Genomic DNA, 57,671 nt, shown 5'->3' with positions numbered 1-57,671 from the left:
CAGATTCGTTGTTCCGTGAGCATGTTTTGGAACTTTTCTTCCATATCTGTCAATCGTAACATCACCATTATATTTCCCGCTCCTATTTGGGTCTGTCAGATTTTCTATATCATAACCTACAGTCAATACAACCTGATCGGTAACAAGTCCCTTATCAACTAGATCCAAAACCATAAGATCGGTCATCTCTTTTACAGCCAGCTTCGCCTTATCAAAATCATACGGGCAGTGAAGTACTTGTCCGGAGCTTACACTGTTAGTTTCCGGCTTGTACGCCTTGACATGCTCCAAAGTACAAGGCTCGTATCCCCAGGCATGATCTATCAACAATTCTGCATTGATTCCAAACAGCTTATAAAGAAGTTCTTCGTTATACAGTTCATTTGATTTTCCAATAGAACACCTTGCAATATCTCCCATCGTAAAAAGTCCGTGTTCTTCCAGCTTCTTTGCATAACCTTTGCCTACTCTCCAAAAGTCTGTAATCGGTCTGTGACTCCATAATTGTCTGCGGTATGACATTTCATCCAGTTCGGCAATCCGCACACCATTCTCATCTGGCTCAACATGCTTTGCCACAATATCCATCGCAATCTTACACAAATACATATTCGTGCCGATTCCGGCTGTTGCTGTAATTCCTGTTGTTTTCAAAACATCCTGTATCATCGTCATGGCAAGTTCCCTTGCAGTCATCTGATAGGTGTTTAGATAATCTGTTGCATCTATGAATACTTCATCAATCGAGTAAGGGAAAATATCTTCCGGAGCAATATATTTCAGATATACACTGTAAATTTTTGTGCTATACTCCAGGTAATATGCCATACGAGGTGGTGCAACGATATAATCAATCTCTAACGCCGGATTCGTATTTAATTCTGTACTGTCATCGGATGAACCAGTAAATGATCGATTCGGTGCTTTCCACCTGCGGCTGTTATTAACTTCTTTTACCTTTTGCACGACTTCAAACAAACGCGGTCTGCCGGGTATCCCATAGCTTTTTAATGACGGAGATACCGCAAGACATATTGTTTTCTCCGTCCTGCTTTTATCAGCCACCACAAGATTTGTTGTTAAAGGATCACGATTTCGCTCTTTACATTCCACAGAAGCATAGAATGATTTGAGGTCGATTGCGATATAGGTCTTTTGCTTTGCCATCATTCTACGCCCCCTTTTTAAATTCCTTTAAGTAAATTATGCTATAGTATAATCAATTTAACAGAAAAAAGTCAACCGTATATAATATTTCTTTAACCTGAATTATTCATGGAACAATATCTGAACTAATAACTGTGCCATGAATAATTCAGGTCAATTACTCTTTTTATCTTTTTCAGAACTTTTTGGGACTATTTATTTCCTCGCGACCAATCTGCGACCAGTTCGCGACAGATTTCGCGGCAAGTCACTTCGTCTTTACAATTCATAGCGATTTCTGGTTCAATGGTCAGAAACCGCATATTTGCGCACAAAAAAATCACCGTCCCCACAGCTCCCATGTCTGTAAAAACAGTGATTGTTAGTGCGCGATCAGGGGTTCGAACCCTGGACACCCTGATTAAGAGTCAGGTGCTCTACCAACTGAGCTAATCGCGCATTCTTTTGTTTTTGTGTCTCGTGTTCCTCAACACAAATAGTATTATATATCAGTTGTTGCCAGAATGCAACCCCTTTTTTCAAATTTTTTCATTTTTTTCAAAATTATTAATTTCATATACAATTTAGACGATATCAGCAACGTTTCTTCTTTCCCGTGTCTTTGTTGCAATATCCCCTATTTAAAATTCGATACACCTCCTCGAAGGATCTGCAAATGCAGACAATCCTTCGATTCAGTCTCTGATGGCAATAACACAACTCACGGATCCCAGCTTTCCAACATTTTCCCCGTCTCATCCTGTTCTCCTGTGAATTCTACTCTTTCTATATAATATATGATGCTTATTTTCTCTGTGCAATCAGTTTATTGATTGGATTTCCCTTTTCTGAGAATTTCTGCTCATATTCTGTCATAATATTCCCCTTATTCATCTCTTCCTGATGATGTAGGTCGTAAGTATAAGCAAGCAGTTCCCATCCAGCTTCTTTCACCTGCTCCAGAGAAAAGTTGAAAAGTTCAGTATTATCTGTCTTAAATTCTACTCTTCCATTTTCCACAAGAACCTTCTCATATCTTGCAAGGAATTCTGTTGATGTTAATCTACGTTTCGCATGTCTAGCCTTTGGCCACGGATCTGAGAAGTTCAAGAAGATCTTATCCACCTCTGCCGGTGCAAACACTGCTTCAATCTCTCTTGCATCCATGCAGATAAAACGGATATTCTCAAGATTTTCAAATTCCTCTGTATCATATTTTTCAAGTGCACGAAGCAGTACGCTGGAATAACGTTCAATTCCAATAAAATTGATCTCCGGGTGAGCCTTAGCCATATTCAAAATAAACTGGCCCTTTCCCATTCCGATTTCAATCTGAATTGGTTTCTCATTTCCAAAGACCTGAGCCCACTGTCCTCTCTGCTCCTCTGGTTTCTTGATCACAGCACGATGTGCATCGATCACGCCATCTGCTCTTGGTATATTTCTTAATCTCATCTGCTATTTTTCTCCTGTTCTTCACCACAGCATTACTGCGTACTTTCTATATATAAGGTAAAACCTTCTTTGATATCTGCGGATTATTTCAGGTCTTATCATAACATGATTTTTCTCATCTCACAACTAATTACTGTCCACACAAGAAAGCCATTTTGAAGAATACTAATGACATTCTCAGACTCACAGTCTCTATCTCCAATACCTTTGGATATTTAACATAAATTATCTTTTCAGATTGCTTGTAATTTTCTCCAAAAGGTGTATTATAAAAGATATTATGAATTTCTAACAAAAAGGAGGCTGGTTATGGACTCTATTATAAACAAATTGACAGAGATTGAATCCGCCGCATCTGCAATCGTGCAACATGCAGAAGCCGAAAAGTCCGCATTAGATGAAAAATTTGACAAAAAGCGGATGGATTTCGACAAAGAGCTTGAAGCCGATACGCAGCGGCAGATTCAAGAAATTCGTGACAAACTGGAAGCGGAGACCTCACGGATCTTATCCGGGCAAAGTCAGGAGAGTCAGGATGAACTTAATGCCCTGCAGAAGGAATACGATGAAAAGCATTCTGATTATGCTCATGAGATTCTCCGACGGATCACTGAGGTGTAGCCTATGGGAAATCTACTGGAATACAGTGGTATTGTAACGAAAACCCGGGCAATGGAAGCCAAACTCCTTACCCCGGCACAGTTTGAGGAAATTGCTTCTCTACATAATGTTCCCGAGGTAGTTGAATATCTGAAGAAAGAAACTGCTTACGCAGATATTTTAGAAGAACTGGCCCCCGAACAGCTTCACAGAGGAAGTATTGAGAAGATTCTGACTCGTTCACTTTACCGCGACTACGCAAAGCTTTACCGCTTTTGTGGACAGAAACAGCGTAAGCTTATGAAGCTACGTCTGAAATCTTATGAAGTTGAGCTGATCAATTATTGTTTGAGGATTGTGATCAACCATTATCAGAAACCTTTTGATCTTGATTACAAGCGTCCTTTCTTCGACCGGTATTCACAGATATCGATCGAGAAACTGATCACCTCACGCACCACCGATGAACTGATCGAGACATTAAAGGATACAGAATATTATGAACCTTTAAAGAAATTAAAGGATTCTCCTTCTGTCACCCTATATGACTACGATCTGGCATTGAATCTTTATTATTTTACTACCCTTTGGAAAGCACGGAAAAAGGTGTTTAAAAAGGAAGATAAGGAATTATATCAGCGAGACTGCGGCACTCAGATTGATCTGCTCAATATGCAGTGGATCTACAGAGCCAAGAAATATTTTAATATGAAACCTGCTGACATTTATCAGCTGATTCTTCCGATCCACTATCGTCTGTCTACTGACTTGATCAAAGGAATGGTCGAGGCAACGACATTGGAAGAACTGCAGACACTCTGCAATCAGACTCCTTATGCCCGCCGCTATGAATCCACTGAGCAGCTTACCATGGAGCAGATGTATTCAGAATGTCTCCATCATCTGTACACCATTGACAGAAGACGGAATCCTTACTCCATCGCCGCTGTCAACACTTACCTCTTCTTAAAAGAAGAAGAAATCAAAAAGCTGACTACCGCTCTGGAATGCATCCGTTACGGACTTACACCAGGCGAAACGTTAGCGTACGTTGGAGGTAGAACCCAATGATTGTTAAAATGAAATTTATCAACATTTCCGGTCCGCGGGATGATATCGACCGTGTCACAGACTTGTATCTCTCACGTTATGAGATCCAGCTGGAGTCCGCACTGTCCGAGCTTAAGACAGTCGATAATCTTCGCCCGTTCGTAGAGCTTAATCCGTACCGGGATGTACTTGCCCAGGCAACCCAGTTCGTCGGCTATCTTCCGAATGTAGATGATGTTACACCGGATGATTCTTTAGGTCTTGACGACATGTTTGAAGTTGTTCGCAAAGCCTGCGAGGATTATGAAGGTCTGCAGGCAAAGAAAGAGAAAAAGAAAGCTAAGATTGAAGAGCTCCGTGCCAAACAGCAACTGCTCTCCCCATTCCGCCCCCTCGACTGTGATCTTCACAAGGTACTCGGATATCGATATATTACATATCGTTTCGGACGGATCGCGCTGGAATCTTATCACAAGATGAATAAATATCTGATGGATGATTTGAGTGCAATCTTCGTTGAAGGTGAACGCGATGAAAGCTTCGTATACGGCGCTTACTTCGTTTCTCCGGGAGAAGCACAAAAGGTAGATGCTGTTTTCCGTTCTCTTCATTTTGAACGCATCGAGCTGAAAGATGAATTTGAAGGGACTCCGTCTTTCGCTTACCAGTCACTGGAACGCGACATTGCAAGGATCAATCTGGAGATCCAGGATCTAGATAAAGAAGCCGGAGAGATGCTTTCTGACAGAGCTCCACAGCTCATTGCAGCGAAAAACCGTCTGGAGGAACTCTCCAAGAACTTTGACATCCGTAAGATGGCTGCCCGGATGAAAGACAGCCAGGATGATTCTTATATCCTCTGCGGATGGATGGCAGAAGATGATGTAGAGAAGTTTTTGGAAGAGATCAAAGATGATGATAAAGTCTTTGTCGTTGTCGAAGACGACCATGATGCATACTTCGGAGAACCGCCGACAAAGCTGGAAAATCCGAAGCTATTCAAACCATTTGAGATGTACATTCAGATGTATGGTCTTCCGGCTCACAATGAGATGGATCCAACCATTTTCGTAGCGATCACATACTCCTTTATTTTCGGAGTTATGTTCGGAGATGTCGGACAGGGGCTTTTGCTTTTAATCGGTGGAGCCTTGATCTATCACTTTAAGAAAGCTCCACTTGCCGGAATTATCGCAACTGCCGGTGTATTTTCCACAATCTTCGGATTTATGTTCGGAAGTATTTTCGGATTTGAAGACATCATTGAACCATTGTGGATACGACCAATCGACCATATGACTACACTGCCGTTCCTCGGCAAACTGAACACAGTGTTTATCGTTGCTGTCGCATTTGGTATGTTCCTGATCATCGTAGCAATGATCCTACATATTATCAATGCCGCAAGAAGCAAAGATATCGAAAGTACCTGGTTTGATCCAAACGGTGTGGCAGGACTTATTTTCTACATTGCCGTTGTAGTAACCATCGTTCTCTTTATGACAGGCAATCCGCTTCCAGGTGGTATTGTCATGGGTATCATGTTTGGTGTCCCGCTGCTTCTCATTTTCCTGAAAGAGCCTCTGACCCGCATGATTGAGAAACGTGCCGACAAGATGGAAACAGGCCCTGGAATGTACATCGTACAAGGCTTTTTCGAGATGTTTGAGACATTGCTCAGTTATTTCTCAAACACTATTTCCTTTATCCGTATCGGTGCATTTGCTGTCAGCCATGCCGCTATCATGGAAGTAGTACTTCAGCTGGCCGGCGCTGAAAGCGGAAATCCGAACTGGTTCGGAGTAATCTTCGGCAACCTGTTCGTATGCGGATTCGAAGGACTGATCGTAGGTATTCAGGTACTTCGTCTGGAATATTATGAGATGTTCAGCCGTTTCTACAAAGGAAGCGGACGTGCATTCGATCCATATACTAAAAAGAAAACAAAGTAACTGTTGGATCATAAATTTATGACAGCTATAAAATGTATAGAAATCAGGAGGATTCCACTATGAGTTTAGCAACAAAAATCATCTTTATCGCAGCACTTGTTTTAAGTATCATCATCCCATTCGGATATTATCTGATCGGTGAAAAGAACAAAAAACGCTACAAACGTACAATCGGTGTCAACGCATTTTTCTTCTTCGGCGCATTTGCCATTGCATCTATCATGATGCTTGCAGGTCCGGCAAATGTACAGGCTGCTGAAGCTGCCGCATCTTCCGGTGCTACAATCGCAACAGGAATGGGATATCTTGCAGCCGCACTTGTTACAGGTCTTTCCTGTATCGGCGGTGGTATCGCTGTTGCAAGTGCAGCCAGCGCAGCACTTGGAGCAATCAGCGAGGATTCCAGCGTTCTTGGTAAATCCTTGATCTTCGTAGGACTTGCCGAAGGTGTTTGTCTGTACGGACTGATCATCTCTTTCATGATCTTAGGAAATCTCTAATTTCTGATTTTCAACAGAAAGGAGCCGCCTATGAAAATGTATCTGATCAGTGACAATGTCGACACTTACACCGGAATGCGTCTTGCCGGTGTAGACGGAGTTGTCGTCCACGAACGGGATGAGCTGAAACAGGCTTTGGAAAAAGTGCTTTCCGATCCGACTGTCGGCATTGTTCTTCTGACTGAGAAGTTCGGTCAGGAATTTCCTGACATTATCGACACTTTCCGACTGGAGCGAAAGATGCCGTTATTGATCGAAATTCCTGACCGCCACGGAACCGGTCGTCAGAAAGACTTTATCACCTCATATATCACTGAGGCGATCGGACTGAAATTATAAACGCAATTATATTACGAACTAAAGGAGGGATTCCTCTTGACTCTGGAAGAAAAAATCGCACACCTGCAAACCACATCCATGGAGCAGGCCCGCTTAGAGGGAAATGTCATCATTGACACCCATCAGGCTGCCCTGGAGAAGGTTTTCGAAGATCATAAGGCAGAAGCCACAAGACAGTCAGAAACTCGCATCAAGGCGGAAGCTGCCAATGCGAAGCTCTCACTGAATCAGGCGCTCGCCAAGTCCCAGCTGGAGATCAAACGTCGTCAAAGCAAGGTTCAGCAAGAATTGAAAGACAAGATCTTCGAGGAAGCAGACGCATTAATCGATGAATTTATGAAGACGGAAGCTTATGATGATTTTCTTATCAAATGCATCCGCAAAGCGGTGGCTTTTGCCGGAAATGATGAGCTTACGATCTATATTAACCCAACTGATGAAAAAAAACGTTCTGATCTGGAAGGTGCTACAAGAGTTCATCTGACGATCAGCGCCGAAGATTTCCGGGGCGGTGTCCGTGCTGTCATCCGTTCCCGCAACATTTTGATCGATAATTCCTTCAGCACACAGCTGAAAGAACAGTATGACAAATTTGTATTTTTAGGAGGTGACGGCATTGCTTAAGACAGCGAAAATTTACGGCATCAATGGTCCCGTCATTTATCTGAAAGGCAACACAGGATTCCGTATGTCCGAGATGGTCTATGTCGGCGAACAGAAGTTAGTCGGAGAAGTCATTGCACTGGATAAAGATATGACAACCGTTCAGGTTTATGAGGAAACAACGGGGCTTCGCCCGGGCGAAGAAGTTATTGCCAGCGGAAGTCCGGTATCCGTAACACTTGCACCCGGTATCCTGAACAACATTTTTGATGGTATCGAACGTCCACTGGAAGATATCGCAGAATCCTCCGGCGGCGCATTTATCACACGCGGTGTCAGTGTCGATTCTCTGGACCGTACAAAGAAATGGAAAACACACATCACTGTAAAGCAGGGAGATTATCTCCATGCAGGTGATATTATCGCAGAAGTTCCTGAAACACATGCGATCACTCATAAATGTATGGTTCCTCCTGAAGTAGAGGGAACTGTTCTTGTGACTGTTGCAGACGGTGAATACACAATTGACGAACCTTTGGTTCGCCTGGAACTTCCTAACGGACAGGAGAAAGAACTGACAATGACTCAGCATTGGCCGATCCGTACTCCGCGACCGACTCATCACCGTTTCCCGGCATCTGTTCCGCTTGTTACCGGACAACGTATCATCGATACCATGTTCCCGATTGCAAAGGGCGGTACCGCTGCCATCCCTGGAGGATTCGGAACCGGAAAGACCATGACACAGCATCAGATTGCGAAATGGGCCGATGCAGATATCATCATCTATATCGGATGCGGTGAGCGTGGAAATGAGATGACACAGGTTTTGGAAGAGTTCAGCGAACTGACCGATCCTCGTACCGGCAAACCTCTGATGGACCGTACTACACTGATTGCCAATACTTCCAACATGCCTGTTGCTGCCCGTGAAGCCAGCATTTACACCGGACTCACTCTGGCAGAATATTACCGTGACATGGGCTACGATGTAGCGATCATGGCCGACTCCACTTCCCGTTGGGCTGAGGCTCTTCGAGAACTTTCCGGACGTCTGGAAGAGATGCCTGCCGAGGAAGGTTTCCCGGCTTATCTTGCGTCCCGTCTGTCTGCGTTCTACGAGCGCGCCGGAATGATGCATAACTTAAACGGAACAGACGGTTCTGTCACGATCATCGGTGCTGTCTCCCCACAAGGTGGTGACTTCTCCGAGCCGGTTACACAGAACACCAAACGATTCGTCCGCTGCTTCTGGGGACTGGATAAGAGCCTTGCCTATGCAAGACATTTCCCGGCCATCCACTGGCTGACAAGTTACAGTGAGTATCTGAACGACTTAAGTCACTGGTATCAGGACAATGTATCTCCGAAATTCGTTGATTACCGCAACCGTCTGATGGCACTTTTGAATCAGGAAAGCAGTCTTCTTGAGATTGTAAAACTGATCGGAAGCGACGTACTCCCGGATGATCAGAAACTTGTCCTTGAGATTGCCCGTGTGATTCGTCTTGGTTTCCTGCAGCAAAATGCATTCCACCCGGATGACACCTGCGTTTCTATGGAAAAACAGTTCTTGATGATGGATACGATCCTGTACCTTTACAAGCAGGCACGTACCCTTGTCACAATGGGACATCCGATGTCCGTATTAAAATCTGAGAATATTTTCGATCGTGTCATTGCGATCAAATATGATGTTCCAAATAACCGCCCGGAAATGTTTGCACAGTATCACAGAGATATTGACGCTTTCTATCAGCACGTACTTGAGAAAAATGCATAAGGAGGGACCACTATCATGTCAATTGAATATCTTGGCTTAAGCAGTATCAACGGCCCTCTGATCGTGTTAGAGGGCGTACAGGACGCCTTTTACGATGAGATCGTAGAATTTGTCGTAGACGGCACAGAACGCAAAATAGGACGTATTGTAGAGATTTACGAAGACAAGGCAGTAATCCAGGTCTTCGAAGGTTCTGAAAATATGTCCCTGAAAAATACACATACGAAACTGACCGGACACCCGATGGAGATTGCACTCTCCCCGGATATCCTTGGCCGTACCTTCAACGGTATCGGACAGCCGATCGATGACCTCGGGCCGCTTGTCTCCACTTTAAAAAGAGATGTGAACGGACTTCCGCTCAACCCGGTCCGCAGAGAATACCCAAGAAACTATATCCACACCGGAATTTCCGCGATCGACGGACTGACAACTCTGATTCGTGGACAGAAGCTTCCGATTTTCTCCGGAAATGGACTTCCGCACGATCAGCTTGCTGCACAGATTGTAAAACAGGCTTCTCTTGGAAGCGATTCTGATGAAAAATTTGCAATCGTATTCGCTGCTATGGGTGTCAAACATGACGTTGCTGATTTCTTCCGTAACACATTTGAAGAAAGCGGTGTTGCCGATCATGTAGCAATGTTTTTGAATCTGGCAAATGACCCGGTTGTAGAACGTCTGATCACGCCAAAGGTTGCACTGACAGCTGCGGAGTATCTGGCATTTGAACAAAATATGCATATCCTCGTTATCCTTACCGATATGACTTCTTTCGCAGAAGCCATGCGTGAGGTCTCTTCCTCAAAAGGAGAAATTCCTAGCCGTAAAGGATTCCCGGGATATCTGTATAGTGAACTGGCAACCATCTACGAACGTGCCGGTATTGTACAAGGCGTAAACGGATCTGTAACACAGCTTCCGATCTTGACTATGCCAAACGACGATATCACGCATCCGATTCCTGACCTAACGGGATATATCACCGAGGGACAGATTGTACTTGACCGCCCGCTCCATGGGCAGTCAATCTATCCTCCGATCAATATCCTGCCATCCCTTTCCCGTCTGATGAAGGACGGTATCGGAGAAGGTTTTACACGTGAAGATCATCAGGATCTTGCCAATCAGTTATTCTCCGCTTATGCAAAAGTTGGAGATGCAAGAAATCTGGCTTCTGTTATCGGTGAAGATGAACTTTCACCACTGGATAAGAAATATTTGGAATTCGGAATCGACTTTGAACAGCACTACATCGGACAGGGTGTTAATGAGAACCGTACGATGGAAGAGACTTTGGATCTGGGATGGAAACTTTTAGGAAAACTCCCTAGAGAAGAACTCGACCGTGTTGATACGAAGATTCTTGATAAATACTATAAACCTGCTGTAGAAGACTAGGGAAAGGAGGGAGCTTCATGGATCCACGTACATTTCCAACAAAAGGTAATCTGATGCTGGCCAAGAACTCTCTTGCACTTGCCCGGCAGGGTTATGATCTGATGGATAAGAAGCGTAACATCCTGATTCGTGAACTGATGGATCTGATTGAAGAAGCACGCACCATACAGGAAGAGATTGATTCAACATTTACTTATGCGTATCAATGTCTGCAGCGTGCTAATATCGAAAACGGTATCAGCATGGTAGAACAGCTCGCCTACACTGTACCGATTGAAAATTCCATAACGATCCAGACGCGAAGTATCATGGGAACCGAGATTCCTCATGTGAAATATATCCCGGACGCAGGTCAGCCGACCTATGCCTTCAGTACCACAAAGGAATCGATTGATATTGCCCGTGAGGCCTTCCGCAAGGTAAAAGACCTTACGATCAAGCTCTCCATGGTTGAAAACGCCGCTTACCGTCTCGCAAGTAATATCAAGAAGACGCAGAAACGAGCAAATGCTCTCCAGAACATTACAATTCCAATGTATTCAAATCTGGTCTATTCGATCACCAATGCACTGGAAGAAAAAGAGCGTGAAGAGTTCACGCGTCTGAAAGTGATCAAGAGAATGAAAGAGAAAAAAGCCTCCGGTTAACGGGGGCTTTTCCTTTCCACAGGATACTATTCTCAGTATGCCTGAATTCTCATATTGCAACAACGATCTGATATTCTTTTTCAAAAGTCTCTCCGCTCTCTACCTTATTAATTCCAGGCTTCTCAGAGATTTCTTTATCAAATCCAATATTATCGCATCTTCCCATCCATGGTTCCAGGCAGACAAACGGTGCGTCTTTTACAGACCAGATTCCATAGCTTGGGAATCCTTCTGACTTAACTCCCACATACGGAGTTCCGTCTTTATGACAGATCCATGCTTCTTCAATCTGCGTATTATCAAAGATCAACGCATCATTTTCAAAAAGTTCTTCTGTCAACGGATATGTCTCTTCATTTAGTTTCATCTCATGCAGTTTCTCCGGATCAGGAGCCATTTCTTTCATATTGATCAGACAATACTTCAATTCATCTTTTCCAGGGAACTTCAGAATATAATCTGTCTTTCCTTCCTCGTTCTTTGCAAAGCGGAAGGCCGGATGCGCTCCGATTGTGAAATAAATTGTCTCATCAGACGGGTTCTTTACTTCCCATTTTACATGGAGTACATTTTTTTCCAGTGTATAAGTAATGAAAAGTTCAAAATCAAATGGATAAACTTCCTTCATCTCTTCTGTTGATGTCAGAAGAAAGATTGATGTTTCTTTGCCTGCATGAATACATTTGAACTCACTGTCTCTTGCAAATCCATGCTGTGATGTCGGATAGTGTGTGCCGTTGATCTTCACTGTGTTCTTATAGGTTTTTCCCACATTTGGAAATAGCACCGGTGAATGACGTTTCCAAAATTTGGGTTCTGCATCCCAGAGAAGATCTGTACCTGTTTTCTTGTTATACAGTTTTGTCAGCTCCGCACCATGCTCAGCAATCTCTACGCTAAGCACATCATTCTCCATTTTAATCATGCTTTTTGTTCCTCCTTTATTCCCCTTAATTATTATCAGACTGCTCTACCTGTACGCAATTGTCTACCAGATAATCCAGTACTTTATCACGAAGGATTGCATCTTTCAGAACATCTTCTCCCACCTGCTCTTTGTAGGTATCCAGATCTGCTCCGGCTTTGTCCGCATACTCCTGCATTCCTTCTTTATATTCCTTATCAGACGGTTCCAGTTTCTCTTTCTTGGCGATCAGTTTTACAGCTTCTTCAAGCTGAACAGCCTGCTTTGCTGAGTCTTCAATTTTTTTGTTAAATTGATCTTCTGTCATCTTCAGATAAGTTGTAATAAAATCACTCAGCTCTACTCCGTACATCTGTGCGATCTGTGTATAGTAATCATTTGCCTGTTTCACCTGCTCATCTACTGCACCGTCAGGATATTTATTTACCTCTATCTGATCCAGTAAAGCAGTCTGTACTTCTTGTTTCAACTGTGAATTACCTGAATCGTCCTGCTGCTCCTGAAGAGAATTTTTTACCTCTTCCTTGTATTCATCAACCGTCTTGCTGCTTTCACTATTATTTGCAACCCACTCGTCTGTAAGCTCCGGTGTTACTTTTTGATAAATCTTATTCAATACAATGTGGAAATTTGCCGGTTTTCCTGCAAGATCAGAACTCTGATAATTCTCAGGAAACTGTACAGTGATATCAAACTCTTCGCCGGTATTATGTCCCACAATCTGGTCTTCAAATCCCTGATAATCGCCTGAAGCTCCGATAAACGATCCTGATCCAAGTTCCAGATCATATCCTGTAGCTGTGCCACCGTCAAATGCAACTCCATCCAGAGTTCCTGTATAGTCAATATTTACCCAGTCTCCGCTCTGTGCCGCGCGGTCTGTTACATCCTGTTCTGGCGCAGCAGCTTCCAGTCTGGACTGTATCTCCTGCTCTACAGAATCATCGGACACCTCGTTTTTGGCAACCTCTGTTACTTCAAGTCCTTTATATTTGTTCACTGTCACATAATCATTAGACAACTTACCACTTCCGCATCCTGCTAAAGATGCTGTCATCAGAACCGCTGTAAGAACCGCAATCACTCTTTTTTTCATTTTCCTGTTTCTCCTCTTTTATAATTTCTTTTTTATTTTTTTGTCTTATCCACTATAAAAGTGGTGACAGTAATCTGGAAAACTGTTCCTTGAACCGGATCAGTAAATTCCTCTCCTCATATATCTTTCGTGTCACTTGCGTACTCTTTGTCATATCATTCTCAAAAGCTCTTTCCAACCTCTGCACTGTACGCTCACTATAGATTGTTGCATTCACTTCAAAATTCAGGCCAAAACTTCGGATGTCCATATTCGCTGTACCTACGCAGGCAACCATGCCATCTACTGATAATGTCTTTGCGTGAAGGAATCCATTATTATAGACATAACATTTTGCGCCTGCTGCAACCATCTCCCCAATATAAGAATACGTTGCCCAGTAAACGAATGGATGATCTGGTTTGCATGGGATCATAATTCTGACATCTACCCCGGATCTGCTTGCAATCTTCAACGCATCCAGAATGGACGCATCCGGTATGAAATACGGTGTCTGTATATAAACATGATTTCTTGCACTGTGGATCAGATGAAGATAATTGTCATGGATTGTCTTCGTCTGTGAATCCGGTCCACTTGAGATAATCTGTACCGGATCAAATCCATGCCTGTCATACTGCGGAATCTCAAACAAATGATCTTCCAAAAACAAGTTCTCATGAGCTGCATAATTCCAATCCAGGACAAACCTCACTGCAAGAGATGTGACCGCTGCACCTTCAATACACAAATGTGTATCTCTCCAATAACCAAACTTTTCATCTTTTCCAATATATTCCCTGCCTACATTGAAACCACCAACAAAGCCAACCTTTCCATCAATCACGACAATCTTTCTGTGATTTCGATAATTCACACGCATCTGAAGCTGTCCCAGAATCGCCGGGAAGAATTCTGCGACCCGAATTCCTTCGCATTTCAGCCTGTCCCAATCTCTTTTGTGCATGGTACGACATCCCATACTGTCAAACAAAACTCTGACTTCTACACCTTCATGTGCTTTCTCGATCAATACCTTCTCTATATCCTGCCACACTTCATCGTTCCTGATAATATAATACTGTACATGGATATATTTCTTCGCGCGTTTCATTTCCTCGATCAGTGCATGAAACTTCTCTTTACCATCTGTATAAATACGGATATCATTATTATCTGTCAGAACTGCCTGTCCGGCCTCCAGATTATAAAGCACAAGATCCCGGAACCGGTTAAGTGCCGGACTCGTCATCTTCAGCTGCCTGTGATAAATGGTTTCCTCCTGCCTTCGCACAGCGTATTTCAGCTCACCTTCAATCTCCTTCGCCTTAAACATCTTATTCTTGTGATAATCCTGCCCTATGATCAGATATAGAATAAATCCGACAATCGGAATAAAATAAAGCAAAAGCAGCCATGTCCATACTGCCTGCGGTGATCTTCTTTCAAAGAATACAATAATCAGAGATAAAAGAATATTAATGATAACGATATTCTTCATAATAAAATGAAAAACCATCACCACTGTGTTCCATATTGTCTCTGCCATTCAACTCTTCCTTTCTCTTAATCAACGTGAAAATATTATTGCTCACTATACCCCATCATATTCTTCGGACAGCGCGTTACTGTTCACACGATGTGCGACCAGCAACGCATCTCGCCATTTTAAATCGCCTTTGGCGATGGGGCGAGATGCATTCAAGTCAAAACACGCATCCTCCGTGTCAATCAGCAGAGTGATTGACACGGGAGTGAACAGTAACGCCAGCGCTGCTATCTTTCTGCAAACAATAATAAACCACCATAATACATAGTATACTCGGTTTACGTCTTAAAAGTAACCCCAAATTGTAAAATTGTCCCCTGTCTGCTTGCACTTTGTAATAAAGAATGTTACAATATTAAATGCGAATTAAGCGGAAAATAGTATATAGGAGGGTTTTATCGTGAGTACACCTATGATAATCATGCTCATCGTCCTCGTAGTTCTCATCGGGGTTTGCGTAGCACTCTATTTCTTCGGAAAGAAAGCGCAGAAGAAGCAGGCTGAACAACAACAGCAGATGGACGCAGTTGCGCAGACCGTCAGCATGCTCATTATTGATAAAAAGAAGATGAAGCTAAAAGATGCAGGACTCCCGGCCGTTGTTCTTGAGAATACACCAAAGTATTTAAGACGTTCTAAAGTACCGGTTGTAAAAGCAAAGGTTGGACCAAAGGTTATGACTCTGATGTGTGATGCAAAGGTTTTCGAAGTTCTTCCGGTGAAGAAAGAAGCGAAAGTCGTTGTAAGTGGTATCTATATCACAGGCATTAAGAGTGTCCGCGGTGGTCTTGATATTCCAGAGAAAAAGAAGAAAAAAAGATTTTTCTCAAAGAAAGAAAAATAAAAACACCATTAAAATAAGTTCAGTCAAACAATTCGACTGAACTTATTTTTTTAATTCTTGTTCTTTTGTTCTTTTCTCACTGCTTCATATTTTTTCAGCTCATCCAACGCCTGACCACCCATCAGATACAGGATCACTGTATTGAATACCGTCATCAGCCCGATCCCGACATCGCCCAGATCCCATACAAATGTATACGCTGCGATTCCTCCGATGAATAACATCACAAGCGCGAGCACTTTATATGCTGTCTGGGATGCCCAGTTGTCTCCAAACAGATAAGCCACATTACTTCTTGCATAAAACAGAATTCCAAGAAATGTAGAAAAACTGAACAGGAACAGCATCACTGCGATAAAAATCACCCCTGCTTCTCCAAGATGATATCTCATCGCTGTCTGAAGCAGTTCCATTCCTGCAAGTCCCTCAATCTGATCCTGTGGAACAAGCAACATGATCATCGCTGTACAGCTGCAGATTACAATTGTGTCGATAAATACGCCCAATGCCTGAACAAGTCCTGCCTTTACCGGGAGATCACACTCTGCCGCAGCCGCTGCACATGGAGCAGATCCTGAACCGGCTTCATTTGAGAACAATCCTCTCTTCACTCCATTCATCAAAACAGCTCCAAAACCACCTGCTGCCACCTGACGGACTCCAAATGCTTCCTCAAAAATACGTGAGAACACACCCGGTATGCTGGACAGATTCGTAAGGATCAAAAATACTGTGATCAGGAAATAACACACTGCCATAATCGGAACAACAACATCCAGAACCTTTACTGTTGCATTCTTTCGAAGCACGATCACTGCTGCCAGAACCACCAAAATCACAGTTGTATAAATCGGTGGGATAGAAAATGCATTTTCAAACGAAGACGTCACTGAATTACTGATCACCTGGCTAATACCACACCAACAGATTAATCCTGAAATTGCAAACAATACCGCGATCACTGAATATCTCTTTTTCTTTCCTTGATGTTCTTCCATGTAGTGATGGATATAATATGCCGGACCTCCGCGATATCCTCCATACAACGGATCTTTTTCTTTATGAAGCTGTGCAAGTGTTGCCTCAACAAATGCTGTGGAAGAACCGATCAGTGCCGTGATCCACATCCAGAACACTGCTCCGGCTCCACCGGCTGAAATAGCTGCAACAACACCTACCAGATTCCCCATTCCCACACGGGTTGCTGTTGATACAATCAGTGTCTGAAAATTAGACAACCCATCCTCTTTCCCTTTTTTACTATTCAACGATCTTACCATCTCCGGGAAAAGACGGATTGGAAGAAATCTTGTACGGATTGTGAAATAAATTCCTGTTGGAATCAACAGAATAATCAGAAGTGATATTCCCACACTTCCGCCGCCTGGAAGCGGTATCTGAAACAGATCGCCCCATAAAAACGAATATACTTTCTCGATCAGTGTTATTACCATCATCTTATCCTCTCATTCTTATCTTTTTCATTTTTCCGCCTGCTTATCCAAAAATGCCTCGGCGTTCTTGTATCTTAACTAAGCACTGAAAACTTTCCACTGTCCTTGGAAACAATATTCATCCGTATCTTACAGTCTGCCATCGGTTCATGATTTACGTCCAGTTCATAATCAATCTGGACCGCTATCTTATCTTCTTCAAAATCAACCTGAAGGTGTCTCGTATTCACTCCGATCAGCATCTGTCCATAAGGCGTCTTATAAAATGTCTGATTCTTTTTATTTTTCTCAAAGATCATATGAGAGTTTGAAAGACCGCTTTTCACGATCTCTACACATTCATCTCCGTTAATCTTAATTCTGTTCTTGATCACTCCGGAAGTTCCTTCTACAACTTCCTCGTAGACAATATAATGTTTTCCGTTCTTCAAATAATATGTTGCTGGTGTCACAACTTCGATTGCTTCGTTCTCATCATCTTCTACCTCCGGAGTGACCGCCACAATCTCCTCATGCATTCCGGAAATACTTACCAATACATCTTTTGTCATAAATGAATTCTCCATAGAAAAGAATCAGGAAAATTTCGTTCCGTCAGTCTTTCCGCAACCAACGTACAAGCACGAAATAACTTTCCTGATTCAAAATTACTAATTAATACTCTTCAATATTTACTACATTCGTTGTCGGAACATCAAATGGCATCACTGTATTCGCAAACTTCCTGAACTTCTCAGCCGCATCGCTGACATAGAAGGAATACTCACTATGATGTTCTGTCGTCTCATCATTCGCCATCTCTTCCTCTTCCAACAGACGTTTCAGATCCATCGCTGTCTCATATGCAGGATTCACAATCTGAATCTTATCCCCCATATATTCTCTGATCTTAGATCTGAGAAGCGGATAATGCGTACATCCAAGGATCATCGCATCAATATCTGTATTGCGCATGGATTCGAGATAATACTCAATAATCTCTCTTGTCACAATATGTTCTTTGAATCCCTCTTCCACTAACGGTACGAAAAGAGGACAGGCTTTCTCAATCACTTCAATCTTAGGATTCATTCCCTGAATCACTTTCGTATACATTCCACTCTGAACCGTTGCTTCAGTACCTACCACACCGACTTTTCCATTCGTTGTAGCTTCTACCGCTGCTCTCGCTCCCGGAATGACTACTCCAATGATCGGAAGGTCAAACTCATCCTTCACTGCATCCAATGCAAGCGCACTCGCCGTATTACATGCGATCACAATTGCTTTCACCTGTTTCGTCCTCAGGAAACGGATAATCTGTTCTGAAAAACGAATGATCGTGTTTTGTGATTTACTACCGTATGGAACACGCGCCGTATCCCCAAAATAAACAATGTTCTCATACGGCAATTGTCTTGATATCTCTCTCGCTACAGTCAGTCCTCCGACTCCTGAATCAAACACCCCGATCGGTGCCATCTTTTTATTCTTCATGTCCGTCAAAGTTCTCCCCTTAATCTATCCTTATCAGTTATTTTTATCTTATCGCAGATACACAATTCAGCCATGTAACCTTCTTACAAAGGCTGCATGGCTGAATGTTATATTTCATTACCAGTCATCTGGTAACCATTGCTATTCTATTATAATAACTCAAAGTGATATTTGCAATGCTATTTCACATTTTTACAGAGCAAGAGTCTTCGCTACATCGTACTGATATGCCGGAATTGTCTTCTTCATAGCAAGTGCTTCTTCAATGTCAAAATCAATAAACTGTCCGTTCTTGTATCCTACAACACGGTTTGTCTTTCCCTGGCAAAGAAGGTCGACTGCCATAGCTCCCATTGTAGAAGCATATACTCTGTCCTTACATGTCGGGCTTCCACCACGCTGCATGTGTCCGAGGATTGTTGCTCTTGTCTCAATTCCTGTAGCAGCCTCGATTCTCTTTGCCATATTGATAGAATCTCCAACACCCTCTGCATTGATGATGATGTAGTTCTTCTTACCACGCTTCTTGTTCGCAAGAATATCTTCGATCAGTGCTTTCTCATCATAGTCCTTTTCCTCTGGCATGAGAATTTTCTCGGCTCCGTTAGCAATACCACACCACAGTGCAAGATATCCTGCATCACGTCCCATAACCTCGATCACACTGCATCTCTCATGAGATGTAGATGTATCACGAACCTTATCGATTGCTTCCATTGCTGTATTAACAGCTGTATCAAATCCGATTGTGTAATCTGTACATGCAATATCAAGGTCGATTGTTCCTGGAATACCAATTGTATTTACTCCCAGATTTGCCAGCTTCTGAGCTCCTGCGAAAGAACCGTCTCCACCGATTACTACCAGTCCGTCGATTCCGTACTTCTTACAGATCGCAGCTGCCTTCTGCTGACCTTCTTCTGTACGCATTGTCTTACAACGGGCTGTCTGGAGAACTGTACCACCACGCTCAATGATATCAGACACATCACGTGCTGACATATCAATGATCTCTTCCTTCAGAAGTCCATGATAACCTCTGCGGATTCCGCGAACCTTAAGTCCTTTTGCAAGTGCACGTCTTACTACCGCACGGATTGCTGCGTTCATTCCCGGAGCATCTCCTCCACTTGTCAGAACACCGATTGTACGGATGCTGTCTTCGATTTCATCAAGATATTTTTCTTTGTCGACTGTTTTATTTTCTGCCATGTTTTAGTCCACCCTTTCTCTGAAATGTCTGATTACTGCCAAAACCAATCATTGTCAATTTTTTATCAACTCCGCCAATATTCTACCTTATTTAGAATATGTTTTCAATAGGTTTTTCCACTACTTTTACTCTCTTCTCGCCAAAATGATTCATCAATCTGCTTAAAATCTGTTCATTTATACCGATATTCCTGTTTTTCGGCAGTTTTTTCACCGCACGTTCCTTCGCACAGTAGATCATAACTTCATCATCTCCGTCTGAATCTGCCAGATATCCATAGACAATCTGTTCCTCATCCAGAAATGTCGCCTTATCAGGAAACTGAATCCACAATTCCTTTTTCGTCCGTTCAAATGGGATAATTTTCTCACAGATCATCTTACTCGGCTTATCATCTTCTTCCGAAACTCTTCCGCGAACAAATACCTTACTATCTACTTCCAGATAATCTCTGTTCTTCTCATAATCTCGCGGGAACACAACAACCTCTACCGTTCCCAAAAGATCTTCTACCGTGATAAATGCCATCATCTGATTCGTCTTTGTGTGCTTTATGGTCTTCTCTGTGATCATTCCACCAATAATTTCTTTCGCCCCATCATGCACTTTTGTATGACCGGTCTCTTCATCCAGCTGAAAGTCCGCCGTTGTCGCAGAAATGGATTTCTTCCACTTCTCCTCATACGCCTCAAGCGGATGTCCGCTGACATAGATTCCAAGCACTTCTTTTTCAAATGCGAGAAGTGTTTCTTTGGAGTATTCTCCCACATCAGGCATCCTGATCTGAAATTCTTCTTTCTGATCTTCACTCACCAGATCAAACAATGTCATCTGTCCAACCATAGAGTTCTTTTTTTCTTGAGTTACATGATCTACGATCTGTACATAGATACTCATGAACTGTTTTCTTGTTCCGCCAAGTGTATCCAATGCCCCCGCCTTGATCAGATTTTCTATCGTACGTTTATTTAATATGTTCTTTGCTGAAAGACGGGTAATGAAATCTTCCAGGTTCTGGAACAACCCAAGCTCTTCTCTGTCTTCCACGATTGCTTTGATCACCGGTCTTCCGATACTCTTGATTGCAGCAAGTCCATAACGGATATCCCCGCCATCTACAGAAAAGTTTGCTTCACCTTTATTAATATCCGGCGGCAGGATCTTAATATTCATCTGACGACATGCATAAATATACTCAGATACCTTAGACGGATTATCAATGACTGATGTCATAAGCGCTGCCATATATTCTACCGGGAAATAATATTTCAGCCATGCAGTCTGATAAGAAACCACTGCATATGCAGCCGCATGAGACTTATTGAACGCATATTTTGCAAAATCGATCATTTCATCATAAATCTTATTTGCAGTCTGTTCATCAATTCCATTCTTTATACATCCTGGTACGCCTGTCTCCTCATCACCATAAATAAAGATCTTACGTTCTTTCTCCATGACTGCCGCCTTTTTCTTTGACATCGCACGACGCAGAAGGTCGCTTCGTCCAAGTGAGTATCCTGCAAGATCTCGTACAATCTGCATAACCTGCTCCTGATAGACAATACATCCATAAGTAGGGGCAAGGATCGGCTCCAGTTGTGGGCAATCATATGTAATAGAAGAACTGTCATTCTTTCCTCGGATATACTGCGGAATGAAATCCATCGGACCAGGACGATACAGCGAAATTCCGGCAATAACATCTTCCAGGTTATGCGGCTTCAGTTCCTTCATGAACCCTTTCATTCCAGCACTCTCAAGCTGGAACACACCATCTGTCTTACCGGTTCCGATATAATCCAGCACCTTTTGATCATTGTAATCTATCTGATTGATATTCAGTTCCGGCTGCTTTCTTCTTGCAAGCAGAACCGCATTCTGTATCACAGTCAATGTACGAAGGCCCAGGAAGTCCATTTTCAGAAGTCCAAGTTCTTCAAGTGTCGTCATGATAAACTGCGTTGTGATTGTTCCGTCTGCTGCCCTTGAAAGCGGTACATACTCATCTACAGGCTTCTGACAGATCACAACACCGGCAGCATGCATGGAGCAGTGTCTTGGAAGTCCTTCCAAACGCTTCGCCATATCGATCAGATTTGTCACCGTCTCATCCGTATCATATAACTTTTTCAGATCCGGATTCATTTTCAGAGCTTTATCAATTGTGATTCCAAGCTCCTGCGGAATCATTTTGGAAATAGAATCCACATAAGCATATGGCAGATCCATTACACGTCCAACATCACGGATCACACCTCGCGCTGCCAGGGTACCGAATGTAACAATCTGAGCCACACAGTCTTTTCCATATTTTCTTGTAACGTAATCAATAACCTCCTGACGTCTCTCATAACAGAAGTCAACGTCAATATCAGGCATAGACACACGTTCCGGATTCAGGAAACGTTCAAACAGCAGCTGATAGCGGATCGGGTCAATCGTAGTGATCTCAAGACAATAGGACACGATACTTCCTGCGGCTGATCCACGTCCCGGCCCAACTGAAATTCCGTGATCTTTTGCGTATTTAATAAAATCCCACACGATCAAGAAATAGTCTACATACCCCATCTGATGGATTGTTTCCAATTCATAAGACAAACGATTTTTCAATTCTTCCGAAGGATCACCGTAACGCTTTTCCAATCCTTCATAGCAAAGCTTCTGCAAATATTCCCAGGAAGTATAACCATCCGGCACATCATATTTCGGAAGTTTTGTTACACCAAATTCAATCTCGACATGACATCGATCCGCAATCTTCTGTGTATTCTCCAACGCCTGTTTCGCATAAGGGAACAGACGTAGCATCTCTTCTTCTGACTTCACATAATACTGCCCGCCGTCATACCGCATACGATTCTCATCTGAAAGCTTCTTTCCAGTCTGAATACAAAGTAGAATATCATGTGGCTTCGCATCTTCTGCATATGTATAATGAATATCATTCGTAGCAACCAGCTCAATTCCCGTCTCTTCAGACATTTTGAATAGCTGTTGATTGACAAGTCCCTGCTCTGGTATTCCATGATCCTGCAACTCCAGGAAGAAATTCCCTTCGCCGAAAATTTCCTGATACTCTAAAGCTGTCTTCTTCGCCTCTTCATATAATCCCTTCGTCAGGAATCTTGCCACCTCACCTGCTAGGCAGGCACTTAAAGCAATGATACCTTTATGGTACTTGCGCAGAAGTTCCTTATCCACTCGCGGTTTATAGTAATAACCTTCCACAAATCCCTTCGAAACAATCTTCGTCAGATTCGCATATCCTTCCTCATTTTCTGCCAGAAGCACAAGATGATAATATCTGTCATCTCCTCCTGTGATCTCGCGATCAAAACGAGAATTCGGAGCCACATACACTTCACATCCAAGGATTGGATTGATTCCCTGCTTCTTGGCTTCCCGATAGAAATCGATCACACCATACATAACACCGTGATCTGTAATTGCCGCACTGTTCATCCCAAGTTCTTTGACCCTGGACACGTATTCTTTTATCTTATTCGATCCATCCAGCAGACTAAATTCTGTATGGACATGCAAATGTGCAAAACTCATAGTTCACCTCAATGATCAAATTTTAACTAAGAAAAGGGAAGGCTCTGACTTGATACACAGGTCAGAATCCCTTCCCTTCATTTTACACTCTTTATGGAAATTTTAAAATGTTAAATCTTATTTATTTCCACCATCTACCATGAACTGGATCAGCTTATCTGTATCTTCTTTCTCGTAAGCGATAACTTCCAGCTCCGGAATCTCTCCGTTAGAGAAAATGTTAGCCATAGATACATACTGGGAAAGTTTAGACTTCAGGTTCAGTCTGTCTCCCTCACCTGTTACTAACTCTACTCTTCCTTTACAAGAATCTACTACCTTAAAAAATCCTTCAACATCTGTAATATTCTGAACTTTCATTCTAAATACCCCTTTCTTTTAACAATTTAATTATAACTTTACTTCCTAAATTCATCTGGGAATGATATTACCTATCATTTTCTCATTCCTAATGTTATTATAACGTATTTAAAACATATTACAAGTAGGAAGAATCACTATTTTTCTCATTTTCAGCATATAAAACCTCACACTTTTTTCTATTTGAAACAACACTTCCTACAAGTCATAGTCACTTTCTCTAACACGTAACGGTTCGTTTGCAGATTGCTTTTACAAACTATAAATACCGTCCTCTTTGATTACGATTTTCTTCTGTTTCAAGAGTCTTCCAACTGCACGTTTGAACGCAGCTTTACTCATTCCCATCTCTGCTTTAATGCGCTCCGGATCTGCTTTATCTGTGAATGGAAGTTTACCCCCACAAGTCTCAATACATTCCAGGATCAATTCTGCATCTTTGTCCATCTGCTCCGGAATCTTGCCACGGACACTCAGATCCAGTTTTCCATCCTCTTTGACTGCTGCCACACGTGCTTCAATCTCCTGTCCCGGATACATTCTTCCATACATCTCTCTCTTCGGAATCAATGCAGAATACAGATTATCTACTGCCACGAAAGCTCCCAGATCACGATTCACCTCATAAACTGTTCCGGTTACAATATCATCCTTTTTATAAGGAGAGTCTGTCTGCAGAAGATGATAGATCTTCATTGTCGCACAAAGTCTCTCGCTCTTATCTACATAAAGACTTACCAGACAGCGGTCGCCCTTCTCTACCTTCTCTGTCTGTTCCTTAAATGGAAGGAACAGGTCCTTCTCAAGTCCCCAGTCAAGAAAAGCACCCATTCTGCCCACATCCGCTACTGTCAGGACAGCCAGCTGTCCAAGAGTGATCTTTGGCTCATTCGTTGTTGCGATCATACGATCGGAAGAATCTTTATAGAGGAATACCTCGATCGGATCTCCCAGTTCGATTCCGTCCGGAACCTGTTTCTTTGGAAGAAGAACACGCTCCTCGTCACTTCCAAGATATACTCCAAAATCTACCAGCTTTACTACCGTAAGTACCTGTTTTACTCCTAATCTCATCTTTTCTCCATTCTGCCGCTGGCTTACGCGGCCCATTTTTTAATATGTTTTCTATACCTTAAGGTATTTTCTATGCTGTTGTCAATCGAATCTCATCAATTTCTTTGATTCTTTATTTGATATTTTTTTAACATATTCTTTCTATGAATTGATTTACCTTTCTGAATTATGTATAATTACTTCAATGTGAAAGCAATCTTTCTGCCTACAGCCTGTCTGAGGCAGTATTTTTAAGAGAGGATATTAGTATGAGTGCACAAAATCTTACTTTATTGACAGACCTGTATGAGCTTACTATGATGCAGGGATATTTTGAAACACAGGAAAATCAGACCGTTGTATTCGATGTTTTCTTCCGTGACAATCCGAACAAAGGCGGATATTCCGTCATGGCAGGACTGGATCAGGTTATTGACTATATTAAAAATCTGAATTTTTCTTATGAAGATGTTGATTATTTAAGAGGGCTCGGATTGTTCAGTGAGGATTTTCTTCATTATCTGAGCGGATTTCATTTTAGCGGAGACATTTATGCGATCCCGGAGGGAAGCGTCATCTTCCCAAGAGAACCGCTTCTGAAAGTCGTAGCTCCGATCATGGAGGCTCAGCTTGTTGAGACAGCAATTCTTACGATTCTGAATCATCAGTGCCTGATCGCTACGAAAGCTTCCCGTGTTGTTTATGCGGCACAAGGAGACGGTATCATGGAATTCGGACTTCGCCGCGCCCAGGGACCGGATGCGGGACTGTACGGAGCAAGAGCTGCTGTGATCGGTGGATGCGTCGGAACTTCCAATGTACTCGCCGGCGAAATGTTTGATGTACCGATTATGGGAACGCATGCACACAGTTGGATCATGACTTTCAAAGATGAATATACTGCATTTAAAGAATATGCAAGATTGTATCCTGATGCATGTACACTGCTTGTCGATACTTATGACACATTGAAATCCGGTGTTCCGAATGCGATCCGTGTTTTTACCGAGATGCGCGAAGCAGGCATCAAACCGAAGAGCTACGGTATCCGCCTTGACTCCGGTGATCTCGCTTATCTTTCTAAAAAGGCGCGTAAGATGCTGGATGACGCCGGATTCCAGGATGCTGTCATTGCCGCTTCCAACGACCTGGATGAATTTCTGATCCACGATCTCAAGATGCAGGGCGCTGCAATTTCTTCCTGGGGCGTCGGAACGAACCTTATTACATCAAAAGACTGCCCGTCCTTTGGCGGTGTTTATAAACTGGCTGCTATTCAAAACGCAGATGGAGAATTCCAGCCGAAGATCAAGATTTCTGAGAATATTGAGAAGATCACCAATCCGGGAAATAAAACTATCTATCGCATTTACGACAAAGAGACTGGTATGCTGCGTGCCGATCTGATCTGCTTTGCTGATGAGACATTTAATACAGGGGAAGATCTTCTTCTCTTTGACCCAAATGCTACATGGAAGAAAACACTTCTTCCGGGTGGAACCTACACAATGCGTGAACTGCTTGTCCCAATCTTCCAGCATGGAGAATGTAAGTATGAGTCCCCATCTGTAAAGGAGATTGCAGAATTCTGTCGTCAGGAAAAAGAGACTCTTTGGGATGAGACAAAACGTCTCTTCAATCCACATAAGGTATATGTGGATCTTTCCCAAAAACTATACGATACAAAAACCAAGCTACTGAATGAAGCACATCATTAATTACTGTCACCATATGATGAAATGGAGTTTTAATTAGTATGAAATACCAAGTGATTGTACTTGATCTAGACGGTACACTGACCAATTCAAAAAAAGAAATAACGCCCCCTACAAGGGACGCTCTGATTGAAATTCAACAGAATGGAAAAAAAGTAGTCCTCGCCAGCGGTCGCCCGATCAACGGTGTCGCGCCTCTGGCAGAGGAATTATATCTAAAAAAATACGGCGGATTCATGCTCTCCTTTAACGGTGCGAGAATCACCCGCTGTTCTGACAATGCAATTATTTATAATAAGGTTATCCCACAGGAAGTCATCCGTCCGATTTACGAGGCGGTAAAAGAATATCCTGGATTGGACCTTATCTCTTATACGGATAAAGTAATCCTCTCCGGTATTAAAAGTAATGAATACACTGAGAAAGAAGCCGCCATCAACAGCATGGAGATCTGTCCGGTTGAGGACTTCCCTGCCGCACTTGATTGCCCGGTCAATAAAATGCTTATCCCAGGTGAACCTTCCATCCTGGAAGACCTGATGCCGAAGCTGCAGAAACAATACCACGGGCTGCTCAACATCTACCGTTCTGAACCATTCTTCTTAGAGATCATGCCTCAGAATATCGATAAAGCACACTCTCTGCAGAAGCTTCTGAACAGTATCGGTCTCACTGCCGATTCCATGATCTGCTGCGGCGACGGCTTCAATGATCTGTCCATGATCGAATATGCCGGTCTTGGTGTAGCAATGGAGAATGCCCAGCCGGTCGTCAAAGAATCTGCTGACTTTATCACAAAGTCGAATGATGAGGACGGGATTCTTCACGTTGTAAATCTCTACATGAGAGATTAGGCCTTCTCTCCGGAAGCTGCGCAAGAATCACAGCCGCAAATACAAGGGCACATCCAAAAAGTTCCCTTGGAGACAAGGTTTCTCCAAGAATCACCCAGCCTGCAAGTACTGAAAATACAGACTCAAGACTTAACAGCAGAGATGCAACTGTCGGGTCTGTATTTTTTTGTGCAACAATCTGCAAAGTATATCCTACTCCACAAGACATGATTCCTGCATAAGCAATTGGCTTCCATGCCTGCAATATAGAATAAAGTTCCGGGTGCTCAAATAAAATTGTCGGTATCATACATAAGATTCCACAAACAAAAAACTGAATACAGGACATCTTCACTCCGTCTGCTTTTGGTGAAAAATGATCGATCACAAGAATATGGAATGAAAAAGCAACAGAACCCAGTAAAATATAAAAATCTCCTTTTGCAATGGAAAATCCTGACGTCATGCATAAGAAATACATACCAATCACAGCAAGTACTACACCAATCCACACTTTAATCCCTGCTTTTTTTCCAACAACCATGCCTAAGATTGGAACAATCAGAATGTATAATGCTGTGATGAATCCTGCTTTTCCTGCCGTTGTATATTGTATCCCAATCTGTTGCAAGGAACTTCCCAGCATAAGGAAAAATCCACAACAAATACCACCGATGATAAGTGTTTTCTTATTTTGTATAACTTCTTTTCCTTGTGATATCTCCTCCTTTCTCTTCTTATCCAATACATAAATCACCGGAATCAATACGATTCCACCAAGTATACTTCTGGCACTGTTAAATGTGAATGGACCGATGTAGTCCATCCCAGCACTTTGTGCAACAAATGCTGCGCCCCAGATAAGCGCGATTATCAGAAGTATTAAATTATTTACATACCTCTTTTTCAATTTTTTTACCTCTTTTTCAATTTTTAGCCACTCTCTAGTATACAAAAAAATCTGCTGATTGGCAGATTTTTTTGATTTTTCTTATTATTTTTCTTAATAGTGCATAATTACCGGATCTCCAACCTGGATCAACTCATACAATTTCCCGGCATCCGAATAGCTCATATTGATACATCCATGAGAACCTCTGTAGGTATATACATTTCCTCCAAAACTGCTCTGCCATGTTGCATCATGAAAACCAACACCGGAATACGTTACACGCATCCAATATTTTACAGGAGTTTCATACTCTCTTGTTCCATCCGATCTTAAATTACCGCGCAGTACTTTATTCTGCATTCGTTCCAAAATCGTATAAACTCCTGCCGGAGTACTTCTTCCGCCTTTCGGAAGTCCGGTCACTACATCTGCTGACATTAAAACTTCTCCGTCTTTGACATACCACATTTTCTGATTCGTCAGATCGACTTCTGCATAAGTGGAGCCCCAATCCTGCGCACCATGCGATGCCGCAGTCTTTCCTTCCACATAAACCGGCTCTCGACTTATTGTTTCTCCGCTTTCAACATTCGCGAGAAGTGTCTCATACTCTGCCTTTTCATTAATCTCCCAACCGTAAGTTCCACCGGAAACTTCGGTTGCTCTTCCATCCGGTGTAGTGAATTGTCTGGTCTTTCCTGCAGTATCATACTGCTGTGCAAACTGCGTCACCCATTCCTGTATAAGTTCCGGGTGAAATGTCACCACATAATTCTCATCTACTGTCACCCACTGTGAAATAATTGTTTTATCAACCACAACCGGTGTATCAAGTCCCATCTCATAAGTTACACTCGCATTCAGGTATGCATTCATCGTATCGCACGCCTGCTGAACTTCCAATGACTCCTTTGTATATAGCGGCTGTACATAACATCCTGCTTCATCAAGATTCAACTGCTCTTGCAGTCCCTCTATCGCTTGGACTACCGCTTTCTTCAATGCATCTGCATCGATTGCCGTCCCTTCCGTAATGTCTCCCGGAACAAACTTTTCTCCGTCAAACACCGGCATAGAAGATATCGGCTGTACCTGTTCTGTTGTCATAGCTGTCAGACTTGCAATCTTCGCATCTAATGCTTTCTCATCATAATCTGCACTTGCCGTGATGGACAATCCTTTTCCCTCTCCCGACCATGCTGCCGGCCACAGAAAAACGGACTGCTCCTTTAATAGTTTATCTATCACTCCATTCTCTTTATATTCAACAGAGATCTCTTTTCCTGTAATCATATCAGAAAGTCCCGCATGTTCTGTAATCTTCAATTCATACTTCTTAACTTCTGATTTCAGATAATCTGCCACATCTTCTTCCTTAGCATATGAAAAATCTTTCCCGTTAACCTTTGTATTTGGAAGAAAATGACTCATAAAATACAAAGCGGTTCCTATGTACCCTAAAACCAAGATTCCTGCAACTATTCCAAGGCTGATCCATAACCATTTTTTCTTATTGTCCCCCATCAAACACTTTCTCCTTTGTAATTCCTTCTTTCTAATCAATCAGATCATTCTGAAATCTCGACAAATGCTCATACGGCAAGATCAGTCTTCCTCGAAACAATCCACACCCGTCATTGATCAAACTGTTATTCATCGCTGCAAACATATTTACATCCAGCTTCGCCAGATCCAATCCCAACAGCTTCATTCCGCGCTCATACGCCTCATCAAAATAAATGCACTCACCTCTTGGAATCGCATTTCTTCTGGCGCGCTCTTTCTCTTGTTTCTTCTCATATCCCAGATGGTTTGCCGGCCCAATCTCTGCAATATCATCCATTTGCTTTGTACGGATCTGAACCTCAATATAACTTCTTGAACAGTTATCATAGAATGTAATGTGCAGTGACTGGTATTCATCCGGCTGGCTGTCTGAAATATAATCTCTGTAATATGGTCTGACATTGTCATCCATGAGTGGTGAATGACTTTCCATCACACCATTTGCCGGCTCCGCTGTAAACCCTCTTTCCTCAAGAAAGCCCGGTAGTACATTCGCTATCCCGTACAGACATTCCAGTTCTGCGATCTGACGCTCTTCTTCATTTTCATAATGACATTTTGGCATAGAAATCACAATTCGATATGCGATCAGATCACGAAAGCAGCTAAGACTGCGCTTTAACTCTGCCGTTGTCGGATACTTTCCATATTCTTCGTAATAATCTGAAATATACTTGACAATATAACCATTAAATTTCTCTTCCGCACGGATCAACGACTTGATTCTTCCCTTTACTGTAAATGCAAGATATGGATATTCTTTTGTCATATATTTATAGAATTCCCGAACCTGCTGTGACTGGGTCGTAAGGAATTCATTATGTTCCAAAAGTTCTCTGATCTGAATCAGGAAATTACAATGTATCAGATCAATTTCATTTTTTGTCTTTCGTGCATCTTCCCTTAGATCTGTAATGTAATTCTGCAGCACCCTAAAAATGGTATCGCCCGAATACAGATAATCATTTAAAGTTATCATAACGTACCCTCCACGAAAATGTATCTCTGTGTTTTTCATTGCATATTTCTTATCAGCACGCCAAACATGATGGCCTTATTTCATCTATTATAACAATCCGATGCGACAATCGCCAGTCATGGAGCTACAAATGATACTTTTCTTGATTTTTTTAGAGAAATTATATAAATTTTCTCTAAAAACCTTGAAATTTTTATAAACAATCCTATAATATAAGTGGGTTGAAAAACGCTAACATTTATGTTTTCTGGAGGTGTTTGTATGATTAGTTTTATTATTTGTTTAGCGTTACTTATTGGCGGATATTTTGTTTATGGAAAGGTGGTTGAGAACACATTCGCACCTGACGACAGAGAAACTCCTGCTGTCAGAATCAATGACGGAGTAGATTATGTCGTTATGCCGCAATGGAAGTTATTCCTTGTGCAACTACTTAACATTGCCGGTCTTGGACCTATTTTTGGTGCCATGCAGGGTGCTTTATGGGGACCGGTCGTATTCCTCTGGATTACATTCGGTACAATTTTTGCCGGAGGTGTGCATGATTATTTCTCCGGTATGCTTTCTGAACGAAATGACGGAGCATCGATTTCTGAGGTATGTGGAATCTATCTTGGAAATGTTATGAAAAATGTTATGCGTGTATTCAGTGTGGTACTTCTTGTCATGGTTGGTACTGTATTTGCAGTAGGTCCTGCCGGCTTGATCGTCACTTTGCTTGGAAACAAAGGTATCACCGGACTTCTTGCAAATCCTGAATTCTGGCTTTGGATTATTTTGTTATATTATTTTATCGCGACCTTTATTTCTATTGATAAGATTATCGGACGCATCTACCCGCTTTTTGGTATCTGTCTGATCATCATGGCTCTTGGTGTTATCATCGGTATCTTCACAAATCCGAATTATACAATTCCGGAAATCTGGAGCCACTTTACAAATATGCATCCTGACGGAAAACCAATCTGGAGCTTCATGTTTATCACTGTAGCATGTGGAGCTATTTCTGGTTTCCATTCTACACAGTCCCCTCTGATGGCTCGTTGTATGAAATCTGAGAAACAGGGACATTTCGTATTCTACGGCGCAATGGTAGCAGAAGGTGTGATTGCACTGATCTGGGCAGCCGCAGGATGTGCACTTTACAAAGTAACAGGTGGTCTCAACACAGGTTTAAGCGAAGTTCTTGCTAATGGTCAGTCAGCCGCTATTTATGATGTGTGTATTAAGACAATGGGAAGCATCGGTGTAGCATTAGCAATGATCGGTGTTATCGTATGTCCGATCACTTCCGGAGACACTGCATTCAGAAGTGCCCGTCTTGTACTTGCAGACTGGTTCAAGATCGATCAGAATAAATTGCAGAAACGATTGATTCTCTGTGTACCGCTTCTGGCAGTCGGTGCTTTTGTAGGACATCTTGATTATGCCATTGTATGGAGATATTTCAGTTGGACAAACCAGACTTTAGCAATGATCGTTTTGTGGACAGCAAGTATGTATCTGTTCCGCGAGAAGAAGAATTACTGGATCACAGCAGTTCCTGCAACATTTATGAGTGCCGTTTCCATGACCTATTTCTTCTGTGCAGATGAATGTCTGGGATTCTCTACAGCAGTTGCTTATCCTGTAGGAATTATCCTGGCAGCATTGTTCCTTGGAATCTTTATCTGGGCAACAAGAAAACCTGCGAAAAAACAGGCTTAAGATTATAGAACTGTGAAAAGCAGACAGATATCATGTTTTTCACAGTTCTTTTACAATATACAAATGAAATGAGATGATATTATGTTTAAACCGCAACGACTTGGAACTGTAACAATCCCGGATGCTGAATTAACCACTGACAAAAAAAACTGCAAAAAAATAGGCCCTTGCGGTGTTGGGGAAAAAGCAATTTATTTAAACAGTTTTTATTTTGACAGACGTTATTACATACCAATTTCTTCCATAGAAAGAATATTTAAAAGAATTGCCATGAGCAAAGGTGGTTTTACAGGAAAAGGAGCATTTGGAACGTTATCCTATCTCGTAGTTGTATATGAAAATGGAAAAGAAAAACAATGTAACTTCAAACATGAAGAAGATGTAGATCGCCTTTTGGCTTATATTGAAGAAAGATTTCCTCAGATTCCGCTGCACAGCATAGAAGCCGAGCGAAAACTGGAAGAAAAAAGAAAATGGCTGGAAGAAAAGCAGCGCGAACGCATTCTTCCGGAAGAAATCAAAAAGCGGCTTACCAAGCTTGAACGCGCAGAAAATTATCTTAAAAAGCAATCCGATTACTACATGGATCTGAGCCTGTCGGCGAAGAAAAAGAGAACCTATGACAGAAGCAATCCCGCTTATAAATGGGTCGCTCTTGCTGTTGTAATATTGGGCATCGGAGCATTCCTTTATGGAATCTACTCCCTTCTGACTCATGCCGGATTCGGTATGTATTTCCTGTTATTTGGATTGGCAGCAATTTTTCTGTTCGCCGGAGCGAATGTATTGCCAACCTCCAAAAACAATAAAAAATATATCGAAAACCAACTGGAACGATCCATTCAGCAAATGGAAACATACATCCAAAAATATCCGGACTTTCCGGTTCCTGCATATTATGCACATCCGATCGTGTTAAAAAGAATGCAGGATATCATGAAGGATGGCCGTGCACAAACGATTCCTGAAGCACTCACGGTTTTAAAAGATGATTTGAAAGCTCTGAATTCTAATGTAACAGTTGAAAAAGAAGAGTATGATGAAATCGTTGCAATCAAGCCAATGTTTCTGGTAATGGATTATAAATAGTTTTTCACCTGATTTTTGCCCTCTCAAAAAGAATAGCAGCTGTTCTCACAACACACTTGTTAGACAGCTGCTATTCTTTTCCACATTCCTCTCATTTTATAAGAAAGTTATTCACATTTTACTCTTTAATTGTTCCCTTTTTTACATTTTCCTGGATAATCTGATCTACAACTTCAAATATTTTTTCCGATCCAAGTCTCGTCTTCCTCTGACGACCATAAACCTGATCTGCACATACTCCATGCTCTTTCCAATCATTTCCACCATTGCTGTTATTCAGCATCAGCGGCTGTAGATTATCCATTGCATGTGCGAACTTAGATTCCGCTGTTTCAAATGCCTCGAACTCATCAAAAAGAGAAATCAGCTCTTGTTTCTGATCTTCCGGAAGGATTGAAAAAATTCTTTCCTTCGCCGCATCTTCTCTTGCTTTCTGAGTTTTCAAACCTTCTGTATCATATGCATACGTATCACCCGCATCGATCTCCACAATATCATGGATCAGACACATCAGCATTACCTTTGCAATATCCACCGATTCGTTTGAATGCTCTCTGAAAAGGTATGCCATGATTGCCATATGCCATGCATGTTCTGCATCGTTTTCCCGTCTGCCATGCTCTGAGAGATGTGTCTGTCTCAGAATATTTTTTTCCTTATCTATTTCCAATGCAAAATCAAGCTGTCGTTTCAATCTTTCATCCATTTTTCTCTGTCTCCTTGTTCTAAACTTCATTACCTTAAGGTGAAAATTATCACCCTCCGCATTTTGCCGTACCGCTCAATTCAAATTTACTATACTACATTTTTTCACTTCCGTAAAACGCAAAAAGCAAACTCCAAAGAATTTGCTTTTTGTATTATTTCGTTCTCAGCTATTCTATTTCAGTTCATCTAAAATAGATGCTCCGATCGTTCCCTCCGGCATCTTTACGTCGAAATTATCTGCAATCGTTGCACCGATCACTGCAAATGTATCTGAATCCTGCAGTTTTCCGTATCCTTCCATAGATGGAGAATAAGCGAAAAACGGAACCATTTCTCTTGTATGATCTGTTCCTGTGTGTGTCGGATCATTTCCATGATCCGCAGTGATGATCAAGAGATCATCTTCTTTTAATTCTCCGAGGAGTTCTCCCAATTTCACATCAAATTTCTCAAGTTCTTCTGCGTATCCCTTTACATTTCTGCGGTGTCCCCACAATGCATCAAAATCCACAAGATTTACAAAGCACAAGCCTTTGAAATCTCTTTTTGAAATTTCGATCGTCTGCTCCATTCCATGAACGGAACTTTTGGACTTATTTGATTCTGTCAGACCTTCTCCGTCAAAAATATCAAAAATCTTACCGACTGAGATCACATCATATCCTGCATCTTTGAGTGCATTAAGTGCTGTTCTTCCGTATGGTTTCAGCGCATAATCATGTCTGTTACTTGTACGCTTGAACTCACCTTTTTTCTTTCCAACATAAGGTCTTGCAATAACACGTCCGACTTTCCACTCATCTTTCATCGTAATATCACGTGCGATCTCACAGCAGCGGTAAAGCTCATCCAGTCCGAATGTCTCCTCATTTCCACAGATCTGCAATACAGAATCTGCAGATGTATAGACGATCATATGACCTGTTGCAATCTCTTCTTCTGCAAGTTCATCAAGAATCTCCGTGCCACTGGCACTCTTGTTTCCGATTACCTTATGTCCTGTTCTCTTTTCCAGTTCGTCAATCAATTCCTTCGGAAATCCCGTCTCTGTAAATGTCTTAAATGGCTTCGTGATATGAAGTCCCATCATCTCCCAATGTCCGGTCATCGTATCCTTTCCGGTACTTGCTTCTTTCAGGAAAGAATAGTATCCCATCGGTCTTTCTACCGGTGCCACCTGTTTCAGTGGATGCAAATTGGCGATTCCAAGTTTCTGAAGATTCGGAATATGAAATTCATCCACAGACTCAGAAATATGTCCCATTGTGTCTGTTCCTGCATCCCCATACTCTGCAGCATCCGGCATTGCTCCTGCTCCGAATGAATCGATCACAATTGTAAAAATTCGATTATATTTTTTCATAAAAATCACACCCCATTACATGTTTACAACGACCTTTGTAACAAGTTCCTTAAATGATTTTGCTACACGGTCTGCTGTCTCCTGTACTTCTTTATGATTCAGTTCCACTTTTGAGATTCCTGCTGCCATATTTGTGATACAGGAAATTCCGCAGATTTCCATACCCATATGACGTGCTGCCATAGCCTCACATGCTGTGCTCATTCCGACTGCATCTCCGCCCCAGCTCTGTGCGAGTCTTATCTCTGCCGGTGTCTCATAGTTCGGTCCTGTAAACTGAACGTAAACACCTTCCTGAATCTCAACGCCACACTCCGCTGCACACTTGCGGATCACATCCTGAAGACGCTTGCTATACACTTCGCTCATATCCGGGAATCTCGTTCCAAGTTCATCTATATTCGGTCCGATCAACGGGCTTGGAACTCCTGTTGTAATGTGATCTGTGATCATCATGAAATCACCGGCTTTGTAAGATGGATTGCATCCACCTGCCGCATTTGTAAGAAGAATCTTCTTCGCCCCAAGCATTCCCATCAGACGTGTCGGAAGAACAACGTCTGACATCTTATATCCCTCATAATAGTGAACACGTCCCTGCATGATCACAACCGGTGTATCCTCTACATAACCAAATACAAAGCGTCCTTTATGTCCCTTTACTGTAGAAACCGGAAATCCTTCAATCTCTGTATAATCGATGGTCTGCTCAATCTTGATCCCATCTGCGAAGTCTCCAAGTCCGGATCCGAGGATCAGTGCTACTTCTGGCTTAAAATCTATTTTCTGTCTTACACTTTCAAGACATGTAACTAATTTCTTATACATAATTTTCACTCTCCTTTTCTTTGTTTTCTGAACTTGAAAACCGGTAACATTTCGTGTAAATACTTATGCGCCATAAACTTCCCTCATTATCCGATACAATTTATCTTTTACACAATTTTCCGCAAAAGCCACATCTGCTGCATTCTTCATCAAAAGATAGATTTCATCATCTTGGATTCCGTATGTGTTTTGAATAAATTCCAGTTCCTTTGTCATTGTTGTATCACTGACCGTACGATTGTCCGTATTGACCGTTACTTTTAAACCGCCATTCAAGAACTCTCTGATCGGGTATTTCTCCGGTCCTGCTACTGCTTTTGTCTGCAGATTACTGATTGGGCACATCTCGATCCCGATTCCTTTTTCGGCAAGTTCTTTGATCAGATCACTATGCCCTCTCATTGCAATTCCATGACCGATTCTTCTTGCCCCAGCTTCCACGGAATCTATGATGTTCTGAGCACTTCCACACTCCCCTGCATGGATTGTGAACGGCATCCCAATCTTGTGGGTGTTCTGGAACAGATTTTTAAACTCTGACATAGGGTAGATGGCTTCTGCTCCTGCAAGATCTGCTGCACACACTCCTGAGCCAAGATATTCTCTCGCTGTACGTATCATGCGCCAGTTCATTTCTTCGCTGTGATGCCGCATTGCACATACAATCAGGCCGAAGTCAATTCCGAACTCTTTCTTGCCTCTTTCAAGACCTCTTAGGACTGCTTCTATCACTTTGTTACAATTCATATTATCTGTCTCTGAAAGAAGGGGGGCGAAACGGATTTCAGAATAAATCACATTCTCCTGTTTCATACTTCTAAGCACATCATAACCGGCTTCTTCAAGACCTTCTTCATCTTGTAAGCATTGCCCCGGCAGATCAAACTTTTCCAGGTATTCTGCAAGACTGGTACAGTCATTTGACACACTCAGTTCTTCTTTTCCCACCTGTCTTCCCAATCTCTTTTCCACAAATTCCCGACTCAGTGATCCGTCCAGATGACAGTGCAATTCCACCTTTGGCAATTTTATAATATCTTCCCTTGTCATTGTTAAATCCCCCTTCCTTTGTCAGCTTTTAATTCGTATATATTATACCAAATTTAATGGTCCAAACCCAAGAGGCATCAGCTCTTCTAAAGTATAAATTTCATATCGTTCTTTATCCACTGCAAGAATGATCTGAAATGTCTTCGGATTACAGAATTCCATCATGACCTGACGGCATACACCACATGGCGCAGTGTATTCCGTCAATTTTCCATCTTTGCCACCGACAATGCAGATTGCCTGAAAATCACGAACACCTTCGCTTACCGCCTTAAAAAATGCAGTTCTCTCCGCACAGTTTGTTGGTGTATAAGATGCATTTTCTATATTACATCCTGTATAGATCTTTCCGCTCTTTGTTAAAAGCGCTGCCCCAACTTTAAAATTCGAATAAGGTGTATAGGAAAACTTAAGTTGCTCAATCGCTGTATCGATCAATTTCTCAACCATAACCTGTTCCATCACAGCCTCCTCTTTTCTTTCATATGCTACTACCTGTTTTCTTATTTGTTTTCCTGGTCTGCTTTGATCAATTTGCGAATTGCTTCAACGGCTACCTGGATTGCCATATCTGTATCACGAACAACTGGATTCGCAAGACCAAGTTTCTCTCTTTCCTGATTTGCAACAACAAGAAAACAAGAACCTGCTCTTGCTCTTAATTTAGATGCACAGATAAACATTGCTGCTGATTCCATCTCAGATGCAAGGCATCCCATCATCTTCCATGCTTCCCATTTATTGATAAGTTCATATCCTACCGGCATTTTCTCTGGCTCATGCTGTCCGTAAAATGCGTCTTTAGACTGAACAACACCTGTATAATGTGTGAAGTTTTTCTCTTTCGCTGCTGCAACCAATGCATTTGTAACATCAAGATCTGCTACTGCAGGATACTCGATCGGTGCGTATTCTTTGGATGTTCCTTCCATGCGGATCGCACCTGTTGCGATTACAACGTCACCACTTTTAATCTCTGTCTGCATTCCGCCACATGTTCCAATTCTTACAAAAGTATCTGCTCCACATTTATACAGCTCTTCCATAGCGATTGATGCAGACGGGCCACCAATACCTGTAGATGTAACGCTTACCTTTACTCCGTCCAATGTTCCTGTATAAGTAATATACTCCCTGTTATCTGCTACCAAAACCGGATCATCAAAATACTGTGCGATCTTAACGCAACGTTTTGGATCTCCCGGCATGATCACATAACGTCCAACTTCTCCTTTTGCTACCTGAATATGGTATTGTCTGCTCGGATCTTCTGAATAATTTTTCATAATTTTTTCACCTCTCTACCACTTCATATCTTATGCCATTGAGGGCACAACTACCTTGAACAGTACCTGTGGAAATTCTTGACTTCTTTTAATATTACTTTACTCTAATATCTTGTAAAACTCAAGCTACCTATTCATTGCATGAAATAAAACTGACAAACTTTCAATAATCTTGTTCGAAAGTCCCTTTTATTAAAAAAAGGGGTAGTCTCAAAACAAGAAACTCGTTATAATAGGGGGCAGAAAATGGATGGAGGAATTCAAAATGAATAATGTAATTGAGATGAAGCACCCACTGATTCAGCATAAGATTTCCCGATTAAGAGACAAAAACACAGGAACTGCTGAATTTCGTGCACTGGTAGAAGAAATTGCTATGTTAATGGGATATGAGGCTTTAAAAGATCTTCCATTAGAAGATGTGGAAGTCGAAACACCGATTGAAAAATGTATGACACCACAGATTGCAGGCAAGAACTTTGCTATTGTACCAATCTTACGTGCCGGTCTTGGAATGGTAAGCGGTCTTCAGGCTTTAGTCCCGACTGCAAAGATTGGTCATATTGGTCTGTATCGTGATGAGGAGACACATGAGCCACACGAATACTACTGCAAACTGCCAAGCCCAATCTCTGAACGTCTGATTGTTGTTACAGATCCTATGCTTGCTACAGGTGGTTCTGCTGTTGCTGCTGTTGATTTTATCAAACAACATGGCGGAAAGAAGATCAAATTCATGGCTATCATTGCTGCTCCGGAGGGCGTAGAACGTCTGATGGAAGCACATCCGGATATTCAGCTGTACGTAGGACATATTGACAGAGAACTGAACAAAGATGCTTACATCTGTCCGGGACTTGGGGATGCCGGGGATCGCATTTTCGGAACAAAATAAATAGATTTTGCAAAACAAAAAAGATATCGAAACACACTTACATTTTTCGTGTGCTCCGATATCTTTTTTATCTGTCCCTGGCCGAACAGATCATTTGGCTTATATTTTATGGTATATTTTTACATGGCAGTAAAATTGGTTTAATTTCTGATTTCATAAATCTGAGTCGCTTTTCAGGCATGAGCGGCTCAGATTTTTCGAGTAAACTTTAATGTCCTGACACAACTTATTTAATAAAGCTTACATGTTTGCAGATTTCTTCGATCGCTTTTTCTTTTCTCTCATTGAAGACTACTTTGTTCTCTTCAAACAGGTTACGTCCCTCTGTATCAATAGATACGATCAGTGGTCCGAACTCTTTTACGCGGCAGTGCCACAGTGTCTCAGGCATTCCGAGGTCTCTCCACTGAGCATCAACGATTTCCTCAACTTCTGTTGCTGCAACAACAGCATTTCCTGCCGGGAATACGCAGTGGATTGCTCCGAATTCTTTACATGCACGCTCTGTGTTTTCTTTCATTCCACCTTTTCCGATGATCACACGAACTCCGGACTCTTTTACAAATTCATACTCAAATTTTTCCATACGCATACTTGTTGTCGGTCCTACAGAAACCATTTCAAATTTATCATTTTCAAGTGGTCTGATGATCGGGCCTGCGTGGAAGATTGCTGCATCTTTTACATCAACCGGAAGCTCACGTCCTTCTTCAACGAGTCTTCTGTGTGCAACGTCACGGCAAGTTGTCATGCTTCCGTTCAGATAAATGATATCTCCTGCATGAATATCTTTGAGATCCTCAGCTGAGACTGGTGTTGTTAAAATCTTTTTTCCATCTTTTATTTCCAGCATTATAATGTCACCCCCGAATGTGTTGTGATTGTGTAGTTAAGGTCCTTATCAAATACAATGTGTCCACGTCTGTGTGACCAGCATCCAACATTAACAGCAACTCCGATTGTAGATGGATGTCTTGCTGTATTCTCAATGTGAACTCCCATAACAGAATACTTTCCGCCCATTCCCTGTGGTCCAAGGCCAATCGCATTAATTCCATCCTCAAGCAGCTTCTCCATAGATGCTGCACGTTCGTTTTCATTGTGGCTTCCAAGTGGTCTCATAAGAGCTTTCTTGGAAAGTAATGCTGCTGTCTCAACAGATGTAGCAACACCGACTCCGACAAGCAGCGGAGGACATGCATTCAGTCCGTAAGATGTCATAACATCAAGGACAAATTTTGTAACTCCCTCGTATCCTTCACCTGGCATAAGAACCATAGCTTTTCCTGGCAGTGTACATCCGCCACCTGCCATATATGTATAGATTTCGCACTGATCACTATCCGGTACGATATCCCAGAATACTGTCGGTGTTCCTTTTCCTACATTCTTTCCTGTGTTGTACTCATCAAATGTCTCAACACTGTTATGACGAAGCGGTGCTTCAAATGTAGCCTTTACAACTGCTTCCTTTAAGAGTGCTTCCAGTTCTCCAATGAGTGGGAAGTTTGTTCCGCATTTTACCCAGAACTGTAATACTCCTGTGTCCTGACAGCTTGGTCTGTTCAGCTCTTTTGCAAGAACCTGGTTCTTCTGCATTGTCTGATAAATAACCTTTGAAAGCGGGCTGTCTTCTTTTTCTGCAAGCTCGTCAATCTTTGCTTTGATGTCATCCGGCAGTACTTTACCAATATAGGAAACAAAGTTCGCCATATAAGTAGTAAGCTGCTCTACCTGTGCTTTTTTATCCATTTTTAGGTCTCCTTTCATTACTGCTGCAATTTCCAGTAACTTTGATGATTAGGTTAGTTCATTGTTTTATAGTTTCTTTTATATCTCATTCCAACAACATGTCTTCTTACGGGAAGAATGGAAATGCGATTGGAAGGATAATCATACTTACAACTGTTGCAATGATGATCAATGGGAATCCTGCTTTTACATAGTCCATAAACTTGTATCCGCCGGCTCCAACCACCATTGTATTTGCTGGCATTCCGATTGGTGTCGCATATGCGCAAGAACCACCGATTACACAAGCCATCAATACAGCTCTTGGATCCGCTCCCATTCCCTGTGCGATTGAAAGACAGATTGGAACCATCAGCGCTGTTGTTGCTGTATTTGACATGAAGTTTGTCAGGATACAACACAGCAGGAATACAACAAGTGTCAGGATATATGGAGATGGGTTCGCACCCAACGCTCCGATTACTTTATTAGCGATCACTTCTCCGGCTCCTGTCTCCTGAAGAGCAGATGCGAGGGAAAGTGTACCACCGAACAGGAAGATTGTCTTAAGATCGATTGACTTAAGTGCATCTTTTTCTGAGATAACTCCTGTAAGAATCAGAAGCAGTGCTCCGATTCCACCGGAAATACAAAGCTTGATACCGATTTTATCTTCGAAAATCATTGCCAGCAATGTAAATACCAGGATAATCAGTGATAACCACTGTTTCCATTTCGGCACATTATCGAAATTCTTTGTTGTATCAAAAGCTCCGTCATCCTTCACATCGTGACTTGGAAGCAGTTTGTAACCAATTGTTGCGTAGAAAATAATTCCTACGATCAGGATCGGCATACCAACAATTGCATACTCGAAGAATCCGAATTTTAGTCCGATTTCACCGAGTGCACTCTGTGCGATCAGGTTTCCCGGTGCACCGATCAGGGAAAGATTTCCTCCCATTGCTGCTGCAAATACAAGCGGCATCAGAAGTCGGGATCTTTTGTATCCTGATTTTGCTGCAATTCCGATAACTACCGGAATCAGAACTGCTGCAGTTCCTGTGTTTGACAGGATTCCGCTCATCAATCCTACGATCACCATGATCGCAATGATCAGCATTCTTTCTGTCTTGGCGAACTTCGTAACAATTCCTCCGATTTTATTCGCCATTCCTGTTTCAAATAACGCACCTCCTACGATAAACATTGCTACAAAAAGGATTACGTTACTGTCAATGAACCCTGCAAAGGCTGTTTTCACGTCTAAAACCCCAGTCACTACAAGACCGATACAGACAATCATTGATGTTACTCCAAGCGGTATCTTTTCTAATACAAACATGATTACCGCAAACAGGAGAAACAGAAGAGTTATTGTTGATGGACTCATATGTTTTCCTCCATTCCTTTGTTTCTGTTTTTCTTTTACTTCTTAACTTTTTCAGCTATTATTTTTAGCTTCGCTTTAAGTAATTTCCGGCCGTTTCGATTACCTCTCTGCTATGGTTGTATTATAGAAAATACAATCGAAAATGTACATTCTGAAAAAAATATGGTACTATAAGAAAAAACTATGGAAACCTTTAGTACGCAATAATTTAGATATAGGAGGTTTTTACAAATGAAACTGACACAACTCGAATATTTCTGTGTTGCTGCAAGATACCACAACATCACCCGCGCATCCAAAGAGCTTTTTGTTACCCAGCCTTCGGTATCTAACGCGATCAAAGCTTTGGAAGAAGAATTCGGCGTGAATCTTTTCTATAGAAACAATAATAAACTGACTCTGACACCGGAAGGTGAAAAGTTCTATCAAAATGCCGAAGAACTTTTGGCTCATGCGGATGCTGTCAGATCTGAACTGCACGAACTCCGTAAGCAGATTACACCTGTCCGCATCGGAATCCCGCCAATGCTTGGAACCATTTACCTGCCGGATATGTATCTTTCTTTGAAGGAAGAATTCCCTGACGTAGATTTCCGCCTATATGAATATGGATCGATCAAAGCCTGTGAACTTGTTCTGGAGGAGAAACTTGACCTCGCGATTGTCAATGCAGAACAGTCTGCGATTGATAAATGCAACCTTCATATTATTGATAATGAAGATTTGCTCTTCTGCGTATCAAAGGATCATCCACTTGCAGAACAATCCACGCTTCTTTTAAACATGCTGACTGATGAGCCATTGGTTCTGTTTAACACTGATTCTGTTCAGGTTATGACACTTACCCGTCAGTTCAAGGCCGCAGGAGTAAACCCACACATTGTTCTGAACACCAGTCAGATCACAACACTGATCAACATGGTAAAGGCAGATAAGATTGGCTGCTTTTTATATAAATCTATGGTAGATATGTACCCTGATCTTGTCGGGATACCTGTCTTTCCGGCAATTGAACAGCGTATTGGTGTTATCTGGAGAAAAGGAAAGTATCAGAACGCTGTGACCGAAAAAGTTATTAGATATTTGAAGAATTATTAATCGTTATGCCAATCAATTTATTTAACAACTCATTAATTTTTAAAGGCGGATACATTGTACTGTACCCGCCCCTTATAGATTTTAATTCTCTTTTTCTGCCATTTTCTTTAAGTTCTCCTTGCATTTCTCACTGAGAAACCGCATCCAGCGAATAATACCCGACTCATTTCTTATCTTCTATTCATATAAGAAATCGACGACAACGTCTGCAGGTGCGCCGGACAGATATCTCTGCATGCCAGTGATTTCGAACATTGCTTCGCAAAATGTTCTTCATACTGTTTCTCCAATGCCCGCTTTCGATTCAGACTGGAAGAATGCAGAAGATACGCATTATTTGCAAACTCTGCGCCATAGAAATCATCTTTTGCCCCAAGATAACTCGGACATACTTCCAGACAAAGTCCACATTTCAGACACTTTGCTGCCGAATACTGATGATCATGCTCTTTCGGATCTGGATGTTTCCGAATTCCAAGGTACATCAGTGCTTCCTTCTGGCGTTCCCATATCACAGATCTGTCAACAATCAGATCTTCCACAACCGGAAATTTTGTAAGTGGTTCCAGCCTTAAAATCTCTGTATCATCTGTATTAATGAACACTCCACATGCCAATGCCGGATGCCCGTTGATCACCATTGCACAACTTCCGCACATTTTCTGCATACAACCACATTCCCAACGGATTTTTCTACATTGTTTTCCTTTGATATCTTCCAGCTGGTCACGTTCATTTAACTTCTCGAGAATCGCGGCTACTGTAATTCTTCCCTCTCCTCTGAAATGAAAAACTTGCCAATACGGCGCTGATCTTCGGTCATCCTGTCTTTTGATTCTTACTTTCATCTCACAGCGCCTCCCTTTTCTCCTGACTCCTGTTCAAAATAAATCCTGATTTTTTCGTCTTTAAACTCTGCAACGGAACATTTCATGAATTCTGATTTTTCACCTGGAAAATCTTTTCGGAAATGAGCTCCTCTTGATTCACGTCTTTCCACAGCACTCATAAGTGTCGCTTTTCCAAGAACAGCCATCGGATATAATCTGTAATTTTCATAAACAGATACCATTGGATCAATCGGAAATGTCCTCAGCTCATTCAAGCTGGAATCCAATGCGTAAATACTATCCTGAAGAACTTCTCCATCACGGATCAAATCCATGCCATAACTCATGATCTTCATTAATTTACGCAGTGTTGCTGTCGCTGAATACTTGCCCCGATACTCTGACATCTGTTCCATACGATCAATTTTCTCCTGCTCATGCTCAATATAAGGAACAAACAATTCTTCGCACATCGGCTGACCCTGTCCCTCATGCACCGCATGCGCTGCTGTTCTTCCCGAATGAACTGCTGTCATCAATGAATTTCCACCAAGGCAATTTGCACCATGATATTTTGACGCAGCTTCTCCCACAGCATACAATCCTGCAATATTCGTCTGATGCATTCCGTCCACTTTAATACCACCCATAAAGAAATGGATTGCCGGCGTTACAGGGATCGATTCTTTTGCAGTCTCCAGATAAACCTGTCCGGGACACATTGCAATTTCTCTTGCGACAAGATCTCTTGACATCAGATTGCCTTCCGTACCATACTTTTCTTCCATAAAATAAACACTGTGGCTTCTATTCTTATAATAAAGTCTCCAACCTTCACTTCTGACAGATTCCGAAATTATAACCCTCTTATTTCCTCTCTGAACCGTAGTCGGATAATACTGGATAAATTCGAGATTTCTCAGCTGCACTCCCTGTAAAAAAAGCTTTCCTGTCACATAACCATCATTTAATTCAGATCCAGTGGTTTTTCCATATAGCTTGTTCATTCCACCGGTAGCACAGATTACTGCATCCGCATAAACCGGAATCAACATTTTAGATTCTGGATTATAAAATAACGCTCCATAACACTTTTCATCCCGAATAAGAGCGGAATAAAAATACAATCCGATTTTCTTTTCTATTTTACCTTTAATCTCATACTCCAGGCATTTCTGTGTCATTGCCGTAACAATCTGTTTTCCAATGGAATTACCTGAATAAACAGTCCTTTTTCTACTCTGTCCTCCGGAAGCTTTCACTTTCCATGTATCATCTTCATTTCGATCAAAAAGAACTCCCATCTCATCCAGCCATTTCAGATGTTCCGGTGCTTTCTCACAGAGATTTCTCACATCCTCTTCTTTTTCAAGAAAACACCCACTCTCCAGCGTATCATTCGCATGCCACACTACAGAATCCTCCTCTGCGGTATCAACTACTGCATTGATTCCTTCTGCTGCCATAACTGACTGTGTACGTTCTGACTGAATCGGTGATACAAGAATTACCTCATCATCAAGTTCTGCTGCTTCTATTGCAGCAGACATCCCGGCAATTCCATTTCCTATAATCAATACCTTCATTTGTCATCTTCTCTTTCCTAAAAATCTCACCTGTTCCTACAATCTTATCCGCGCAGCCACCGTAAGAACCATTAATAATCCACAGATGATCCATGTTACATAATCCACAAGCTTCTCCATCCTATCGTTCTTCAACAAACCAAGCGTCAGCATAGAACGGCTGAACGATACACTCAGATGCAGAAATGCCGCACCTGCAAAGAGAATCTCCGTCACTAATACAAGAAACTTTGCTCCACCAGAAAATGTTGCTCCACTTATTATAAGATGAAGTACTCTCATGTGTGGATACAATAAAATCAGTATAACAATTCCACTGATTCTCTGCGTAATTAATCTCCAATTCTCTTTCCTGTATCTGTGAAAATTAAGTACTCCACGTCTTGGATAATAACTTACAATACAAAGAACTACATGAATCAAAACTGTCGCCACAATCCCTCCTGCGAGTATCTGACAATCAGAATAATCCTGTCCACCTGTCAACACAGGAATGGACATGGTAAGCATATGTCCAAGTAAGAATAACGTAAGCATCCAGGAACATACTGCGTTCCATTTCTTTATCATTAATCAGCACCCCTTCTGTATCTTATTCTCTCTACTTTTAATCTTCCACATAAACAGCGCGGGTACGCTCTCCATCTTCGATCAATTCTACCTTTGGAAAACTTTGTATATACTGCTTAAATTGTGAGTATCCATAATCCCGTACTTTAAAATCACCAAACTGAATACGAATTCGATTCCCCAGTGTTCCAAGAGAGATCCCCTGATCCCCTGTCATCTGGATCTGTCGGATAATATACTCTTCAAGCATATCTTTCTTACTCTTATCTTCATACAGAGTAACCGAAACTTTCGTTCCTTCCTGGATCAGCTTTAATTTCGGTAAAGTTTCAAGGAACTTGGATAACAAACTGTAACCATAACGTCGAACATCAAAGTCCGGATATACTTTGACCAGCCGGCTTCCAACTTCACCAAGCCCGGTTTCCCTGTCGTTATTCTGGTTTTCCGTAATGATCTTAACCACGATTTCTTCTATTTTTTCCTTTGATACCTTTTCAATCTTTTCTTTTGAACCTCTTCCATTCGACGATGATAATGAAGCACCGGAAATTTTCTTCTGTCCCCTTCCAAACACATGCGGATGATAAGACTTTCCTTCGCTCTCTTCCTTCTCTATCGTGTTGTCTTCCAGAAGCACCTCTAATACGGTGAAGATATCACAGGCTTTACGGAACGGAAGCGGTGTCTTGTCCTCGCCCATTCCGATTACCATCTTTCCACTTTCACGAAGCCGGCTTGCAAGCTTTGTAAAATCACTGTCACTTGATACCAGACAGAACCCCTCCAATTCACTTGTATAGAGCATGTCCATTGCATCAATGATCATGGCAGAATCTGTAGAATTCTTTCCCTGTGTATAACTGAACTGCTGAATCGGCGTAATAGAATTTTGAAGAAGTTCTTCCTTCCAACTCGCACTGTTTGACTTTGTCCAGTCTCCGTAAATTCGTTTGTAAGTCACGTTTCCATATTTAGATAATTCATCCAGGATTGGCTTAATATATTTTGCGGATACATTATCCGCATCGATTAAGAGTGCGAAACGGTCTTCCATGTCTGATACTCCTCTCCTGCAAGATTCTTCCATGTAAATACACCGTTTTCATAAATCATATAACTGTGCTCGGATCCTTCTTTCGGAATCGAGACAGAACCTGGATTTAAGTACTGATATTTTCCACCGTTCATATCAAGGATTTCCTCACATGCCGGAATATGCGTATGTCCGTTCAAAAGAATATCTCCGTCTTTCAGCATCGGAAGCTTATGTGGATTATACACATGTCCGTGTGTTGCAAATATTGTAACATCACTGTTCTTTTCTTCCGGATCTCCTGACAGATTCAGATAACAATAATCTGCCAGAATTGGGAACTCCAATACCATCTGATCCACTTCTGTATCACAATTTCCTCTCACACAAAGAAGTTCTTTCTTCATTGGATTAAGCATTGCGATCACTGTCTTCGGTGCATATCCTTCCGGCAGATCATTTCTCGGTCCATGATAAAGAATATCCCCTAACAATAATAATTTGTCTGCGCCTTCTCTTTTATAAGCCTCAATCATCTGTTCGCAATAAAACGCTGAACCATGGATGTCAGATGCAATCATTAATTTCATTTTTCACGTCCTCCTGTCTTTCTAAATAGTTTCTCTATAATAAATGAAAAAAGCAGTGACTCTTTTCTTGAGACACCGCCTCTTATTATTTTGTGCCTGTGGATATTATAACACAGAATGAATCACAGAGAAAAATATTTTCCTACAATTTCAAAAGGCGCCGGACCCACACTCAGCACAGCTTTATGGAATTCTTTCTGGGATTGATTTCCAGATTTTATCCATTCCTTTTTCAACTCCAGAAATTTTATATATCCGATATAATATTTCAAATAATTTCCCGGCGATCCCAGAATCAGATTATAGATTTTATCAACCGTTTCGGCATCTTTAATTCCGTATCTCGCATAAAATTCTACTGTGTCCATTCTGCTCCATCCTTCGTAATGAATTCCCATATCTGCCAATGCATAAAGTGCAAGAATCACTGAACTGTTCTTCTGAAGAATTGCTGCCTGAGTCTTAGATAACGGCATCAGATAATAGCTGCACATCTCCGCATAAGTTGCCCAGCCTTCTACATATCCGCCAAAATTTAAAATACTCCTGATGGGATCAGGATTCGTGCTTTCAAAAAATATTGTCTGATACAGATGTCCCGGATACCCCTCATGTGCCAACGTTGTAAACAGTGCCAAATCATCTCGCATCTGTATTTGGTTTACATAAATTACATTTTCTTCTGTATAGTCAATTGCCGGTATCATATAAAATGCGGGACTTAAATGTTCCTGCATTTCCTCCGGTACATATTTTATCTGCAGAGAAGTTTTTGGAATCTCAGGAAATGCAGTCCCTATCCCTTTTTTTAACTTTTCTAAAATTCTTTCTGCTTTCCTATCTTCCAATATTGCTGCTGCCTGCTTCGCTTCGTTGACTGCTTCTTCCATACCGGTAATATCTTCTGAAATTTGTCTTCGTGTTAGTTGCTCAAGCTCTTGAATCGTGTCTGTCACTCCTACACTCTGCTGTATATACCATTCGTAGTATTTTCTCCCTTCCGGAAAATAACACAATCCCTTTTCATTCGTTCCCTTCCCTTTCAATTCCTTAACCGCCTGTATCAAATCCTCATACGCCGGACAAACCTGCTCTTCCATCTGCCTGGCGTTCTGCTGAATATAATCACTCTTTTCTTTTTCAGACAGTTCCTGTAATTCACCAATTCTGGACACAAATGTCGAGTACAGATAATTTCCATTTCCCATTGCAAGAAATGCATTACATTGTTCTAACACCTGATCCGCCATTTCATCTGACAAAAACAATCCTTTGTCTGCTTTTTCTCTTTCAAATGCAATGATCTGTTGAAAATAATCCCTTGTCTCACTTAAAACATCCAGATACACCTCCACATCTGTCCTGTCATAAAACTGATATTCAGATAATACAATTGGAATCTGCGTCTGTACTCCATTGACTGTATTTAACGGTTCTTCATAATACAGATAATCTGCTTCTTCTCTCAAACTTCTCAGATATTGCTTTAACAGATCGTATGTAATTTTATTCTTTACATTCAGTTTTTCATAAGAAAATGCATACAATGCCTGCTGTATATTCTCCGCTGCTGTCTTAATCTGAGTACTGTCTGTCTGTATCGTTCCATATGCTGTATCCGCTTTATCAATCCCATACGCTTCTGGCTCTTTTAATGTATAGTGCAGACTGATCTGGCTTGCAGCCACCTCTTTGCAAAACAATTTTTCTGTAAACGATGTAAATCTTTCATTCTCCACATCTTTACTGCTCTTTTTTTCTTCTAAAAATGTTGCTTCACAACCGTTTAAAAAGAAAATAGCACTGAAAAGAATACTGATACTACATACAATACTTACACACTGCTTCTTCCGCCTTTTCCAAAATTGAATCAACATAGCAGACTCCGACAGTTATTTCTCTAATTTTATGCATTGGCTTCCTTATTTATACATCGCTGAAATTTGTTTCCAAACAGTAATGCATCCCCTCTTTATTTGTGATAAAATACAACTATATAAGATACAGGAGGCGTTGTGTATGGCCAGCTTAATATTTGAACATTTGAAAAAAGTATATCCGAACGGATTCGTATCTGTAGACGATGTCAGCCTCTCGATCGAGGACGGTGAATTTGTTGTATTCCACGGACCAAGCGGATGCGGAAAATCTACAATTTTACGTATGATTGGCGGCCTGGAAGATATTACTTCCGGAAAGATCTATCTTGATAATACCTTTTTAAATGACATTCTTCCACGCGACCGGAAGCTTGCCATGGCATTTCAGAATTACATTCTCTATAAGCACATGAATGTCTATGATAATATGGCACTTGGACTGAAGCTTCGTGATCTTCCGCGTACAGTTATCAATACCCGCGTAAAGACTGCTGCCGCTTTTCTTGGAATTTCAGACATTCTTACGAAAAAAATTCGTTCTATTTCTGATTCTGAGCGCCAGCGTGTTGCACTCGGTCGGGCTATTGTCTGCCATCCAAAAGTTCTGCTTGTAGATGAAGATTTTGCCCATCAGGATGATGATCTTCGGAAAGATATGATCCATGATATTCTCAAGATTAACAAAGAGCTTGGAATTACGGTTCTTTATGTCACAAATAACTACGAAGAAGCCGTTTCCCTGAATTCTCGTGTCATTTTTATGAAAGACGGAAAAGTAATTGAGGACAGCATTTAAGCTGTCCTCTCCTTTTTTACCCTGGCAACTCTCAAAACATGCTTCTTATGATTTTTGCTTCTCCAGGTAATTATAAATTTCTCGCTTCTGAACGCCGCGGTCTTTCGCAACCTTTTTCATTGCTTCTTTGCGATCGAGCCCCTGAGAAATATAATGCTCCATATGATCTTCGATACTCATATCTTCCCAGCGCGCTTTTTCTTCCTGACGGATTTCTTCCCGGCTTCTCCCTGCAATTACAATCACGCACTCTCCCTTCGGATCATTCGCCTCATAATAAGCTACTGCTCCTTCAAGTGTTGATTGAAATGCTGTCTCATGCCTTTTGGTCAGTTCTCTGCAAACCGTTACTTTTCGATCTCCCAGACGCTCTGAAAGAAGTTTCAAAGTCTTTACCAGACGATGCGGTGCTTCATACATTACGATCGTTCTTGTCTCAGCAGCCATCTCTTTTAAAACTTCTTCCCGCTCTTTCTTATCTGTCGGAAGAAATGCCTCAAATGCAAATCTTCTTGTCGGAAGTCCTGACATTGTAAGCGCTGTAACACATGCCGCCGGTCCCGGAACAGAAGTTACTCGAATCCCTGTTTCATAACACATTTTCACCAGTTCTTCTCCCGGATCAGAGATCCCAGGTGTACCTGCATCTGTAATTACCGCAATATCCAGTCCTTCTTCCAGCTTCTCCACCAGTTTACGACCTTTATCAAACTTGTTATATTCATGATAACTTGTCATTGGTGTCTGTATTTCGAAATGATTTAACAGCTTAATACTGTTTCTTGTATCTTCTGCTGCGATCAGATCCACCTCTTTCAATGTTCTGATCGCACGAAATGTCATATCTTCCAGATTTCCAATCGGTGTTGCTACCAAATATAATGTTCCTGCCATCTTCATCTCCCATGACTTTGTAACTGTTCAGTTACCTTTGTTTTTCAGAATTATTTCCGTTCTTCTGCAGTAAAGTTCCATCCTTCGCATACATAATAATTGGTGGCTCTATTGTCACTCTGGGTTTTGCCCCACGCATTCCTTCCACCAGAACCATTGTCGGTTCTTTATCTATATACGGATGAATAAACTGAATCCGTTTCGGTTCAATCTTATATTCATGCATCTTCGTCAAAATCTCTGTCAGCCGGAACGGTCTGTGGATCATATAAAATCTGCCTTTATCCTGAAGAAGCCGCATACTTTCTCTTAAAATATCATCTAATGTACACAACACCTCATGCCGTGCAATTGCCTTACTGTCATCTGGATTCCGAAGTCCATGATCCGCTAACATATAAGGCGGATTCGTTGTGATCACATCAAAAAAGGCTGGCTTAAATCGTTCTGCCGCCTCTTTAATATCTCCGGTTACAATGCTAATTCTGTCTTCCAGATGGTTATGTGCAACACTGCGTCTTGCCATTTCTGCAGTCTCAGCCTGTATCTCAAGCCCTGTAAAATGCTTTCCTTTCGTCTTTCCTGCAAGTAGAACCGGGATGATTCCATTCCCGGTTCCCATATCAAGCACGGTCTCTCCCGGCTTTATTTTTGCAAAATCAGAGAGAAATACTGCATCCACTCCAAAACAGAATTTTGAAGGATTCTGGATCAATTCTAATCCTCCAAGCTGCAGATCATCCAGACGTTCGCCTGGTCTCAGATTATTTATCATCTAACTTCGAAGCTCCCTCTTTCTTCTCCATCCGCTCAAGTGCAGCAAGTTTCTTCTGCTCTTCTTTCGATACTTTCTGTTTCTTTCTTCTCGGACGGAATTTCAGATCATCCGCTTTATACTCGCGAATCTCTTTCTCGTCATTCTCCAGATTAACAATAACTTTCACAAGTCTGCGAAGTACACTCAAAGAATGTACTGTTCCAGTCAATCCATCACTTGTTGTCACATTATCTCCAACAGAAGGTAACTGACTGTTAAGCACTTCATAAGTCTCTTCCTCATTCGTCAGGCAACACATCAATCTTCCGCAGACCCCTGAAATCTTTGTCGGATTCAGAGACAGGTTCTGTTCCTTTGCCATCTTGATTGATACCGCTGCAAACTCTGTCAGATATGTGCTGCAGCATAATGGACGTCCACAGATACCAATTCCTCCGCGGATCTTCGTCTCATCTCTGACCCCAATCTGACGAAGCTCAATTCTTGTTCTGAACACAGCTGCCAGATCCTTTACAAGTTCACGAAAATCAATACGTCCGTCCGCTGTAAAATAAAACAGGACTTTATTATTATCAAAAGTATATTCTGCTTCAATCAGTTTCATATCCAGTCCATGCTTGCGGATCTTCTCCTGACAAATCTTAAAAGCCTCTTTCTCTTTCTGACGATTCTTCTCTACCGTCTTCTCGTCCTGCTCTGTTGCAATACGAATCACAGACTTCAAAGGCTGAATCACTGAATCATCGTCCACCTCTTTTGGTGCACTGACAACACGTCCGTACTCGATTCCCCGTGCTGTCTCCACGATTACGTGATCCCCCTGTTTGATTTCAAACTCCCCCGGGGAAAAGAAATAAATCTTTCCCGCTGTTCGGAATCTTACTCCTATTACTTTTGTCATGTATCTAGTTCTCCTTTATTGTAAGCAAGAGCAGTTCCATTGTCAGTTCAAAATTAACATTTGCTTTCAGTCTGGCTTTCGCCTTTTCAATTGCGTTCAAAATATTCTCAATTCCTTCATAAGAGCTCTTACTTGCACGCGCCTTGATATATCTCAGCTGATCAGAAAATACTACTCTGTCTACATTCTTAGTTGCCTTATAAATTAATACATCTCTGTACCAGATTGCAATCATATCCAGATAGTCGTTAATCTCCATTTTATATGTCATACATTTTTTCACTGCATCCATCAGTTCTGAAACATTCATCTCATCAATATTTCTAAGTAAATGTACAACTTCTTCCTTAATCTCATTGAAATATTCTGATGTCGCAAGCATAATCGCTTTTCCCATATTTCCCTGGGCAAATGCTACACAGACATCTGCTTTATAATCAGGAATCTCCATCTGCTCCATCAGATATTTCTTTACGAGCTGATCTTTAATATTACGAAGTTTCATCATAACGCATCTGGAACGAATCGTTGGCAGTAAAGCCTCTGCATTCTCTGTCAGAAGCATGATCACCGCATATTCCGGTGGCTCCTCAATTGTCTTAAGCAATGCATTCTGTGCCTGGGCACTCATTAAGTCTGCCTCTGGAATAATATAAATCTTATACTTGCTGCTGTACGGCTTGATCACGATATCATTATTAACCTGTGTACGAATATCATCAACACTGATCGTATTCGGTTTCTCATGTGTCACCTTAATAATATCCGGCTGATTGCCGCTCTGTGCCTGTTTACAGGATTGACATTTTCCACATGCCTCTCCGTCTTCCGCACGATTCTGGCACTGCAGGCTCATAGCAAAAAGATTCGCAAGAAGCCGCTTCCCAGATCCCCTTTCGCCATTCAGAATATATGCATGCGATACTGCATCAGCCTGAACTGCGCTCGAAATATACTTGATTATGTTTTTGTGCCCTACTACATCTTTAAAACTACTCATTTCTATCACCTGCCGTGTATCTTATTTCATCTTTAGCGGATAATATTCTCACAATTATCCACCTAACAATAGTATATTCATAATTTTAACATCATTTTCTTACAAAACTATGAACTACCATTTAAGTATATCATAAATTCACGTTTATTTCTCGCAAAATTTCTTCCATACAAGTTTCCTTATCAATATTTTGAAATCTCCGCTTGATTCCCGCCCTTTCCAGATTCTCCTCCGAGAAATCTTCTGCATCTGCAAGAAATCTTCTGCACAGTTCTGCATACTGCGGTTTCGTCTGTGCCCGTTCTCTTTCTAACGCCCTCGACAGTCTTAATCCATCTTCTACTTCTATATATAATGGAACCATAACATCATCACCAAAATATTCTTTCAATGCATAATATGACTCAATTGTTCCGATCACAAGATAATCATACTGCCACAATTCAATCTGTCCATCATCTGCTGTAAAATAAGTCCAGATTCCACACTTTGTATTGTAAGAACGAAACTCGATGATTTTCTCCTCGTCCATCATCTCATCAAATCGTTCCTGATCGACAAAGAAATATTCCACTCCGTCCTTCTCACCCTCACGCATTGGACGTGTTGTATATGGAACGATTGAATGAAATTTGGGCATCTTTTCTATCAATTCTTTGTAAATCGTATCCTTCCCGGAAGCACTTTTTCCCATAATATAAAATATTTTACCCATACTTTTTCTCCTGCTCTTAAACATGCATCTGGATTCGTATTCTCAACTTCCAGCCTGTCGGTTCCTTATTCTGGATTCCCAGCAACTAATAAACAATTCTCCTGGCTTAGCCCTTCAATGGAAAAACCCATCTCTTTATATTTTACCATCTTTTGCACAATAGTAGAAGTAATTCTCTCTCCAGGAACAATCATTGGGATTCCCGGTGGATAAAGATAGACATATTCCAATGAGATTCTTCCTGATGCCTCATTCCATTTCACACTCTCGCCTTCCATTCTCCCTGCTTCAAAGGAAGAATATGCTTGTTCTAATGGAATCATTTCATAAGAAATATTTTTTATAGTATGATCCTCATCATTCCCTGAAAGCTCTTCGCACAGAATATTTTTATCAATCTCCATCACTGCCTGAACCAATCTGTCCATTCCTTCTTGTGTATCTCCCGGTCCTGTCATAGCAATCACATAAGACCCGGAAGCCATCTCCATCTCCAAATGATAAGATCTCAGCATTTCCTGAAATCGTTTTCCATTCAACACTTCCCCATCTGTATTCTTAAGATTTTTTACAGATAATACTATCTTCGACCGGTCATAATGTTCTGCCTCAATTAATTTTATATTCTTTAACTGCTTCAGTCTCTCTCTTGCTTGCTGCAAACACTCAACATAAGTGTCCATGATTTCTTCTCTGCACTCATCCATTGCCCGGACACACTCATCAATGGATGCCATTAAAATATAAGAAGGACTGCTGGATTGAAGCATATGCAAATAATTTCTTATCCTTTCACGATCAGCATATCTCCCATTTATATGAAGCAATGCTGTCTGAGTTAAAGACGGAAGTGTCTTGTGAAGACTGTGGATCACCACATCAGCCCCCCGTGTATTCGCATTTTGCGGAAAATATGAATGAAATCCAAAATGTGCACCATGCGCTTCATCGACGATCAGCGGAATCTTATATTCATGCACAATTTCCGCAATTGCTTCAATATCCGACACGACTCCTTCATAAGTCGGTGAAACAATGACAACCGCCTGAATATCTTCATATTCTTCAAGTAACTTCTTTATCTGGTCTACATGGATCTCACCATTAAGATCTGTCTCTTCCGAAAACTCCGGATAAATATATACTGGGCGTAATTCATTTATATATACCGCATTGTATACCGATTTATGACAATTTCTTGCCATCAAGATTCTACCACCACGCTCCGTACATCCCATCACTGCACTCAAAAGTCCGACTGTACTCCCATTAATCAGATAATGCGTCTCTTCCGCATGAAATACTCTGGCTGCATTCTCCTGTAATTCTTTCAACAGTTCTTCTGCATGATGAAGATCATCAAATCCATCTATCTCTGTTATATCAATATTATATGGTAACCTGGCTCTCATGAGCTCCATGTTACGCTTATGTCCAGGCATATGAAATGCATAATAATCTGAATTTCCATATGCAGTTAATTTTTCATATAAATATTCCATAATAACCTCTTATTTGTAAAAAGAACCTATCTGAATAATGATAGATTCTCCTGGTGCCATATTTTATTTATATAAAGTTAAAAGCAGTAATCATAATAGATTACTGCTTTCTTTCAGTGAGCGTGCGGGGATTCGAACCCCGGACAACTTGATTAAAAGTCAAGTGCTCTACCACCTGAGCTACACGCCCGTATCATTTTATTCACTTTTTGCAAATAAAAATGCCCAGAACCGGAATCGAACCAGTGACACGAGGATTTTCAGTCCTCTGCTCTACCAACTGAGCTATCTGGGCATAGACTATAAAAGTCTGAGTTGCGGGAGCAGGATTTGAACCTGCGACCTTCGGGTTATGAGCCCGACGAGCTTCCAGACTGCTCCATCCCGCGATATTAAATTAATTTCCCAAAAGAGAAAAGCCGATGATCGGACTCGAACCGATAACCTGCTGATTACAAATCAGCTGCTCTG

53 protein-coding genes and 4 tRNA genes (1 of these 57 running past the window's edge) are annotated in these 57,671 nt (G+C 41.6%); 17 read left to right on the top strand and 40 right to left on the bottom strand.

The window, feature by feature from the left end; translation table 11 throughout:
- The 3 genes from LI126_RS13115 to trmB form a co-directional block, all read right to left on the bottom strand.
- On the bottom strand, positions 1-1,167 hold the 5' portion of the coding sequence (locus tag LI126_RS13115; RefSeq protein ID WP_227165535.1) for a Y-family DNA polymerase. 360 nt of this gene lie to the left of the window's left edge; only the first 1,167 of its 1,527 coding nucleotides appear in the window; it begins with the start codon at positions 1,165-1,167; its stop codon lies beyond the left edge, outside the window.
- Positions 1,168-1,532: 365 nt separating this feature from the next.
- A tRNA-Lys gene (locus LI126_RS13110) sits at positions 1,533-1,605 on the bottom strand.
- A 345-nt stretch (positions 1,606-1,950) separates the two neighbouring features.
- Positions 1,951-2,601 carry a tRNA (guanosine(46)-N7)-methyltransferase TrmB gene (gene trmB, locus LI126_RS13105; RefSeq protein ID WP_054754104.1) on the bottom strand — a complete coding sequence of 217 codons (651 nt, stop codon included), beginning with the start codon at positions 2,599-2,601 and terminating at the stop codon, positions 1,951-1,953.
- Between the two features lie 309 nt (positions 2,602-2,910).
- Between trmB and LI126_RS13100 the strand changes: the two genes are divergently transcribed.
- The 9 genes from LI126_RS13100 to LI126_RS13060 are packed head-to-tail and all read left to right on the top strand — an operon-like array spanning position 2,911 to position 11,476.
- Positions 2,911-3,222, top strand: coding sequence for a hypothetical protein (locus tag LI126_RS13100; protein ID WP_055148383.1), 312 nt, complete (start codon positions 2,911-2,913; stop codon positions 3,220-3,222).
- Positions 3,223-3,225: 3 nt separating this feature from the next.
- Complete coding sequence (locus LI126_RS13095; protein ID WP_020436812.1) at positions 3,226-4,272, top strand: V0D/AC39 family V-type ATPase subunit; 1,047 nt, start codon at positions 3,226-3,228, stop codon at positions 4,270-4,272.
- Positions 4,269-6,203, top strand: coding sequence for a V-type ATP synthase subunit I (locus LI126_RS13090; RefSeq protein WP_117499328.1), 1,935 nt, complete (start codon positions 4,269-4,271; stop codon positions 6,201-6,203). Before LI126_RS13095 ends, LI126_RS13090 begins: the two co-directional genes overlap by 4 nt.
- 59 nt (positions 6,204-6,262) lie before the next feature.
- Positions 6,263-6,703 carry an ATP synthase subunit C gene (locus LI126_RS13085; protein WP_015529375.1) on the top strand — a complete coding sequence of 147 codons (441 nt, stop codon included), beginning with the start codon at positions 6,263-6,265 and terminating at the stop codon, positions 6,701-6,703.
- 30 nt (positions 6,704-6,733) lie between these two features.
- Positions 6,734-7,042: a V-type ATP synthase subunit F gene (locus LI126_RS13080; protein WP_020436810.1), complete on the top strand. Its 309-nt coding sequence runs from the start codon at positions 6,734-6,736 to the stop codon at positions 7,040-7,042.
- 36 nt (positions 7,043-7,078) lie between these two features.
- Positions 7,079-7,666 (top strand): V-type ATP synthase subunit E, encoded by a 588-nt coding sequence (locus LI126_RS13075; protein WP_055148380.1) that lies wholly within the window; start codon positions 7,079-7,081, stop codon positions 7,664-7,666.
- The gene (locus tag LI126_RS13070; protein ID WP_020436808.1) at positions 7,659-9,428 is read left to right on the top strand and encodes a V-type ATP synthase subunit A; all 1,770 of its coding nucleotides are present in this window, start codon (positions 7,659-7,661) and stop codon (positions 9,426-9,428) included. The genes LI126_RS13075 and LI126_RS13070 overlap by 8 nt, the downstream gene beginning before the upstream one ends.
- A gap of 15 nt (positions 9,429-9,443) precedes the next feature.
- Entirely contained in the window at positions 9,444-10,829 is a 1,386-nt protein-coding gene (locus LI126_RS13065; RefSeq protein ID WP_117499326.1) for a V-type ATP synthase subunit B, read from the top strand.
- A gap of 17 nt (positions 10,830-10,846) precedes the next feature.
- Entirely contained in the window at positions 10,847-11,476 is a 630-nt protein-coding gene (locus tag LI126_RS13060) for a V-type ATP synthase subunit D (protein WP_055166441.1), read from the top strand.
- Positions 11,477-11,525: 49 nt separating this feature from the next.
- Here LI126_RS13060 and LI126_RS13055 read toward each other — a convergent pair whose 3' ends face one another.
- From LI126_RS13055 to cls, 3 genes are read right to left on the bottom strand one after another with little or no spacing between them, the layout of a single operon-like run.
- The gene (locus LI126_RS13055; RefSeq protein WP_055173467.1) at positions 11,526-12,398 is read right to left on the bottom strand and encodes an aldose 1-epimerase family protein; all 873 of its coding nucleotides are present in this window, start codon (positions 12,396-12,398) and stop codon (positions 11,526-11,528) included.
- Positions 12,399-12,426: 28 nt separating this feature from the next.
- On the bottom strand, positions 12,427-13,497 hold the full coding sequence (tig, locus tag LI126_RS13050; protein WP_055148377.1) for a trigger factor: 1,071 nt from the start codon (positions 13,495-13,497) through the stop codon (positions 12,427-12,429).
- 52 nt (positions 13,498-13,549) lie between these two features.
- A complete protein-coding gene (gene cls / locus LI126_RS13045; protein ID WP_020436804.1) occupies positions 13,550-15,025 on the bottom strand; it encodes a cardiolipin synthase in 1,476 nt (491 codons plus the stop codon).
- 400 nt (positions 15,026-15,425) lie between these two features.
- On the opposite strand from cls, the gene LI126_RS13040 reads away from it, so the two are divergent.
- Entirely contained in the window at positions 15,426-15,869 is a 444-nt protein-coding gene (locus LI126_RS13040; protein ID WP_117499323.1) for a hypothetical protein, read from the top strand.
- Positions 15,870-15,919: 50 nt separating this feature from the next.
- On the opposite strand, the gene LI126_RS13035 is transcribed toward LI126_RS13040, so the two are convergent.
- From LI126_RS13035 to LI126_RS13005, 7 genes are all read right to left on the bottom strand, one after another.
- Positions 15,920-17,323 carry an alanine/glycine:cation symporter family protein gene (locus tag LI126_RS13035; RefSeq protein ID WP_117499321.1) on the bottom strand — a complete coding sequence of 468 codons (1,404 nt, stop codon included), beginning with the start codon at positions 17,321-17,323 and terminating at the stop codon, positions 15,920-15,922.
- A 74-nt stretch (positions 17,324-17,397) separates the two neighbouring features.
- Positions 17,398-17,874 carry a DUF1934 domain-containing protein gene (locus tag LI126_RS13030; RefSeq protein ID WP_020436801.1) on the bottom strand — a complete coding sequence of 159 codons (477 nt, stop codon included), beginning with the start codon at positions 17,872-17,874 and terminating at the stop codon, positions 17,398-17,400.
- Between the two features lie 103 nt (positions 17,875-17,977).
- Positions 17,978-18,799, bottom strand: coding sequence for a glutamate racemase (gene murI, locus LI126_RS13025; protein ID WP_015529384.1), 822 nt, complete (start codon positions 18,797-18,799; stop codon positions 17,978-17,980).
- Positions 18,800-18,991: 192 nt separating this feature from the next.
- Positions 18,992-20,011, bottom strand: a complete 1,020-nt coding sequence (gene pfkA, locus LI126_RS13020) for a 6-phosphofructokinase (RefSeq protein WP_015529385.1) — start codon at positions 20,009-20,011, stop codon at positions 18,992-18,994.
- A gap of 91 nt (positions 20,012-20,102) precedes the next feature.
- Positions 20,103-23,576, bottom strand: a complete 3,474-nt coding sequence (locus LI126_RS13015) for a DNA polymerase III subunit alpha (RefSeq protein WP_117570014.1) — start codon at positions 23,574-23,576, stop codon at positions 20,103-20,105.
- Positions 23,577-23,693: 117 nt separating this feature from the next.
- A complete protein-coding gene (locus LI126_RS13010; RefSeq protein WP_195942609.1) occupies positions 23,694-23,936 on the bottom strand; it encodes a polya polymerase in 243 nt (80 codons plus the stop codon).
- A gap of 252 nt (positions 23,937-24,188) precedes the next feature.
- On the bottom strand, positions 24,189-25,010 hold the full coding sequence (locus LI126_RS13005) for a CvfB family protein (protein ID WP_020436798.1): 822 nt from the start codon (positions 25,008-25,010) through the stop codon (positions 24,189-24,191).
- A 248-nt stretch (positions 25,011-25,258) separates the two neighbouring features.
- Here LI126_RS13005 and LI126_RS13000 point away from each other — a divergent pair, with 248 nt between their 5' ends.
- Positions 25,259-26,707 (top strand): nicotinate phosphoribosyltransferase, encoded by a 1,449-nt coding sequence (locus LI126_RS13000; RefSeq protein ID WP_117891073.1) that lies wholly within the window; start codon positions 25,259-25,261, stop codon positions 26,705-26,707.
- A gap of 38 nt (positions 26,708-26,745) precedes the next feature.
- Entirely contained in the window at positions 26,746-27,558 is an 813-nt protein-coding gene (locus LI126_RS12995; RefSeq protein ID WP_227165531.1) for a Cof-type HAD-IIB family hydrolase, read from the top strand.
- Here the strand turns inward: LI126_RS12995 and LI126_RS12990 are convergent.
- The 3 genes from LI126_RS12990 to LI126_RS12980 form a co-directional block, all read right to left on the bottom strand.
- Entirely contained in the window at positions 27,497-28,447 is a 951-nt protein-coding gene (locus LI126_RS12990; RefSeq protein WP_227165530.1) for a DMT family transporter, read from the bottom strand. The genes LI126_RS12995 and LI126_RS12990 overlap by 62 nt on opposite strands.
- A gap of 93 nt (positions 28,448-28,540) precedes the next feature.
- Entirely contained in the window at positions 28,541-29,953 is a 1,413-nt protein-coding gene (locus LI126_RS12985) for a L,D-transpeptidase family protein (protein WP_227165529.1), read from the bottom strand.
- A gap of 31 nt (positions 29,954-29,984) precedes the next feature.
- On the bottom strand, positions 29,985-30,974 hold the full coding sequence (locus LI126_RS12980; RefSeq protein WP_227165528.1) for a guanosine polyphosphate pyrophosphohydrolase: 990 nt from the start codon (positions 30,972-30,974) through the stop codon (positions 29,985-29,987).
- Positions 30,975-31,235: 261 nt separating this feature from the next.
- Between LI126_RS12980 and LI126_RS12975 the strand changes: the two genes are divergently transcribed.
- Both LI126_RS12975 and LI126_RS12970 read left to right on the top strand, forming a co-directional pair.
- The gene (locus LI126_RS12975) at positions 31,236-32,681 is read left to right on the top strand and encodes a carbon starvation CstA family protein (protein WP_155204968.1); all 1,446 of its coding nucleotides are present in this window, start codon (positions 31,236-31,238) and stop codon (positions 32,679-32,681) included.
- An 81-nt stretch (positions 32,682-32,762) separates the two neighbouring features.
- Positions 32,763-33,770, top strand: coding sequence for an ATPase P (locus tag LI126_RS12970; RefSeq protein ID WP_227165527.1), 1,008 nt, complete (start codon positions 32,763-32,765; stop codon positions 33,768-33,770).
- A 118-nt stretch (positions 33,771-33,888) separates the two neighbouring features.
- Here LI126_RS12970 and LI126_RS12965 read toward each other — a convergent pair whose 3' ends face one another.
- From LI126_RS12965 to udp, 6 genes are all read right to left on the bottom strand, one after another.
- The gene (locus tag LI126_RS12965; RefSeq protein WP_020436790.1) at positions 33,889-34,476 is read right to left on the bottom strand and encodes an HD domain-containing protein; all 588 of its coding nucleotides are present in this window, start codon (positions 34,474-34,476) and stop codon (positions 33,889-33,891) included.
- A gap of 174 nt (positions 34,477-34,650) precedes the next feature.
- Positions 34,651-35,841 (bottom strand): phosphopentomutase, encoded by a 1,191-nt coding sequence (locus LI126_RS12960; RefSeq protein WP_055148355.1) that lies wholly within the window; start codon positions 35,839-35,841, stop codon positions 34,651-34,653.
- A 15-nt stretch (positions 35,842-35,856) separates the two neighbouring features.
- A complete protein-coding gene (locus LI126_RS12955; RefSeq protein WP_055148354.1) occupies positions 35,857-36,669 on the bottom strand; it encodes a purine-nucleoside phosphorylase in 813 nt (270 codons plus the stop codon).
- Positions 36,670-36,732: 63 nt separating this feature from the next.
- Entirely contained in the window at positions 36,733-37,719 is a 987-nt protein-coding gene (gene add, locus LI126_RS12950; RefSeq protein ID WP_055148352.1) for an adenosine deaminase, read from the bottom strand.
- Positions 37,720-37,761: 42 nt separating this feature from the next.
- Entirely contained in the window at positions 37,762-38,226 is a 465-nt protein-coding gene (locus LI126_RS12945; RefSeq protein WP_226862442.1) for a cytidine deaminase, read from the bottom strand.
- Positions 38,223-39,005, bottom strand: a complete 783-nt coding sequence (gene udp / locus LI126_RS12940; RefSeq protein WP_055148351.1) for a uridine phosphorylase — start codon at positions 39,003-39,005, stop codon at positions 38,223-38,225. The genes LI126_RS12945 and udp overlap by 4 nt, the downstream gene beginning before the upstream one ends.
- Before the next feature lie 265 nt (positions 39,006-39,270).
- Here udp and upp point away from each other — a divergent pair, with 265 nt between their 5' ends.
- Positions 39,271-39,900 (top strand): uracil phosphoribosyltransferase, encoded by a 630-nt coding sequence (upp, locus tag LI126_RS12935; protein WP_020436784.1) that lies wholly within the window; start codon positions 39,271-39,273, stop codon positions 39,898-39,900.
- A 226-nt stretch (positions 39,901-40,126) separates the two neighbouring features.
- On the opposite strand, the gene ttdB is transcribed toward upp, so the two are convergent.
- The 3 genes from ttdB to LI126_RS12920 form a co-directional block, all read right to left on the bottom strand.
- Entirely contained in the window at positions 40,127-40,753 is a 627-nt protein-coding gene (ttdB, locus tag LI126_RS12930) for a L(+)-tartrate dehydratase subunit beta (RefSeq protein ID WP_015529418.1), read from the bottom strand.
- Positions 40,753-41,652, bottom strand: a complete 900-nt coding sequence (gene ttdA / locus LI126_RS12925; protein WP_015529419.1) for a L(+)-tartrate dehydratase subunit alpha — start codon at positions 41,650-41,652, stop codon at positions 40,753-40,755. Before ttdA ends, ttdB begins: the two co-directional genes overlap by 1 nt.
- A gap of 106 nt (positions 41,653-41,758) precedes the next feature.
- Positions 41,759-43,024: an SLC13 family permease gene (locus LI126_RS12920; protein ID WP_055148349.1), complete on the bottom strand. Its 1,266-nt coding sequence runs from the start codon at positions 43,022-43,024 to the stop codon at positions 41,759-41,761.
- A 231-nt stretch (positions 43,025-43,255) separates the two neighbouring features.
- On the opposite strand from LI126_RS12920, the gene LI126_RS12915 reads away from it, so the two are divergent.
- Positions 43,256-44,122, top strand: coding sequence for a LysR family transcriptional regulator (locus LI126_RS12915; protein WP_055148348.1), 867 nt, complete (start codon positions 43,256-43,258; stop codon positions 44,120-44,122).
- A gap of 170 nt (positions 44,123-44,292) precedes the next feature.
- Here the strand turns inward: LI126_RS12915 and LI126_RS12910 are convergent, their stop codons facing one another.
- The 6 genes from LI126_RS12910 to LI126_RS12885 all read right to left on the bottom strand — a co-directional run bounded on the left by LI126_RS12910 (position 44,293) and on the right by LI126_RS12885 (position 50,611).
- Complete coding sequence (locus LI126_RS12910) at positions 44,293-44,970, bottom strand: 2Fe-2S iron-sulfur cluster-binding protein (protein ID WP_196021678.1); 678 nt, start codon at positions 44,968-44,970, stop codon at positions 44,293-44,295.
- Positions 44,967-46,538, bottom strand: coding sequence for an FAD-binding protein (locus LI126_RS12905; protein ID WP_227165526.1), 1,572 nt, complete (start codon positions 46,536-46,538; stop codon positions 44,967-44,969). Before LI126_RS12905 ends, LI126_RS12910 begins: the two co-directional genes overlap by 4 nt.
- Positions 46,539-46,574: 36 nt before the next feature.
- Positions 46,575-47,108, bottom strand: coding sequence for a hypothetical protein (locus LI126_RS12900; protein ID WP_117499301.1), 534 nt, complete (start codon positions 47,106-47,108; stop codon positions 46,575-46,577).
- 37 nt (positions 47,109-47,145) lie between these two features.
- The gene (locus LI126_RS12895) at positions 47,146-48,165 is read right to left on the bottom strand and encodes an NYN domain-containing protein (RefSeq protein WP_020436777.1); all 1,020 of its coding nucleotides are present in this window, start codon (positions 48,163-48,165) and stop codon (positions 47,146-47,148) included.
- Entirely contained in the window at positions 48,141-48,734 is a 594-nt protein-coding gene (gene yfcE, locus LI126_RS12890; protein WP_020436776.1) for a phosphodiesterase, read from the bottom strand. Before yfcE ends, LI126_RS12895 begins: the two co-directional genes overlap by 25 nt.
- Before the next feature lie 122 nt (positions 48,735-48,856).
- Positions 48,857-50,611 carry a DUF885 domain-containing protein gene (locus LI126_RS12885; protein WP_155204983.1) on the bottom strand — a complete coding sequence of 585 codons (1,755 nt, stop codon included), beginning with the start codon at positions 50,609-50,611 and terminating at the stop codon, positions 48,857-48,859.
- Positions 50,612-50,753: 142 nt separating this feature from the next.
- Between LI126_RS12885 and LI126_RS12880 the strand changes: the two genes are divergently transcribed.
- Positions 50,754-51,410, top strand: a complete 657-nt coding sequence (locus LI126_RS12880) for an ABC transporter ATP-binding protein (RefSeq protein WP_118085444.1) — start codon at positions 50,754-50,756, stop codon at positions 51,408-51,410.
- Positions 51,411-51,455: 45 nt separating this feature from the next.
- On the opposite strand, the gene rsmI is transcribed toward LI126_RS12880, so the two are convergent.
- The 9 genes from rsmI to LI126_RS12835 form a co-directional block, all read right to left on the bottom strand.
- Positions 51,456-52,304, bottom strand: coding sequence for a 16S rRNA (cytidine(1402)-2'-O)-methyltransferase (rsmI, locus tag LI126_RS12875; RefSeq protein WP_015529429.1), 849 nt, complete (start codon positions 52,302-52,304; stop codon positions 51,456-51,458).
- Between the two features lie 31 nt (positions 52,305-52,335).
- Positions 52,336-53,079, bottom strand: a complete 744-nt coding sequence (locus tag LI126_RS12870) for a tRNA1(Val) (adenine(37)-N6)-methyltransferase (RefSeq protein WP_227165525.1) — start codon at positions 53,077-53,079, stop codon at positions 52,336-52,338.
- On the bottom strand, positions 53,069-53,983 hold the full coding sequence (locus LI126_RS12865) for a PSP1 domain-containing protein (RefSeq protein WP_055158361.1): 915 nt from the start codon (positions 53,981-53,983) through the stop codon (positions 53,069-53,071). The genes LI126_RS12870 and LI126_RS12865 overlap by 11 nt, the downstream gene beginning before the upstream one ends.
- Positions 53,984-53,987: 4 nt before the next feature.
- Entirely contained in the window at positions 53,988-54,983 is a 996-nt protein-coding gene (gene holB, locus LI126_RS12860) for a DNA polymerase III subunit delta' (RefSeq protein WP_155204991.1), read from the bottom strand.
- A gap of 130 nt (positions 54,984-55,113) precedes the next feature.
- Positions 55,114-55,698, bottom strand: coding sequence for a guanylate kinase (locus LI126_RS12855; protein WP_020436771.1), 585 nt, complete (start codon positions 55,696-55,698; stop codon positions 55,114-55,116).
- 65 nt (positions 55,699-55,763) lie between these two features.
- Positions 55,764-57,200: an aminotransferase class I/II-fold pyridoxal phosphate-dependent enzyme gene (locus tag LI126_RS12850; protein WP_227165524.1), complete on the bottom strand. Its 1,437-nt coding sequence runs from the start codon at positions 57,198-57,200 to the stop codon at positions 55,764-55,766.
- Between the two features lie 117 nt (positions 57,201-57,317).
- Positions 57,318-57,390: transfer RNA gene (locus LI126_RS12845), tRNA-Lys, on the bottom strand.
- Positions 57,391-57,422: 32 nt separating this feature from the next.
- Positions 57,423-57,495: transfer RNA gene (locus LI126_RS12840), tRNA-Phe, on the bottom strand.
- A 20-nt stretch (positions 57,496-57,515) separates the two neighbouring features.
- Positions 57,516-57,589: transfer RNA gene (locus tag LI126_RS12835), tRNA-Met, on the bottom strand.
- Between the last annotated feature and the right edge of the window lie 82 nt (positions 57,590-57,671).

Origin of the sequence: Mediterraneibacter sp. 210702-DFI.5.30 (assembly GCF_020560115.1) — a bacterium.
Taxonomy (GTDB): Bacteria; Bacillota; Clostridia; order Lachnospirales; family Lachnospiraceae; genus Mediterraneibacter; species Mediterraneibacter faecis.
The sequence above is the reverse complement of the archived record's forward strand: the minus strand, read 5'-3'. Positions and strand labels throughout refer to the sequence as shown.

Excerpts from the sequence above, each read along its gene's own strand:
- trmB (WP_054754104.1), bottom strand. The coding sequence starts at position 2,601 with ATGAGATTAAGAAATATACCAAGAGCAGATGGCGTGATCGATGCACAT.
- LI126_RS13100 (WP_055148383.1), top strand. The coding sequence starts at position 2,911 with ATGGACTCTATTATAAACAAATTGACAGAGATTGAATCCGCCGCATCT.
- LI126_RS13095 (WP_020436812.1), top strand. The coding sequence starts at position 3,226 with ATGGGAAATCTACTGGAATACAGTGGTATTGTAACGAAAACCCGGGCA.
- LI126_RS13090 (WP_117499328.1), top strand. The coding sequence starts at position 4,269 with ATGATTGTTAAAATGAAATTTATCAACATTTCCGGTCCGCGGGATGAT.
- LI126_RS13085 (WP_015529375.1), top strand. The coding sequence starts at position 6,263 with ATGAGTTTAGCAACAAAAATCATCTTTATCGCAGCACTTGTTTTAAGT.
- LI126_RS13080 (WP_020436810.1), top strand. The coding sequence starts at position 6,734 with ATGAAAATGTATCTGATCAGTGACAATGTCGACACTTACACCGGAATG.
- LI126_RS13065 (WP_117499326.1), top strand. The coding sequence starts at position 9,444 with ATGTCAATTGAATATCTTGGCTTAAGCAGTATCAACGGCCCTCTGATC.
- LI126_RS13060 (WP_055166441.1), top strand. The coding sequence starts at position 10,847 with ATGGATCCACGTACATTTCCAACAAAAGGTAATCTGATGCTGGCCAAG.
- tig (WP_055148377.1), bottom strand. The coding sequence starts at position 13,497 with ATGAAAAAAAGAGTGATTGCGGTTCTTACAGCGGTTCTGATGACAGCA.
- cls (WP_020436804.1), bottom strand. The coding sequence starts at position 15,025 with ATGGCAGAGACAATATGGAACACAGTGGTGATGGTTTTTCATTTTATT.
- LI126_RS13035 (WP_117499321.1), bottom strand. The coding sequence starts at position 17,323 with ATGGTAATAACACTGATCGAGAAAGTATATTCGTTTTTATGGGGCGAT.
- LI126_RS13030 (WP_020436801.1), bottom strand. The coding sequence starts at position 17,874 with ATGACAAAAGATGTATTGGTAAGTATTTCCGGAATGCATGAGGAGATT.
- murI (WP_015529384.1), bottom strand. The coding sequence starts at position 18,799 with ATGAAGAATAAAAAGATGGCACCGATCGGGGTGTTTGATTCAGGAGTC.
- pfkA (WP_015529385.1), bottom strand. The coding sequence starts at position 20,011 with ATGGCAGAAAATAAAACAGTCGACAAAGAAAAATATCTTGATGAAATC.
- LI126_RS13015 (WP_117570014.1), bottom strand. The coding sequence starts at position 23,576 with ATGAGTTTTGCACATTTGCATGTCCATACAGAATTTAGTCTGCTGGAT.
- LI126_RS13010 (WP_195942609.1), bottom strand. The coding sequence starts at position 23,936 with ATGAAAGTTCAGAATATTACAGATGTTGAAGGATTTTTTAAGGTAGTA.
- LI126_RS13005 (WP_020436798.1), bottom strand. The coding sequence starts at position 25,010 with ATGAGATTAGGAGTAAAACAGGTACTTACGGTAGTAAAGCTGGTAGAT.
- LI126_RS13000 (WP_117891073.1), top strand. The coding sequence starts at position 25,259 with ATGAGTGCACAAAATCTTACTTTATTGACAGACCTGTATGAGCTTACT.
- LI126_RS12995 (WP_227165531.1), top strand. The coding sequence starts at position 26,746 with ATGAAATACCAAGTGATTGTACTTGATCTAGACGGTACACTGACCAAT.
- LI126_RS12985 (WP_227165529.1), bottom strand. The coding sequence starts at position 29,953 with ATGGGGGACAATAAGAAAAAATGGTTATGGATCAGCCTTGGAATAGTT.
- LI126_RS12980 (WP_227165528.1), bottom strand. The coding sequence starts at position 30,974 with ATGATAACTTTAAATGATTATCTGTATTCGGGCGATACCATTTTTAGG.
- LI126_RS12975 (WP_155204968.1), top strand. The coding sequence starts at position 31,236 with ATGATTAGTTTTATTATTTGTTTAGCGTTACTTATTGGCGGATATTTT.
- LI126_RS12970 (WP_227165527.1), top strand. The coding sequence starts at position 32,763 with ATGTTTAAACCGCAACGACTTGGAACTGTAACAATCCCGGATGCTGAA.
- LI126_RS12965 (WP_020436790.1), bottom strand. The coding sequence starts at position 34,476 with ATGGATGAAAGATTGAAACGACAGCTTGATTTTGCATTGGAAATAGAT.
- LI126_RS12960 (WP_055148355.1), bottom strand. The coding sequence starts at position 35,841 with ATGAAAAAATATAATCGAATTTTTACAATTGTGATCGATTCATTCGGA.
- LI126_RS12955 (WP_055148354.1), bottom strand. The coding sequence starts at position 36,669 with ATGTATAAGAAATTAGTTACATGTCTTGAAAGTGTAAGACAGAAAATA.
- add (WP_055148352.1), bottom strand. The coding sequence starts at position 37,719 with ATGACAAGGGAAGATATTATAAAATTGCCAAAGGTGGAATTGCACTGT.
- udp (WP_055148351.1), bottom strand. The coding sequence starts at position 39,005 with ATGAAAAATTATTCAGAAGATCCGAGCAGACAATACCATATTCAGGTA.
- upp (WP_020436784.1), top strand. The coding sequence starts at position 39,271 with ATGAATAATGTAATTGAGATGAAGCACCCACTGATTCAGCATAAGATT.
- ttdB (WP_015529418.1), bottom strand. The coding sequence starts at position 40,753 with ATGCTGGAAATAAAAGATGGAAAAAAGATTTTAACAACACCAGTCTCA.
- ttdA (WP_015529419.1), bottom strand. The coding sequence starts at position 41,652 with ATGGATAAAAAAGCACAGGTAGAGCAGCTTACTACTTATATGGCGAAC.
- LI126_RS12920 (WP_055148349.1), bottom strand. The coding sequence starts at position 43,024 with ATGAGTCCATCAACAATAACTCTTCTGTTTCTCCTGTTTGCGGTAATC.
- LI126_RS12915 (WP_055148348.1), top strand. The coding sequence starts at position 43,256 with ATGAAACTGACACAACTCGAATATTTCTGTGTTGCTGCAAGATACCAC.
- LI126_RS12910 (WP_196021678.1), bottom strand. The coding sequence starts at position 44,970 with ATGAAAGTAAGAATCAAAAGACAGGATGACCGAAGATCAGCGCCGTAT.
- LI126_RS12905 (WP_227165526.1), bottom strand. The coding sequence starts at position 46,538 with ATGAAGGTATTGATTATAGGAAATGGAATTGCCGGGATGTCTGCTGCA.
- LI126_RS12900 (WP_117499301.1), bottom strand. The coding sequence starts at position 47,108 with ATGATAAAGAAATGGAACGCAGTATGTTCCTGGATGCTTACGTTATTC.
- LI126_RS12895 (WP_020436777.1), bottom strand. The coding sequence starts at position 48,165 with ATGGAAGACCGTTTCGCACTCTTAATCGATGCGGATAATGTATCCGCA.
- yfcE (WP_020436776.1), bottom strand. The coding sequence starts at position 48,734 with ATGAAATTAATGATTGCATCTGACATCCATGGTTCAGCGTTTTATTGC.
- LI126_RS12885 (WP_155204983.1), bottom strand. The coding sequence starts at position 50,611 with ATGTTGATTCAATTTTGGAAAAGGCGGAAGAAGCAGTGTGTAAGTATT.
- LI126_RS12880 (WP_118085444.1), top strand. The coding sequence starts at position 50,754 with ATGGCCAGCTTAATATTTGAACATTTGAAAAAAGTATATCCGAACGGA.
- rsmI (WP_015529429.1), bottom strand. The coding sequence starts at position 52,304 with ATGGCAGGAACATTATATTTGGTAGCAACACCGATTGGAAATCTGGAA.
- LI126_RS12870 (WP_227165525.1), bottom strand. The coding sequence starts at position 53,079 with ATGATAAATAATCTGAGACCAGGCGAACGTCTGGATGATCTGCAGCTT.
- LI126_RS12865 (WP_055158361.1), bottom strand. The coding sequence starts at position 53,983 with ATGACAAAAGTAATAGGAGTAAGATTCCGAACAGCGGGAAAGATTTAT.
- holB (WP_155204991.1), bottom strand. The coding sequence starts at position 54,983 with ATGAGTAGTTTTAAAGATGTAGTAGGGCACAAAAACATAATCAAGTAT.
- LI126_RS12855 (WP_020436771.1), bottom strand. The coding sequence starts at position 55,698 with ATGGGTAAAATATTTTATATTATGGGAAAAAGTGCTTCCGGGAAGGAT.
- LI126_RS12850 (WP_227165524.1), bottom strand. The coding sequence starts at position 57,200 with ATGGAATATTTATATGAAAAATTAACTGCATATGGAAATTCAGATTAT.